Annotated in this window: 54 protein-coding genes and 1 pseudogene (1 of these 55 only partly in view); 30 read left to right on the top strand and 25 right to left on the bottom strand. The window is 69.6% G+C overall.

Translation table 11 applies throughout. The features are described from left to right. Window positions 1-710: the 3' portion of an NAD(P)-dependent oxidoreductase gene (locus L0U85_RS14480; RefSeq protein ID WP_241378472.1), read on the top strand. Its footprint begins 154 nt before the window's first position; only the last 710 of its 864 coding nucleotides appear in the window; its start codon lies off the left edge, out of view; its stop codon occupies window positions 708-710. 100 nt (window positions 711-810) lie between these two features. Here the strand turns inward: L0U85_RS14480 and L0U85_RS14475 are convergent, their stop codons facing one another. The 5 genes from L0U85_RS14475 to L0U85_RS14455 all read right to left on the bottom strand — a co-directional run bounded on the left by L0U85_RS14475 (window position 811) and on the right by L0U85_RS14455 (window position 5,514). Further along, window positions 811-1,602 carry an ABC transporter permease gene (locus tag L0U85_RS14475; RefSeq protein WP_241378471.1) on the bottom strand — a complete coding sequence of 264 codons (792 nt, stop codon included), beginning with the start codon at window positions 1,600-1,602 and terminating at the stop codon, window positions 811-813. After that, a complete protein-coding gene (locus L0U85_RS14470) occupies window positions 1,599-2,567 on the bottom strand; it encodes an ATP-binding cassette domain-containing protein (protein WP_347177447.1) in 969 nt (322 codons plus the stop codon). The genes L0U85_RS14475 and L0U85_RS14470 overlap by 4 nt, the downstream gene beginning before the upstream one ends. 124 nt (window positions 2,568-2,691) lie before the next feature. Then, window positions 2,692-3,210: an EXLDI protein gene (locus L0U85_RS14465; RefSeq protein ID WP_241378469.1), complete on the bottom strand. Its 519-nt coding sequence runs from the start codon at window positions 3,208-3,210 to the stop codon at window positions 2,692-2,694. Window positions 3,211-3,374: 164 nt separating this feature from the next. Further along, entirely contained in the window at window positions 3,375-4,148 is a 774-nt protein-coding gene (locus L0U85_RS14460; RefSeq protein WP_241378468.1) for a sporulation protein, read from the bottom strand. A gap of 70 nt (window positions 4,149-4,218) precedes the next feature. After that, window positions 4,219-5,514 carry a nicotinate phosphoribosyltransferase gene (locus tag L0U85_RS14455; protein ID WP_241378467.1) on the bottom strand — a complete coding sequence of 432 codons (1,296 nt, stop codon included), beginning with the start codon at window positions 5,512-5,514 and terminating at the stop codon, window positions 4,219-4,221. A gap of 143 nt (window positions 5,515-5,657) precedes the next feature. Here L0U85_RS14455 and L0U85_RS14450 point away from each other — a divergent pair, with 143 nt between their 5' ends. The 10 genes from L0U85_RS14450 (at window position 5,658) to L0U85_RS14405 (ending at window position 15,593) form a co-directional block, all read left to right on the top strand. Next, window positions 5,658-6,911 carry an MFS transporter gene (locus tag L0U85_RS14450; RefSeq protein ID WP_241378466.1) on the top strand — a complete coding sequence of 418 codons (1,254 nt, stop codon included), beginning with the start codon at window positions 5,658-5,660 and terminating at the stop codon, window positions 6,909-6,911. A 44-nt stretch (window positions 6,912-6,955) separates the two neighbouring features. Next, window positions 6,956-7,438 carry a M67 family metallopeptidase gene (locus L0U85_RS14445; protein WP_347177443.1) on the top strand — a complete coding sequence of 161 codons (483 nt, stop codon included), beginning with the start codon at window positions 6,956-6,958 and terminating at the stop codon, window positions 7,436-7,438. A 68-nt stretch (window positions 7,439-7,506) separates the two neighbouring features. Further along, a complete protein-coding gene (locus L0U85_RS14440) occupies window positions 7,507-7,785 on the top strand; it encodes a MoaD/ThiS family protein (protein WP_241378465.1) in 279 nt (92 codons plus the stop codon). A 14-nt stretch (window positions 7,786-7,799) separates the two neighbouring features. Continuing rightward, a complete protein-coding gene (locus L0U85_RS14435; protein WP_241378464.1) occupies window positions 7,800-8,750 on the top strand; it encodes a cysteine synthase in 951 nt (316 codons plus the stop codon). Between the two features lie 31 nt (window positions 8,751-8,781). Next, a complete protein-coding gene (locus L0U85_RS14430; RefSeq protein WP_241378463.1) occupies window positions 8,782-9,174 on the top strand; it encodes a hypothetical protein in 393 nt (130 codons plus the stop codon). 131 nt (window positions 9,175-9,305) lie between these two features. Then, a complete protein-coding gene (gene murI, locus L0U85_RS14425; RefSeq protein WP_241378462.1) occupies window positions 9,306-10,109 on the top strand; it encodes a glutamate racemase in 804 nt (267 codons plus the stop codon). 6 nt (window positions 10,110-10,115) lie between these two features. After that, window positions 10,116-10,874, top strand: a complete 759-nt coding sequence (locus L0U85_RS14420) for an MBL fold metallo-hydrolase (protein ID WP_241378461.1) — start codon at window positions 10,116-10,118, stop codon at window positions 10,872-10,874. A 58-nt stretch (window positions 10,875-10,932) separates the two neighbouring features. Next, window positions 10,933-12,687 (top strand): hypothetical protein, encoded by a 1,755-nt coding sequence (locus L0U85_RS14415; RefSeq protein WP_241378460.1) that lies wholly within the window; start codon window positions 10,933-10,935, stop codon window positions 12,685-12,687. 45 nt (window positions 12,688-12,732) lie between these two features. After that, window positions 12,733-13,986 carry a deoxyguanosinetriphosphate triphosphohydrolase gene (locus L0U85_RS14410; protein WP_241378459.1) on the top strand — a complete coding sequence of 418 codons (1,254 nt, stop codon included), beginning with the start codon at window positions 12,733-12,735 and terminating at the stop codon, window positions 13,984-13,986. A 485-nt stretch (window positions 13,987-14,471) separates the two neighbouring features. Beyond that, the gene (locus tag L0U85_RS14405; protein ID WP_241378458.1) at window positions 14,472-15,593 is read left to right on the top strand and encodes a S8 family peptidase; all 1,122 of its coding nucleotides are present in this window, start codon (window positions 14,472-14,474) and stop codon (window positions 15,591-15,593) included. Between the two features lie 98 nt (window positions 15,594-15,691). Here L0U85_RS14405 and trmB read toward each other — a convergent pair whose 3' ends face one another. Next, window positions 15,692-16,387, bottom strand: coding sequence for a tRNA (guanosine(46)-N7)-methyltransferase TrmB (gene trmB / locus L0U85_RS14400; RefSeq protein ID WP_347177442.1), 696 nt, complete (start codon window positions 16,385-16,387; stop codon window positions 15,692-15,694). Between the two features lie 129 nt (window positions 16,388-16,516). On the opposite strand from trmB, the gene L0U85_RS14395 reads away from it, so the two are divergent. Beyond that, window positions 16,517-17,059: a hypothetical protein gene (locus L0U85_RS14395; protein ID WP_241378456.1), complete on the top strand. Its 543-nt coding sequence runs from the start codon at window positions 16,517-16,519 to the stop codon at window positions 17,057-17,059. Window positions 17,060-17,090: 31 nt separating this feature from the next. Then, entirely contained in the window at window positions 17,091-17,996 is a 906-nt protein-coding gene (locus tag L0U85_RS14390) for a hypothetical protein (RefSeq protein ID WP_241378455.1), read from the top strand. Here the strand turns inward: L0U85_RS14390 and L0U85_RS14385 are convergent. After that, on the bottom strand, window positions 17,993-18,787 hold the full coding sequence (locus L0U85_RS14385) for a hypothetical protein (RefSeq protein ID WP_241378454.1): 795 nt from the start codon (window positions 18,785-18,787) through the stop codon (window positions 17,993-17,995). The two genes, L0U85_RS14390 and L0U85_RS14385, sit on opposite strands and share 4 nt — an antisense overlap. Before the next feature lie 363 nt (window positions 18,788-19,150). On the opposite strand from L0U85_RS14385, the gene L0U85_RS14380 reads away from it, so the two are divergent. Together L0U85_RS14380 and L0U85_RS14375 are read left to right on the top strand one after the other, a co-directional pair. Then, complete coding sequence (locus L0U85_RS14380; protein WP_241378453.1) at window positions 19,151-21,631, top strand: sigma-70 family RNA polymerase sigma factor; 2,481 nt, start codon at window positions 19,151-19,153, stop codon at window positions 21,629-21,631. 88 nt (window positions 21,632-21,719) lie between these two features. Continuing rightward, complete coding sequence (locus tag L0U85_RS14375) at window positions 21,720-22,163, top strand: GtrA family protein (protein WP_241378452.1); 444 nt, start codon at window positions 21,720-21,722, stop codon at window positions 22,161-22,163. Between the two features lie 73 nt (window positions 22,164-22,236). Here L0U85_RS14375 and L0U85_RS14370 read toward each other — a convergent pair whose 3' ends face one another. The 3 genes from L0U85_RS14370 to L0U85_RS14360 form a co-directional block, all read right to left on the bottom strand. Further along, the gene (locus L0U85_RS14370; RefSeq protein WP_241378451.1) at window positions 22,237-22,764 is read right to left on the bottom strand and encodes a PH domain-containing protein; all 528 of its coding nucleotides are present in this window, start codon (window positions 22,762-22,764) and stop codon (window positions 22,237-22,239) included. 185 nt (window positions 22,765-22,949) lie between these two features. Further along, window positions 22,950-23,933 carry a hypothetical protein gene (locus tag L0U85_RS14365; RefSeq protein ID WP_241378450.1) on the bottom strand — a complete coding sequence of 328 codons (984 nt, stop codon included), beginning with the start codon at window positions 23,931-23,933 and terminating at the stop codon, window positions 22,950-22,952. A gap of 10 nt (window positions 23,934-23,943) precedes the next feature. Next, complete coding sequence (locus tag L0U85_RS14360; RefSeq protein ID WP_241378449.1) at window positions 23,944-24,753, bottom strand: biotin--[acetyl-CoA-carboxylase] ligase; 810 nt, start codon at window positions 24,751-24,753, stop codon at window positions 23,944-23,946. A gap of 33 nt (window positions 24,754-24,786) precedes the next feature. Here L0U85_RS14360 and L0U85_RS14355 point away from each other — a divergent pair, with 33 nt between their 5' ends. The 8 genes from L0U85_RS14355 (at window position 24,787) to L0U85_RS14320 (ending at window position 33,307) form a co-directional block, all read left to right on the top strand. Continuing rightward, entirely contained in the window at window positions 24,787-26,370 is a 1,584-nt protein-coding gene (locus tag L0U85_RS14355) for an acyl-CoA carboxylase subunit beta (protein ID WP_347177446.1), read from the top strand. 154 nt (window positions 26,371-26,524) lie between these two features. Beyond that, window positions 26,525-27,535 (top strand): NYN domain-containing protein, encoded by a 1,011-nt coding sequence (locus tag L0U85_RS14350; RefSeq protein ID WP_241378447.1) that lies wholly within the window; start codon window positions 26,525-26,527, stop codon window positions 27,533-27,535. Window positions 27,536-27,545: 10 nt separating this feature from the next. Then, complete coding sequence (locus tag L0U85_RS14345; protein ID WP_241378446.1) at window positions 27,546-27,755, top strand: acyl-CoA carboxylase subunit epsilon; 210 nt, start codon at window positions 27,546-27,548, stop codon at window positions 27,753-27,755. After that, the gene (locus L0U85_RS14340; protein ID WP_241378445.1) at window positions 27,752-28,348 is read left to right on the top strand and encodes a nucleoside triphosphate pyrophosphatase; all 597 of its coding nucleotides are present in this window, start codon (window positions 27,752-27,754) and stop codon (window positions 28,346-28,348) included. The genes L0U85_RS14345 and L0U85_RS14340 overlap by 4 nt, the downstream gene beginning before the upstream one ends. 210 nt (window positions 28,349-28,558) lie before the next feature. Further along, window positions 28,559-29,812 carry a sugar ABC transporter substrate-binding protein gene (locus tag L0U85_RS14335; protein WP_241378444.1) on the top strand — a complete coding sequence of 418 codons (1,254 nt, stop codon included), beginning with the start codon at window positions 28,559-28,561 and terminating at the stop codon, window positions 29,810-29,812. 96 nt (window positions 29,813-29,908) lie between these two features. Then, window positions 29,909-30,748 carry a sugar ABC transporter permease gene (locus L0U85_RS14330; protein WP_347177445.1) on the top strand — a complete coding sequence of 280 codons (840 nt, stop codon included), beginning with the start codon at window positions 29,909-29,911 and terminating at the stop codon, window positions 30,746-30,748. Window positions 30,749-30,834: 86 nt separating this feature from the next. Beyond that, complete coding sequence (locus L0U85_RS14325; RefSeq protein WP_347177444.1) at window positions 30,835-31,629, top strand: carbohydrate ABC transporter permease; 795 nt, start codon at window positions 30,835-30,837, stop codon at window positions 31,627-31,629. After that, window positions 31,610-33,307: a hypothetical protein gene (locus L0U85_RS14320; RefSeq protein ID WP_241378441.1), complete on the top strand. Its 1,698-nt coding sequence runs from the start codon at window positions 31,610-31,612 to the stop codon at window positions 33,305-33,307. Before L0U85_RS14325 ends, L0U85_RS14320 begins: the two co-directional genes overlap by 20 nt. A gap of 65 nt (window positions 33,308-33,372) precedes the next feature. Here the strand turns inward: L0U85_RS14320 and L0U85_RS14315 are convergent, their stop codons facing one another. Further along, the gene (locus L0U85_RS14315) at window positions 33,373-33,915 is read right to left on the bottom strand and encodes a thioredoxin family protein (protein ID WP_241378440.1); all 543 of its coding nucleotides are present in this window, start codon (window positions 33,913-33,915) and stop codon (window positions 33,373-33,375) included. 577 nt (window positions 33,916-34,492) lie between these two features. On the opposite strand from L0U85_RS14315, the gene L0U85_RS14310 reads away from it, so the two are divergent. After that, window positions 34,493-36,640, top strand: coding sequence for a UvrD-helicase domain-containing protein (locus L0U85_RS14310; protein ID WP_241378439.1), 2,148 nt, complete (start codon window positions 34,493-34,495; stop codon window positions 36,638-36,640). Here L0U85_RS14310 and L0U85_RS14305 read toward each other — a convergent pair. Then, window positions 36,580-37,776 (bottom strand): erythromycin esterase family protein, encoded by a 1,197-nt coding sequence (locus tag L0U85_RS14305; protein WP_277605822.1) that lies wholly within the window; start codon window positions 37,774-37,776, stop codon window positions 36,580-36,582. The genes L0U85_RS14310 and L0U85_RS14305 overlap by 61 nt on opposite strands. A gap of 80 nt (window positions 37,777-37,856) precedes the next feature. On the opposite strand from L0U85_RS14305, the gene L0U85_RS14300 reads away from it, so the two are divergent. Then, complete coding sequence (locus L0U85_RS14300) at window positions 37,857-38,579, top strand: TioE family transcriptional regulator (protein WP_241378438.1); 723 nt, start codon at window positions 37,857-37,859, stop codon at window positions 38,577-38,579. Window positions 38,580-38,757: 178 nt separating this feature from the next. On the opposite strand, the gene L0U85_RS14295 is transcribed toward L0U85_RS14300, so the two are convergent. The 10 genes from L0U85_RS14295 to L0U85_RS14250 all read right to left on the bottom strand — a co-directional run bounded on the left by L0U85_RS14295 (window position 38,758) and on the right by L0U85_RS14250 (window position 47,739). Then, window positions 38,758-39,129 (bottom strand): hypothetical protein, encoded by a 372-nt coding sequence (locus tag L0U85_RS14295; RefSeq protein WP_241378437.1) that lies wholly within the window; start codon window positions 39,127-39,129, stop codon window positions 38,758-38,760. Then, window positions 39,126-39,710, bottom strand: coding sequence for a hypothetical protein (locus tag L0U85_RS14290; protein WP_241378436.1), 585 nt, complete (start codon window positions 39,708-39,710; stop codon window positions 39,126-39,128). The genes L0U85_RS14295 and L0U85_RS14290 overlap by 4 nt, the downstream gene beginning before the upstream one ends. A gap of 345 nt (window positions 39,711-40,055) precedes the next feature. Next, on the bottom strand, window positions 40,056-41,051 hold the full coding sequence (locus L0U85_RS14285; protein WP_241378435.1) for a sucrase ferredoxin: 996 nt from the start codon (window positions 41,049-41,051) through the stop codon (window positions 40,056-40,058). 9 nt (window positions 41,052-41,060) lie between these two features. After that, on the bottom strand, window positions 41,061-41,885 hold the full coding sequence (locus tag L0U85_RS14280) for an ABC transporter ATP-binding protein (RefSeq protein WP_241378434.1): 825 nt from the start codon (window positions 41,883-41,885) through the stop codon (window positions 41,061-41,063). After that, window positions 41,882-42,913 (bottom strand): iron ABC transporter permease, encoded by a 1,032-nt coding sequence (locus L0U85_RS14275; RefSeq protein ID WP_241378433.1) that lies wholly within the window; start codon window positions 42,911-42,913, stop codon window positions 41,882-41,884. The genes L0U85_RS14280 and L0U85_RS14275 overlap by 4 nt, the downstream gene beginning before the upstream one ends. Beyond that, window positions 42,910-43,902 carry an iron ABC transporter permease gene (locus L0U85_RS14270; RefSeq protein ID WP_241378432.1) on the bottom strand — a complete coding sequence of 331 codons (993 nt, stop codon included), beginning with the start codon at window positions 43,900-43,902 and terminating at the stop codon, window positions 42,910-42,912. Before L0U85_RS14270 ends, L0U85_RS14275 begins: the two co-directional genes overlap by 4 nt. Continuing rightward, the gene (locus L0U85_RS14265; RefSeq protein ID WP_241378431.1) at window positions 43,899-44,882 is read right to left on the bottom strand and encodes an iron-siderophore ABC transporter substrate-binding protein; all 984 of its coding nucleotides are present in this window, start codon (window positions 44,880-44,882) and stop codon (window positions 43,899-43,901) included. The genes L0U85_RS14270 and L0U85_RS14265 overlap by 4 nt, the downstream gene beginning before the upstream one ends. A gap of 181 nt (window positions 44,883-45,063) precedes the next feature. Continuing rightward, entirely contained in the window at window positions 45,064-45,657 is a 594-nt protein-coding gene (locus tag L0U85_RS14260) for a histidine phosphatase family protein (protein WP_241378430.1), read from the bottom strand. A gap of 54 nt (window positions 45,658-45,711) precedes the next feature. Beyond that, window positions 45,712-46,728, bottom strand: a complete 1,017-nt coding sequence (locus tag L0U85_RS14255; RefSeq protein WP_241378429.1) for an L-histidine N(alpha)-methyltransferase — start codon at window positions 46,726-46,728, stop codon at window positions 45,712-45,714. Window positions 46,729-46,851: 123 nt separating this feature from the next. Then, a complete protein-coding gene (locus tag L0U85_RS14250; RefSeq protein WP_241378473.1) occupies window positions 46,852-47,739 on the bottom strand; it encodes a carbohydrate kinase in 888 nt (295 codons plus the stop codon). A 172-nt stretch (window positions 47,740-47,911) separates the two neighbouring features. On the opposite strand from L0U85_RS14250, the gene L0U85_RS14245 reads away from it, so the two are divergent. Beyond that, on the top strand, window positions 47,912-48,457 hold the full coding sequence (locus tag L0U85_RS14245; RefSeq protein WP_241378428.1) for a DUF4245 family protein: 546 nt from the start codon (window positions 47,912-47,914) through the stop codon (window positions 48,455-48,457). On the opposite strand, the gene L0U85_RS14240 is transcribed toward L0U85_RS14245, so the two are convergent. Together L0U85_RS14240 and xseA are read right to left on the bottom strand one after the other, a co-directional pair. Beyond that, window positions 48,454-48,660: an exodeoxyribonuclease VII small subunit gene (locus L0U85_RS14240; RefSeq protein ID WP_241378427.1), complete on the bottom strand. Its 207-nt coding sequence runs from the start codon at window positions 48,658-48,660 to the stop codon at window positions 48,454-48,456. The genes L0U85_RS14245 and L0U85_RS14240 overlap by 4 nt on opposite strands. Then, window positions 48,657-49,859, bottom strand: a complete 1,203-nt coding sequence (gene xseA / locus L0U85_RS14235) for an exodeoxyribonuclease VII large subunit (RefSeq protein WP_241378426.1) — start codon at window positions 49,857-49,859, stop codon at window positions 48,657-48,659. Before xseA ends, L0U85_RS14240 begins: the two co-directional genes overlap by 4 nt. A gap of 95 nt (window positions 49,860-49,954) precedes the next feature. On the opposite strand from xseA, the gene L0U85_RS14230 reads away from it, so the two are divergent. Further along, window positions 49,955-50,917, top strand: a complete 963-nt coding sequence (locus tag L0U85_RS14230) for a 4-hydroxy-3-methylbut-2-enyl diphosphate reductase (RefSeq protein WP_241378425.1) — start codon at window positions 49,955-49,957, stop codon at window positions 50,915-50,917. Here the strand turns inward: L0U85_RS14230 and L0U85_RS14225 are convergent. Continuing rightward, entirely contained in the window at window positions 50,905-52,038 is a 1,134-nt protein-coding gene (locus L0U85_RS14225) for a DNA recombination protein RmuC (RefSeq protein ID WP_241378424.1), read from the bottom strand. The two genes, L0U85_RS14230 and L0U85_RS14225, sit on opposite strands and share 13 nt — an antisense overlap. Window positions 52,039-52,079: 41 nt before the next feature. Here L0U85_RS14225 and L0U85_RS14220 point away from each other — a divergent pair, with 41 nt between their 5' ends. The 3 genes and pseudogenes from L0U85_RS14220 to L0U85_RS14210 form a co-directional block, all read left to right on the top strand. Then, window positions 52,080-52,826, top strand: coding sequence for a hypothetical protein (locus L0U85_RS14220; protein WP_241378423.1), 747 nt, complete (start codon window positions 52,080-52,082; stop codon window positions 52,824-52,826). Window positions 52,827-53,233: 407 nt separating this feature from the next. Further along, window positions 53,234-56,554, top strand: coding sequence for a S8 family serine peptidase (locus L0U85_RS14215; protein ID WP_241378422.1), 3,321 nt, complete (start codon window positions 53,234-53,236; stop codon window positions 56,552-56,554). A gap of 10 nt (window positions 56,555-56,564) precedes the next feature. Beyond that, window positions 56,565-56,761, top strand: a pseudogene (locus tag L0U85_RS14210) (hypothetical protein); the annotation flags it as partial.

Here is a 56,761-nt window from a genome sequence, read left to right as displayed (position 1 = left end):
ACGGCCAAGCCGTGGAGGTGTTGACCCGCATCGACGACCGCTACGACAGGGTGGACGCGCTCGTCCACCTGGCGGCGATCCCCGCACCGGGCCAGTACGCGAACGCCGAGACGTTCCGAAACAACATGCTGACCACCTTCAACGTCTTCCAGGCCGCGCGCCTGGCCGGGATCAAGAACGTCGTGTGGGCCTCCAGTGAGACCGTGCTGGGCCTGCCGTTCGAAACCCCGCCGCCGTACCTGCCGGTCGACGAGGAGTACGCAGCCCGCCCCGAGAGCACGTACTCCCTCGTCAAGCACCTCGAGGAGACGATGGTCGCCGAGCTGTGCCGCTGGGACCCCGAGCTGAAGGCGACGGGCCTGCGGTTCTCGAACGTCATGTACCCCGAGGACTACGACGTCTTCCCGGGCTTCAACGACGACCCGAAGCTGCGCAAGTGGAACCTGTGGTCTTACATCGACGCGCGCGACGGCGCCCAGGCCGTGCGGCTCGGCCTGGGCCGCGAGGGGACCGGCGAGGAGGTCTTCGTGATCGCCTCTCCGGACACGGTCATGACGACCCCGACGATGGACCTGGTCAAGGAGTACTACCCGGACCTGGACCTGCGTCGCCCCGTGGAAGGCCACGAGACGCTCCTGTCGATCGAGAAGGCCCGCAGGGTTCTCGGCTACGACCCGGTCCACTCCTGGCGCGACTACCACCAGCGGTAGCGTCCGGTCGGCGCGAGGTCGGCGTGTGCCCCGACGGGTTCGGGCGTCGCCGGTGAGGACGGCTGCGGGGGCCGCCCTCACCGGCTTCGCGATTCGGGCCCTACGCTCCGCGCCGGTCGAACTCGGCCCGCGCCACCAGGTAGCCGAAGAGCGCGATGGCCCCGGCCCAGGAGACGGCCAGCGCGATGTCGGAGCCAGCGGCGCCGGTGCCGTCGAGCAGGCCGCGGGTGACTTCGATCCACGGTGTGAACGGCTGGTATTCGGCGAACCACTGCATCGCGGTCGGCATGGACTCGGTCGGCACGAAGCCCGAGCCCATGAACGGCAGCAGCATAAGCGGCATCGGCGTGTTGCTGGCCGTCTCTGGGCTCTTGGCGGTGATGCCCGCCGCCACGGTCAGCCAAGTGATCGCGAATGAGATGAGCAGGAACACTCCGAGCAGCCCGAACCAGTCGGCGACGCCGGCGCCGGTCCGGTACCCGATCGCCGCCGCGATGCCGAGGACCACGGTGATGGCCAGGAGGATCTGGATCATGCTGGCGAGGACGTGCCCGGTCAGGACCGAGACCCGCGAGATGGCCATGGTGCGGAAGCGGTCGATGATCCCCTCGTCCATGTCCATCGCCACCTTGAGCGAGGTGCCTTGCGCTGATCCGGCGACGGCCATCATGAGGACGCCCGGGACGACGTATGCGAGGTAGGCCGCGCGGCCGCCGGTGATGCCGCCGAGTCCGTCGCCGAGCGTCCCGCCGAAGACGTAGACGAACAGCAGCAGGAAGACGACCGGGATGCCGATGACCATGAGCGTCAGCGACGCGTACCGCCCCATGTGTCGGATCTGGCGGCGCAGCATGGTCATCGAGTCGGTGAGGGCGTAGGACATGGTGCTCATCGCAGGGACTCCTTCTGGCTGGTCGGGTTTTCGGGCCGTCCGGTGAGGGCGAGGAAGACGTCGTCGAGGTCGGGGGTGTGGACGCTCAGGTCGTCCACTTCGATGCCGGCGCGGTCGAGCCGCTCGATGACCGATCGCAGCGAGTCGACCGTCCCGTCGCCGGGCACCTGGATCGTGAGCTGGTCGGGATCGGTCGAGGTCGCCTCCAGTTCCCGGGCGGCGGGTTCGAGTTGGTCGACCCGCTTCAGCCGCACGCTGATGTGGCCGCCGGGGATGAGCCGTTTGAGTTCCTCGGCGGTGCCCTCGGCGATGATCCGGCCGCCGTCGAGGACGGCGATACGGTCGGCCAGTTGGTCGGCCTCCTCCAGGTACTGGGTGGTCAGGAAGATGGTGACGCCGCCTGCGACCAGCTCGCGGATGATCGTCCACATGGTTCGGCGGCTGCGCGGGTCGAGCCCGGTGGTGGGTTCGTCGAGGAAGATCACCCGCGGGTCGCCCATGAGGCTCATCGCGAGGTCGAGGCGGCGCCTCATGCCTCCGGAGTAGGTCTCCGGGGACCGTTTCGCGGCCTCGACCAGGTCGAATTGTTCGAGCAGTCGCTGGGCGCGCTCGTGGATCTCGGTCTTGGGAAGGTGGTGCAGGCGGCCCATCAGGTGCAGGTTCTCTCGCCCGGTGAGCAGCTTGTCGATGGCGGCGAACTGCCCGGTGACGCCGATCAGGCTCCGCACCTCGTCGGTCTCGTGGTCGAGATGGTGGCCGCCGATCCGCGCTTCGCCGGCGTTCGCGCCGATGAGGGTGGACAGGATGGCGACGGTGGTGGTCTTGCCGGCGCCGTTGGGGCCCAGCAGGGCGAAGACGGCTCCTTCGGGCACGGACAGGTCGATGCCGTCGAGGACGGTGTTGTCGTCGTAGGACTTGCGCAGTCCTCGGGCTTCGATGGCCAGTGGTTTCGCGGTGGACACGATCACTCCTCGATAGAATGTGCTTTGTGGACTGATTTTGGGCGCACGGAACCCCACTGCGAGCGATCGTTCGGAGCGCAGGATCGGCTGACGGCGCCGGGCCGGTGTGCGGTTCGGGTTCGGAGGTCTAGATGTCGAGGTCTTCGACCGGCGGCGCCTCGGCGCCCGCGGCGACCATGTCGTACAGCTCGGCGGGGATCTTCGCCTTGAGTTCTTCGAGGGTGCCGACGACTTCGAGAGTGCCCTCCTCGGGCGTGGTCGCCCAGGTCTGCTCGCCGATGCCGAGGTGCCGCTTCCAGCCGCCCTCCTTGGTGTCCCACGTCCAGTCCGGCGTGCGCTCGATGTGGATCACGAACTTGCCGGACTTGGAGCGGTAGACCTTGTAGATCTCGGCGCGCTTGTCGTCCGAACGGCCCCATTCGCCGAGCTTGACGCCGGTGAAGCGCTGTCGGCGGCGCTTGCGGGCCGGGCCGACGCCGACTTTCACGGTGATCTCGTCATAGCCCTCCAAGCGGCCCTCCTCGGCCTCGACGTAGCGCCGCAGCGCCCCTGTGATCGCCTTGGAGAGGTTGCCGCCGGCGAGCTCCTGCGCTCTGGCGTAGAGCGGCAGGTCCTTGTCGGATACGTAGATCGTCTTGTTCGGCATGACGGCATCTTAGCCTCCTCTGCTCGCCGCATCTATGTATACGTACATCATATACGTATAAGTATATCGAGTGCAAGCCCGGAGCGGGAGCATCTCCGAAGACGCGAAGACGGGCGGCCCCGCGATCACTCGCGGAACCGCCCGTCGGGCGTATTGAGCTGCTGCTACGCGCCCTTCTGGGCCAGCAGGCGGTCGAGCTGCTCGCGAACGGACTCGGTCGCGTCCGCCTCGTCGGCGGTCGGCAGGCTGAACCGGACGGTGGTGTTCAGGTCGGGAGCCAGCAGCCCTGCGGTGTTGTCGGCCTGGAAGACGACGTCCGTGTTCGCCTCGCCGGCCACGAACGTCACTTCGAGCTCCTTGACACGCCCGGCGTAGGGCTCGTCGGTCGCCCAGAACTCGACCTCCTGGTAGAACGGCACCGTCGAGCCCTGGATCGAGCCCGTCTCCAGGTCCGTCTCCTGGAAGGAGAAGCCCAGGCCCTCCAGAGCCGCCCACACCGTCCGGTGCACCGGCAGCGGCTCCACGGTCAGCCAGTCCAGGTCGCCCTTGTCGAACGCCTGGTCCAGCGCCAGCTTCGTGGAGACGCCGAGCTTCATGCCGCCCACCAGCGGGCGCCCGTCGCTGGAGTTGAACGGGGTCTCCCACGGCACCTGGATCTCGAACGGCACCGAGTGCGCCTGGCCCTTGAGCAGGTCGAACTTGCCCGATACCTCGGTGCTGAAGTACTCGTGGACGCTCTTGGCGTCCTCGCCCTTGGCGTCGTCCTCGACCAGGGCGGTGAATTGGATCTCGACGCCCTCGACGGCGGCGTCCACTTCGCCGCCGGAGATGCGCACCTCGCCTTTGAGCGTCCCTCCTGGAGTGACGGACGTTTCGTGCAGGAGCGTGTCGATGGCGACACCGGCGCCGAGGATGGCCTTGATCTTGCTGAACACCATTGGGGCGGGTCCTTTCCGGGACGATTTCGGGGGATGGCCGATAAGGGCATCCGAATCGTATCCCGAGCGCTCACGCACCCGCTTGACGCATGATCACCGGAATAGCGGGGTCGCCGGGGGACAGTTTCAGCCCCTCCCAGGGGATCGAGATGAGCCGTTGGCGAAGCAGCTCCCGCGATTCGTCCAGGCTCGGCGGATTCACCGGTTCCCCGGAGCGGAACAGCGGCACCTGCAGGCGCTTGTCGCCGGGCATCGTTTCCGGCTCGCCCTGGGAGACGACGACCTCCTCGACGGCTGTCCCGGTCGGCTTGTGGCGCCGGACGGCCGTCTTGCGGCCGCCGGTGGTGCCCTTGTGCTCCGAGCGCTTGGCGACGGGGCGCCCGTCCACTTCGACGAGCTTGTAGACCAGTTGCGCGGTCGGAGCGCCCGACCCGATCACCACCGAGGTCCCGGCCCCGTACATGTCCACCGGCGCGGCGGCCAGCGCCGCTATCGAGTACTCGTCGAGATCGCCGGAGACGACGATCTTGGTGTCGACGGCGCCCAGCTCGTCGAGCAACTCGCGGGCGCCGGTGGCCATGACATCGAGGTCGCCGGAGTCGATCCTGATGGCGCGCAGGCGGGGCCCTGCGACGGCGATGGCGTTGCGGATGCCCTGGGAGATGTCGTAGGTGTCGACCAGCAGCGTCGTGTCGGTGCCGAACGTGGCGATCTGCGCCTCGAACGCGGCCACTTCGGAGGCGTGCAGGAGCGTGAAGGCGTGCGCGCTGGTGCCGGCGGTCGGCACGCCGTGGCGGCGTCCGGCCTCCAGGTTGGACGTGGCGGCGAAACCGGCGAGGTAGGCGGCGCGGGAGGAGGCGATGGCGGCGGCCTCGTGGGTGCGCCTGGAGCCCATCTCCAGGATCGGGCGCCCGCGGGCGGCGGTGACCATGCGCGCCGCCGCGGAGGCGATCGCGGAGTCGTGGTTGAGGATCGACAGCGTCAGCGTCTCCAGCAGGATGCATTCGGCGAAGGTGCCCGAGACGGTGACGATGGGGGAGCCGGGGAAGTACAGCTCGCCCTCGGCGTAGACGTCGATGTCGCCGCCGAAACGGTAGTCGGACAGCCAGGCGGCGGTCGATTCGCTGATGACGTCGTGGCCGATGAGGTCCGCGAGGGTCTCCTCGTCGAAGCGGAACCGCTGGATCGCCTCCCAGAGGCGTCCGATGCCTGCGACGACGCCGTAGCGGCGGCCGGTGGGCAGGCGGCGTCCGAACACCTCGAACACGCAGGGGCGGTCGGCGGTGCCGTCGCGCAGGGAGGCTTCCAGCATCGTGTACTCGTAGTGGTCGGTGTACAGGGGTGTGCGGGGGAGCGTGACGGACATGCGACGAGCCTAGTGCACGAGCCCGACTCGCAGTCGCCGTTGCCTCCCAGGTCCAGCGACGGCCTCACGCGGCGGGTGACTAATCTGGAAAAGGCTTGCCTAGCCGGTCGGCCAGCAGCCTCTACCCCCTGGGAGCGCCGCTCGTGATAGCCCGCACCGCCGAACGCAGGTTCTCCGGTCCCCGCATGGTCGTCATCGCGACCCTCGCAATGGGCCTGACGTTCCCGGGCCAGACCGCCTCCATCTCGGTGTTCATCGATCCGATCATCGCCGAGCTCGGCGTCGGCCGCACCGCCGTCTCCGCCGCCTACATGATCGGCACCCTCGCCGGCGCCTTCACCCTCCCGTGGGTCGGACGCGCCGTCGACCGCTACGGGGTGCGCTCGGTCATGTCGGTGGTCGTCGCGGCCCTCGGCCTCGCCCTCGTCGGCCTGTCGTTCGCCGCCGACCTGTTCGGCCTCGCATTCGGCTTCATCGGCATCCGCATGCTCGGCCAGGGCGCCCTCGGCCTGTGCGCGGCGACGCTCGTCTCCCGCTGGTACGCCAAACGGCGCGGCCGGGTCCTCAGCGTCCAGATCGCCGTCGGCGGCGGCATCATCGCGCTCTCCCCGGTCCCGCTGGAGCGGCTCATCTCCGCGTTCGACTGGCGCACGGCGATGCTCGTCGAAGCCGCCGTCGTCGTCGCGGTCATGCTGCCGTTGGCGCTGGTGTGGACCCGCGACCGCCCCGCCGAACTCGGCCAGTTCGTCGACGGCGACCCCGCGGGTGGCGCCCGGTCCGGCCCCGAGCCCGGCATGAGCCGCGGGCAGGCCATGCGGCACCCCTTCTTCTGGGTACTGGTTGCGACCTTCGCCACCGCCGGTTTCTTCAACGCCGCCATCGGCTTCCATCTCATCGCCCTCCTCGGCGAGAGGGGCCTGTCCGCCACCGAGGCCGCCGCGAACTTCCTGCCTCAGGCCGTCGCCGGCACCGTCGCGACCCTCCTGGTCGGCTCGATCCTCGACCGCGCCAGCCCCCGCCTCCTCATCGCCGCCGCGATGCTCGCCTTCGCCGTCGCGTTCGCCTGGGGCACCATGGCCGACCCCGGCTGGTCCGCCGTCGGCTTCGGCATCGTCTTCGGCGCCTGCGGCAACGCCCTCCGCGCCATCGAGATCGGCACCACACCGCGCCTGTTCGGCACCGCCCACATCGGCGCCATTCGCGGCGTCGTCTCCGGAGTCACCATCACCTGCAGCGCCTTCGCACCCGTCATCTACTCCCTGTTCTATTCGTGGACCGGCTCGTTCTCCCTCGTGCTGTGGCTTTCGACACTCGTGCCGCTCGCGGTCATGGTCGCCGCCCTCACCGCACCGCTGCCGCACCAGGAAACGGAGCCCGACACGCGTCTCACGACCTGAGCGAGGGCAGCGGCGCGGCGGCCTCCCCGTGTACGCTTGTCCGCGTGTTGCGGATAGCGCATGAACTGGTCGAGGCGATGGTCGCCCACGCCCGGGCGGACCACCCGGACGAGGCGTGCGGACTCATCGCCGGCCCCGAGGGCACGGGAGAGCCGACAAGGCACATCCCGATGATCAACGCCGCCCGCTCCACGACCTTCTACGAGTTCGACGCCGAAGAGTGGAAGCGCGTCTACGACCAGATGTGGGAGGCCGACGAGGAAGTCGTCGTCGCCTACCACTCCCACACGGCCACCGAGGCCTACCCGTCGCGCTCCGACACCGGCATCGCCTCCGAAATGGGGCTCCCGCAGGCGCACTACGTGCTCCTGACCACCCGCGACCCCGACGTCGCCGAGATCCGCTCGTTCCGCATCAGCGACGGCGAGGTCACCGAGGAACCCATCGAGGTCGTCGGCGCGCCCGACGCGGTGCAGACGTACAAGTTCGCGCACAGCCCCGACTCGACGGTCTACGACTGTCACTGACCCCGCGGCCGCCCACCCCGAGGCGGCGTGATGAGTCTGCCGTTTTCCCCATGACCGAAGGAATCTCCATGTCCATTGAAGTCCGCGTCCCCACCATCCTCCGCAGCCACACCGGCGGCCAGAAGCTCGTCTCCGGCGACGGCGACACCCTCGCCGAACTGTTCGACGACCTCGACACCGCCCACACCGGCCTCAAGGGCCGCATCGTCACCGACGAGGGCGCCCTGCACCGCTTCGTCAACGTCTACGTCAACGACGAGGACGTCCGCTTCATCGGCGGCCTCGAAGCGAAGCTGTCGGACGGCGACTCGGTCACGATCCTGCCCGCCGTCGCGGGCGGCATGTAGGGAGCAGGGAAGCCGTGGCACGCTACTCCGACATCACCGAGACCCTCGGCGACACGCCGCTGGTCGGCCTGCCGCGGCTCTCACCCTCGCCCGAGGTCCGGCTGTGGGCCAAGCTCGAAGGGGCCAACCCCACAGGCTCGGTCAAAGACCGCGTGGCGGCCAAGATGATCGCGGCCGCCGAACGGGACGGGCGCCTCACCGACGACTGCACCATCCTTGAGCCGACCTCGGGCAACACGGGAATCGCCCTGGCCATGCTCGCCCGCCGCAAGGGCTATCGCCTCGTCTGCGTCATGCCCGAGAACACCTCACTCGAACGCCGCCAGCTGCTCACGGCCTTCGGCGCCGAGATCGTGTTCTCCCCGGCCGCCGGCGGCTCCAACGCCGCCGTCGCCAAGGCCCGCGAGATGGCCGCCGACAAACCCGAGCTGGTCATGCTCAACCAGTACGCCAACCCGGCCAACGAGGCCGCCCACTACGAGGGCACCGGGCCGGAACTCCTGCGCGACCTCCCCGGCATCACCCACTTCGTCGCCGGGCTCGGCACCACCGCCACGCTCATGGGCGTCGGCCGCTACCTCACCGAGCACGTCCCAGGCGTCCAGATCGTCGCCGCCGAGCCCCGCTACGGCGAACTCGTCTACGGCCTGCGCAACCTCGACGAGGGTTTCGTGCCTGAGCTGTACGACGAGACGGTCCTCACCCGCCGCCTGTCGGTCGGGACCGAGGACGCCCTCAAGCGCACCCGCGAGCTCCTGTCGGCCGAAGGCCTGTTCGTCGGCCTCTCGACCGGCGCGGTCGTTCACGCCGGGCTCGCGCTGGCCCGCGAGGCACGGCGGGCCGGGCGCACTGCCGACATCGCGCTCCTGGTGGCCGACGGCGGCTGGAAGTACCTGTCGACCGGCGCCTACTCCGACGGCCTCGACGAGGCCGCCAACGCTTTGGACGGCCAGGTGTGGGCCTGATGTCCGAATATGCGCTTGCTAGCCTGGCCGGATGAGTACCACCGAGCCCGCCCCCACTTTCCTGTCCGGGAAGGCCGCGGAAGTGCCGCGCCAAAACGGCGCGCCGCTCGGACCGGGCGGCCCCGACACCGACCCGACTCCGCCCGAGTCGCCGCAGGTCCGCCTGCGTCGCCTCGCCGGCGTCGCCTCCTGGGCGCTCGCGCTGGTCCTGGCCGGTTCGGCCTCGGCGATCGTGGGCCTGTTCCACGTCTTCGGCGACGGTCCGTCCTGGTTCACCCCGGCGTTCATCACCACCGGCGTCGTCGGCATGCTGCTGACGATGATGGCGTTCGCGACCTTGCGCTTCAAAGGCGTGCCGTGGATGTTCATGGCCGCCGCCTCGGCGACGGTGCTGGCGGCGTTCGCGATGCTGTCGATGGCCTGACGACTTCGAGTTCACCCTGAGCACGAGGCCGCCGCAGGTTTTACTGTGGCGCTCGCCACCATGTCATTTTGGCGACATTCCCGTGGCGAGAACGGGCGACGATGCGGTCTGTGGACGTACGCTCGGAGCCCATGAACGACGCGCCCATCGGGATCTTCGACTCCGGTGTCGGGGGCCTGACCGTCGCCCGAGCGGTCGCCGAACTGCTGCCCGCCGAACGACTGGTCTACGTCGGCGACACCGCGCACGTCCCATACGGGCCCAGGCCGATCGCCGAAGTCCGCCGGCTCACGCTCGGCGCCTGCGACCACCTGGTGGAACAGGAGGTCAAAGCATTGGTGATCGCCTGCAACTCGGCCTCGGCCGCTAGCCTCGCCGACATCCGAGACCGCTACGACATCCCGGTCGTCGAGGTCATCCGGCCCGCGGTCCGCCGCGCCGTCGCGACCACGAAGACCGGCAGGGTCGGCGTGATCGGGACGCGGTCGACGATCTCCTCGGGGGCCTACCTCGACGCCTTCAACGCGGTACCGGACGTGAAGGTGACCTCGGTGGCCTGCCCGGCGTTCGTCGACTTCGTGGAACGAGGAGTGACAACCGGCCGACAGCTCCTAGGCCTGGCTCAGGGGTACCTTGAGCCGCTACAGCAGTCCGACGTCGACACGGTCGTATTGGGCTGCACCCACTATCCGCTGTTGTCGGGGCTCATAGGACTGGTGATGGGAGAAGACGTGTCGTTGGTGTCGTCCGCGAGCGAGAGCGCGCGCGAACTGTACCGCGTGCTCACCGAGCACGACCTGCTCGCCTCGCGCGAGCAGCCGCCAGAACACGCCTTCTACGCCACCGGCGACCCGGAGGCCTTCACCCGGACCGCGCGCCGCTTCCTGGGAACCCTGTTCCCGAACGCCGCGACGGCAGCACTGGACGAGGTGTGATCTGCCATGAAACTCACCGTGATCGGATGCGCAGGCTCCTTCCCGGCCCCGGATACGCCCTGCTCGGCTTACCTGGTCGAGGCCGGAGGCTTCCGGCTGCTGATCGACTTCGGCACCGGCTCGCTCGGCGAGCTGCAGAAATACGTCGACCCGCACCTGCTCGACGCGGTCATCGTCACGCACCTGCACCCCGACCACTTCTTCGACACCTGCGCCTACGCCGTCATGCGCCGCTACGCCCCGGCCCGCCCCGAGCACCCGCTGCCGCTGTTCGGGCCCGCCGGCGTCGCCGACCGCATCGTCTCCGCCTACGGCGGCCAGGGCGAACTGTGCCATCCGCTGCTGCGCGACGTCTACGACTTCCGCGAACTGCGGCCCGGCGCCTTCGCGCTCGGCCCGCTCACCGTCATCGTCGACCGCGTCGCCCACCCCGTCGAGACCTTCGGCGTCAGGGTCGAGCACGCCGGGTCCTCCCTGGCGTACTCCTCCGACACCGGCCCCTGCGCGGCCCTCGAAACCCTCGCCGCGCACTGCGACATCCTCCTCGCCGAGGCGTCCTACCTCGAAGGACGCGAGAACCCCAAGGACGTCCACCTCACCGGGAAGGAAGCCGGCGACTACGCCACCAAGGCCGGCGCCGGACGCCTGCTCCTCACCCACCTGGTGGAGCCGTGGGGGTCGCGCCAGGACACCCTCGCCGAGGCCCGCGCCGCCTACACCGGGCCGGTCGAAGTGGTCAGACCGGGACAGGTCTACGAGTTCTGACACCCGCTTGGCACTTAATCGGGATGTGCGCCTCGCACCGCCGATCTAGCGTCGAAGGATGTCGAGTTACAACGGCCCCCAGCAGTACAACGCCGGGCCCGAGCCCGGGCCCTACGGCCCGCAGCAGCCCCGGCCGTACGTCGAGCAGCAGCCGCCGCCGCCGAACGCCGGCGGGCAGCCGCCGTACCCGCCGCCGGGCGCCTACACGCCCATGCCGCCGCCCCCTCCCAGGCCCAGGCGGCGGGGCACCGTCGTCCTCGCCTCGGTCCTGTCCATCGCGCTCCTGGCCGGCATCGGCGCCTTCGTGTTCTTCAACCACGTGTGGACCTCAGGGCCCGACCCGGCCGAGCGCTTTCCGTCCTCGGCCGCCATGTACGTCGAGGTCAACTTCGACCCGTCCTTCGACCAGACCCCCAAACTCCTCGAACACCTCAACAAGTTCGAGGGGCTCGACTACGACGACACCGACGACATGCTCGCCGACCTCCTCGAAGAGGCAGGCCTCGACGACGTCGACGCCGAAGAGGACCTCGCGTCCTGGCTGGGACGGCGGCACGGCTTCGCCGTGTGGGAGTACGACGGCAAGCCCTACGGCGTGGTCAACCTCGCCAGCACCGACGCCGAAGCCGCCGAGTCGGGCCTGGAGAAGATCCGCACCGCCGCAGGCGTCGCCACCGAGGAGTGGGCCTTCAGCGTCGGCGACGACTCGGTCCTGATGGTCCTCGGCGACGGCGGCGCCCGCGAAGCGCTCGCCGCCGCCGAATCCGAGGCCGGCGCCTCCCCGCTCTCCGAATCGGACGGCTATGAGCAGGCCCGGTCCTGGCTCGACGGCGACCAGCTCCTCGTCTACTGGATCGACACCGAAGGCGTCGCCGACATCGCCGCGGCCATGGGCGAGGAAGAGGAGTTCGCAGCGTTCGAGACGATGTACTCCGGCGACCTCATCGCCGGCCTCTCCGCCTTCGACGACGGCTTCGAACTGAGCTACCGCCTCTTCGGCGACCAGGACGACCCGTGGACCGGCTCCGAGGACCTCCTCGACGACATGGCCGCCCTGCCCGCAGGTGACATCGCCGCGGTCGCCGACCTCCCCGACGAACTCGCCGAACTCTCCGAAGAGTGGATGAGCGAACTCGAAGGCGACGGCGCCGCCGAGACCGGCGAGGCCCACCCCGAGGGCGAGGGCCCGCTCACCGATCAGGAGTACGCCGAATACCAAGAACTCGACGACCAGTGGTGGAACGACACCCTCGCCGCCGAGGACCAGGCCCGCTACGAGGAACTCGAAAACCGCTACTGGCAGTACGGCACCGAAGACGAGCCGAACTCCTACGAGGACTACAGCACCGGCCCCGACTTCGAAGAGGCCTTCGGCTCCGTCAAGGAGTTCACCGATCTGCTCTCCGGCGCCCGCCTGTCCTTCTCCGCGAGCTTCCCCGCCGAAGGCGAGGACTTCGACCCCGAGACGGTCTTCGCCTCCGTGGTCCTCGCCGGCGACCAGGCCGAAGCCCTCGAGGCGCTCATCAGCGAACACGCCGGAGAAGAGGAACTGCCCGAAGGCATCGAAGTCGACGGCTCGACCCTCAGCTTCGAAGGCGCCGACGTCGAGGAGGGCCGCCTCGGCGACGACGACCGCTTCGCGGACTTCGCCGCCGGCGCCCCCGACAGCGCCGCGCTCGCGGTATGGGTTGACATGAGCGACGTCGTCGAATACGAGGACCTCGAAGGCGCCGAGCCGTTGTCGGCCTTCGCCTGGGCCCACGGCACGGTCGACGGCGACGGCACCGGACTGGCCCGCCTCTACCTCGAGTAGCCGCGACCGACAAAACCCGGGATCGGTCACGCTAGGCTCTGGAGCGTGACCGATCCCGTTCTGCACGTCGACGACCTCGCGGAGCGCTGGCCGGCCGAAGAGCGCAGGGTGGTCGAGCCCGAGTCCTTCAGGTCGCCGTTCCAGCGCGACCGTGCCAGGGTGCTGCACTCGGCCGGATTCCGGCGCCTGGCCGACAAGACGCAGGTGCACGCTGCCGGCACCGACGACTTCCTGCGCACCCGTCTCACCCATTCCCTGGAGGTCGCCCAGATCGCCCGCGAGACAGGGGACCTGCTCGGCTGCGACCCCGACGTGGTCGACGTGGCCGGGCTGGCGCACGACCTGGGCCACCCGCCGTTCGGCCACAACGGCGAGGACGCGCTGCACGACGCGGCGGGCCCGTGCGGGGGCTTCGAAGGCAACGCCCAGACGCTCCGCGTGCTCGCCCGCCTCGAGGCCAAGGTCCTCGACGCCGAGGGCGACTCGGTGGGCCTCAACCTCACCCGCGCCTCACTGGACGCGACCTGCAAGTACCCGTGGGAGGCGAGCGCGGGCGTCCGCAAGTTCGGCGTCTACACCGACGACCGGGCGGCGTTCGACTGGTTCCGGGCGGACGCACCCGAGGGCCGCCAGTGCCTGGAAGCTCAGGTGATGGACTGGTCGGACGACGTGGCGTACTCGGTCCACGACGTCGAGGACGGCCTGCACGGCGGCTACATCGACCTCGCGCGCCTGATGGACGACCAGGACGAGCAGGCCGGGGTATGCACCGACGTGGCCGGCCGCTACTCCGAGGAGTCCGAGGCGACCCTCCGAGAGGCACTGAAGGACTTCCTGCGCGACCCGGTGATGCGGGACCTCCACGACTACGACGGCTCGTTCGGGGCCCTGGTCTCGCTCAAGTCCTTCACCTCGACGATGGTGGGCCGCTTCGTGACCGCCGCGGTGGAGGCGACGCAGGGCCAGTTCGGTTCCGCGCCGCTGCGCCGCTACGACGCGGACCTGATCGTCCCCGAGCCGGAGCGCATCCAGTGCGCCCTCCTCAAGGGCATCGCCTGGCGCTACGTCATGCAGCCGCGCACCGGCGAGGCGTACTACACGCGCCAGCGCGAGATCCTGACCGACCTGGTGGCGCTCCTGAGCGACCGGGGCCCGGACGCCATGGAACCGATGTTCGCCCAGGCCTGGAACCGGGCCGGTGACGACGCCGGGCGCCTGCGAGCGGTGATCGACCAGGTGGCGTCCTTGACCGACGCCTCCGCGGAGGCCTGGCACACCAGGCTCACTTCCGAGTCTTGACTGTGCGGCGCACTGGCGGCTGCCCGGAATTGTCAAGTGACCTGCGGATGAATCCGGAGCCTTGTACCTCGCTCTTCTCCGTTGGCTGCGGCTGCGCGCTACCGGGGCCGAACGCGACCGGCTTCCGCTAGCGCTCATCAAGGAACGACCCGATTCATAGCCCCCGCATCACTCAGTCCTGCTCCACAGGACTGCGAGCAGGCAATCGCCCCGAACTCCTCCAGACTCTGAAGGGCCTGGGTTCCTTCGGGAAACCAGCTGAAGAGGAGCCGACGGGCGCGCCCGGGCTTCGGATGTGTCGGTATCGGCACGAATTCACTCTATTGTGGGACATCCGCTCGTTCCGAGGATGCATCGCCCGGGGGGCGGCTAAATCTGACTGAGTTCAATGGACTTGTGACCAAGGCCATAGTTCTTTCACGCAGAAGGGTGATGCCGTGGGCAGCAATACGACCAGCAGAACGAACCGTTACCTCATAGCAGCATTGACAGCGGCCGCGACCGCGGTCACGCTCGCCGTCTCGCCGGTCCAGGCGGAGAGCGCCGACATCATCGGAGCCGATAGCCCTGACGCTATTCCCGGCGAATACATCGTCGCGTTCAAGGACGAGGCGGTCCCAGTCGAACAACTCGTGACCCGGTTCGACGGCCGAATCGAGTCCCGTTTCGACTCCGTCCACGCCGTCTCCGTCCACATGGAAGCGGCCGACGCCGAGCGCCTGGCCGCCCACCCGGCAGTGGAGTACGTCGAGCAGAACACGCGGATCGAGATCGCCGCCACCCAGCTCAATCCCCCGGGCTGGGGCCTGGACCGCGTCGACCAGCGATCGCTGCCGCTCGACGGCTCCTATACGTACCCCAACGCCGGGGACGGGGTACACGCCTACATCATCGACACCGGCATCTGGCTCGACGAGGTGGACTTCGCGGGTCGGCTCGATCCGGGATACAGCGCCGTCGTTCCCGGCGGCAATTCCCGCGACTGCCACGGCCACGGCACCCATGTCGCCGGCATCGTCGGTGGCGAGCTCTTCGGCATCGCCAAGCAGACGCAGCTGGTGCCGGTCCAAGTGTTCAACTGCTCCGGCGTCGCCGACGCCGTCACCGTCATCGGCGGCGTCGAGTGGGTGACCCAGAACGCGGTCAAGCCCGCGGTCGCCAACATGAGCCTCAGCGGGGGTGCGAGTCAAACGCTCGACACCGCCGTCAGCGCTTCAATTGACTCGGGGGTCACTTACGTCGTGGCCGCCGGCAACGCCGACGCCGATGCCTGCGGGTACTCACCGGCCCGGTTGGTGGCGGCGCTGACCGTGGCGGCCGCGGACGCGAACGACGTCCGCGGGGGGTTCTCGAACTTCGGCTCCTGTGTCGACCTGTTCGCGCCGGGGGTCAACGTCCGGTCGAACTACCTTTTCAACGTCACCGTGAGGAGGGACGGCACCTCGATCGCGGCACCGCACGTGGCAGGGGCGGCCGCGGTCTATCTGTCGGCCAATCCGACCGCGAGCCCGGCAACGGTGGCGTCAGCCTTGATCGGGGACGCCACCTCAGGGGTGATCACCGATCCGGCCGGCAGTCCGAACAGGCTGGTCTACATCACCGCATAGACCGACTTCAAGAGCCGGACTGAGACGGGCCGTCCTCCAGCGCGCGTGATCGGTCGAGACGGCGCGGGCCGCGGCGGTCTGGTCGCCTTCCTCGATCGTCAGGTGCGTTTGCGGAAGATCAGGTCGAAGATCTCGCGGCCCGCTTTGACGCCGCGACGCTCGAACTTCGTGACCGGTCGGTGGTCGGGCCTCGGGGCGTACCCGTCGGCGGTGTTCGCCAGGCCCTCGTCCGCGGTGAGGACTTCGAGCATCTGCTCGGCGTAGTCGGCGATGTCGGTAGCGCAGTGGACGGTGCCGCCGGGCCGCAGCAGGCCCCGCATCGTCGCCGCGTGCCGGGGCTGGATGATGCGGCGCTTGTGGTGGCGCTTCTTGGGCCACGGATCGGGGAAGTACACGCGGATCTCGTCGAGCGAGCCCGGCTCGATCCCGTTCCACAGCAGCGGCAGCGCGTCCCCCTGGTAGAGCCGGACGTTCTCCAGGCCGCGCTCGTCGGCGCGGGCCATGAGGTCGGCCACGCCTTGCGGGTAGACCTCCACGGCCAGCAGGTCCCGCTCCCGGTCGGCGTCGGCCATCGCGGCGGCGGCCTCCCCGTTGCCCGAGCCGATCTCCAGGACGACCGGTGCGTGCCGCCCGAACAGCTTCGTGAAGTCGATTCTGCCGTCTTCGGGACTCCACTCCATGCCGTAGCGCGGCCACAGCCGCTCCATGGCCTCGTCGTGGCGCGGCTTGTTCCGGCCCTGACGGAAGTTGAACGTCAGAATGTGGCGGTGCTCGGTCTGCTCAGGCATAACCATTCGAGTTTAGCCGGGGACTCGTGCGGGACCTGACGCCGCTCGATGCACCTCGGTCGCCGCAAAACCGCCACATGACCGCAGGCTCGACCTACGATGGCGGTTACCGTACGTGACTATTCGGAGGTGGCGATGAGGCTGAGGCTGAGACTGCTGCTCATCGCAGCTGCCGTCGTCGCGTTGCTGCTCGCGCCCGTCTCGGTGGCCGCGGCGTCGCATACGAGCCTGACCGTCACCGTCCAGTCCGGCTCGCTCGCCATCAGCGTCCCCGAGGCGGCCGATCTCGGCATCGTCGACCCCGCCACGACCGCCTCCGGGCAGATCGGCTCGGTCACGGTCACCGACGAGCGGGCCCAGCTCACCGCGAGCTGGACCGCCTCGGTCTCGGCGGACGCCTTCACCACCGGCGGCGCGAGCCCGGAGGAGACCATCCCCACCAGCGACGTCCGCTACTGGTCCGGGCTCGCGACCGCGACGAGCGGCGTCGGGGTGTTCACCCCCGCTCAGCCGCTTCCGGCCAACGCGGTGACGCTCAGCACCGATCGGACCGCGTTCACGCTCACCGCGGGCGTCGGCAACAACTCCGCGTCATGGAATCCCACGGTCCTGGTCGATGTTCCCGCGGACGCGGTCGCAGGCGTCTACACGGGAGCGGTGACGCACACTGTCCTGTAGGCGCCGGGCGCTGAGCGGTCTTGCGGCGGCCATGGTTCTGCTCGGCGGCACCGCCGTCTCGGCCGCACCGGAGGCCCCGGGGAGCATCGGGATCCGGCTGGTCGAGGAATCGGTGCATCCCGCGGACTCCCGCTCCCGCCACTACATCGTCGACCACGTCGCCCCCGGGGACGAGATCCGTCGCGAGATGGATGTCCAGAACGCCTCGTCGGATGCTGTGCACATCGAGTTGTACCCGGTCGCCGCGTCGGTGGAGGACGACCGCTTCACCGCGGCCGAGGGCCGAGGCACCAACGACCTGAGCGAATGGACGACCCTGGACGAGTCCTCCCTCGACCTGGAACCCGGCGAGTCCGTGCGCGTCGGGGCCACGATCGCGGTCCCCGCCTCGGCCTACGAGGGTGAACGGTATGCGGCGGTGCTGGCCGAGGTCGCGGCGGACGACGGCGACATCCGCCAGATACACCGAGTCGGCATCCGCATGTACCTCAGCGTCGGCCCCGGCGGCGAACCGGCCACCGACTTCCAGATCGACGGCATGTCGGTGGTCCTGCCGCCCGGAGCGGACTGGCCAGTCCTCGTCGCCAGGGTCGCGAACACCGGAGAGCGGGCTGTGGACCTCAGCGGTTCGGCCTCCCTTCAACGCGCGAGCGGGACCGTCAGCGCCGGCCCCTTCGCCGTCGACGCCGGGGTGACGATCCTGCCCGGCGACACCGGACAGGTCCGCGCGGTGCTCGGCGAGCCGCTGCCCGCGGGGGAGTGGACCGCCGAGATGACCCTGGCCGCCGACGACGTCGAGCGCACCGCCGAGGCCGATGTGACGATTCCCGCCCGCGACTCGGAGGACTCGGGTTTCCCATGGGTCCTGGTCGTCTTCGCGGCCGCGGCGCTCGGGATCGCCGGGTACGCTCTCGTCCGCCTGCGGCGCGCGACCTAGCGCTCGAGCTTGGCCGGGGACTCGTAGGAGCGGCCCCTGACGCCGCCGGTCGAGTCGCTGCGCCGCGCTTCCGGGCGCGGGGGCGGCGGCTCGTCCTCGTCGTCGCGGAGCGTCCCGTTCTCGAACAGGAACGACTCCCGGTGCTCCTCGGCGCCGTCGCAGTCGTCGTCGGCGCCGGTCTGCTCCGGCACGTACGTCGGCGGCCCGTCGTCGGGGCGCGGCTCGGGCTCGGCGGTGAGCATCGCCCGGGCCGGATGCGCGGCCTTGGACTTCAGGAGCTGCTTCGCGCGGGCGCGCAGGAAGTACACGTAGGCGCCGAGCGCGGCGAGGGCGACTCCGGTGCCGATCCAGAAGCCGGGCCCGGCGACGATGACGCCGAGCAGCTCGGCGAGCGTCAGGGCGATGAGTACGTAGAGGATGCGGCGGTGGCGCCGTCGCCACCACTCCGCCCGCATCTGTGGAAGCCTGGCCGTCTCACGCATCTCGGGGTCCTCGCCGGTCACCGACTGGTCGAGGTCCAACCGTACCGACTCGCCGCGGCCTCTGCCGCGCCGCTCCCACCCGCGCGGCTCTCGCCGCACCGGAGGTTCCTGCGGCGCAGGCGATTCGTCGGGGTTGTCGTGCGGGACGGGGTGGTCGGGCCGGTGGGCCTCGCGGGCGAGGACGCGCGCGTCGGAGGCGGCTCGGTCGGCGATCATGCGCTCGTCCGGGTCGTAGCGGCGCACCAGCGCCGGGGTCAGCGCGAGCAGGCTCGTGGCCACCAAGAGGGCCAGCAGGACTGAAGCGGGCATCTCTCACCTCCTGGACTGGTTCGCGCGTTCCGGAGCGATACCCAACAGTACGCAATAGCCTGACAGATTTCCGACAGTCGCCTGGAAGGGCACTGCACGCCCAATGCCATCACACATAGTCACAGCAGCATCACAATTCACGAAACTGTCGGATATGTGCCCGAAAATACGGACATTGCCCTCTTTAAGCTGATTCTCATTTCGCCTAACCTCTAGGCACAACCTGAACCGACGTCATTCGTTAATCCAAGGGAGACTCCGAAAACCTCCTCTGTCCGGCATTACGACACCTCGCCCGTGAGCGCGCAACCCGAGCCCCGATGGTACGAGCTCGGCGCAACCAGGAAGGAGCACCGGCGCACGATGCCCGAGACCATTCCCGCCGGAGAGCCCCGACGCACCGACGCCCGATCTCCCGAGGACCGCTCCGACCCCGAGCTCATCGCCGCCACCCGCGGCGGCGACACGACCGCCTACGCCGTCCTCTACGAGCGCCACGTCCACGCCGGCCGCCGTCTCGCCCGCGTCCTCGCCCAGGACGCGGCCGCCGCCGACGACCTCGTCTCCGAGACCTTCGCCAAGCTCCTCCACACCTTCCGCGAAGGCACCGGACCCGACCTCGCCTTCCGCCCCTACATGCTCCGCACCCTCCGCAACACCTTCTACGACCGCCTCAGGCGCGACAAGCGCGTGGAGTACACCGACGACATCGCCAAGCACGAGTCCGTCGAGGTCTTCACCGACCCAGCCGTCGAGGGCGCCGAGCGCCGCTACGCAGCCCTCGCCTTCGGCAAGCTCCCCGAGCGCTGGCGGACGGTCTTGTGGCACACCGAGGTCGAGGAGGATTCCCCGGCCCGGGTCGCCTCCATGCTCGGCCTGACGCCCAACGGCGTGTCCGCGCTCGCCTACCGGGCCCGTGAACAGCTGCGCCAGAACTACCTCAACGAGCACGCCGCGGACTCCCCGCCCGAGGAGTGCCGGTGGACGGTCGACCATCTCGGCGCGCGCGTCCGCGGCAGGCTCGGCGTCCGCGACTCCGGGAAGGTCGACGCCCACCTCGACGGCTGCGTCTCGTGCAACCTGCTGTCCGCCGAGCTCGCCGAGCTCAACTCCGGCATGCGAGGCGCGATCGCCGGGGTCTTCCTCGGCGCCGCCGCCGCCCCCTACCTCACGGCCGGGGCCGCCTCGGTGGCCGGTATCGCCGTCGGCGGCGCCGTGGCCCTCCTCGCCGCGCCGTTCATGACCGCCGCGGACTGGATCAGGAGCGTCGTCCAGTACCTCGGCGCCAAGGGCACGATCGCGACCGGCTCCACCGCCGCGGTGGTCGCCGCCGCCGCGATCTTCGCGCTCGCCCCGGTCGAGCCCGACGAGGAGACGCGGGCGGCCCCGGACCCGCCCGCGGCGACCGATCCGCTGGACGAGGACCCGGTCGAGCCTGAACAGGACGACCCGGACCCGGCCGAGACCGGGCCCGATCCCGACCCTGGAGAGCCCGGACCGGAGCCCGGTGAGGAGCCGGCCGAGCCCGCGCCCGACGACGACGAACCGATCGACGTCCCGGCCGTCCCCGCCGTGTACGACATCGTTCACGGCCTCGGGGCCACCGGTCTGGAGGCGGGCGTCGAGGCGGTCCTGCCGATCCGGCTCGACTCGCTCGGATCCGGCGGCGGCTCCGCCTCGCGCACTGAAGAGGCCGGGGCCGCAGAGCACTCGCAGGTCGCCTCCGGCCGCGTCACCCTCGCCATCGACGTCCCCGAGGGCGTCACCTTGGCCTCCGAGACCGCCGAGCCCGGCTGGCGGTGCGAGAGCGAGGCCGACCGGATCCGCTGCTCCGTAGGCCGGATGCCCGCCTCGGCGTCCGCCGACGTCCGCATCGGCATCGCCGATGGCCTCAGCGGCTACCAGACCTTCGCCATCACCGTCTCCGGCCCCGACATCAGCGGCGCATCCGAACTGCGCGTCCCGGTCGCACCCGCCGGTTCGGTCGTCGGCTACGCCGGGCTCGACGCCACCGGCGTCACCGCCGCGGGCAACACCCTCATGACCTGCGCCGTGCCCGCCTGCCTGGCGGCGGCCGCGCAAGGAGGCGGCGACCGCTACCCTATGAAGGCGTACAAGGCCTCGAAGGGCGAACCGCAGCCGCCTGCGGGGCGTGGCGGCGAGGCTCTCTCCGGCGCCGTCCTCGAGATCCCCGCGGACGCCGAGGTCGCCTGGGCCGGGCTGTACTGGGCGGGCGCCCGCGACGACCTGCCGACGGACGTCTCGCTCGCCGAGCCGGGCGGCTCCTGGACCGACCTGGGCGCCGACGCCGTGCGCGCCGCCGGCCCCGGGGCTCAGGCGTTCGCAGACGTCACAGGTCTGGTCTCGGGCGGCGGCGAGTACTGGCTCGCGATCGACGACCATCCCCTGCCGATGTCCGGCTGCGTCGAATGGCCGCCCCCGGCCGAGCCGGACTGCCTGGAGCCGCGCTGGGCCGGGTGGTCGCTCACCGTCGTCTACGCCGAGCCCGGCGCCGAGCCCAGAGAGGTCGCGGTCTACGACGGCGCCCTCGCGTCCGACACGGCGATCGACGTGCGCGGCGGCGGGGAGGTCGGCGTCGCCCACACCCTGTGGGGAGGCTCGGCCTACCGCTCGGGCGACCGGCTCTCGATCGGCCCGACCGGGTTCGGCGAGCCGGCGACGTCCCGCGCGAACGGCGCCCTGAACAACCCGCACTGGTACACGTTCGGCGTCGACATCGCCGTGAACAGTGCGACGCTCGGCGAAGCGGGCGCCATCCGGATCGACCGCAGCGGCGATCCCTTCATCGCGGGGGTGGTGGCGGTCGCTGCCCCGAGCGGTTAGGCGGCGGGCACGATAGTCTGAAACGGTGTCGACCTCCACTGAGCCTTCACCGCGGCCCCCCTCGCGGACCGGCAAACCGGTAGTGCGAATGTGGAGGCTGCTGCGCGACCACAGCAGCGAACTGTTCCGCTTCGTCGGGGTCGGCGGCATGGCCTATTTCATCGACGTCGGCCTGTTCAACGTCTTCCTGATCGTCTTCGACTGGCCGGACTGGGGCGCGAAGACCGGCGCCGCCGCGATCGCCACGACCTTCGCGTTCCTCGGCAACCGGCACTGGACCTGGCGCGACCGGCTCGGTTCGGCCGCCGCCCACCGCCAGTACCTGCTGTACTTCTTCTTCAACGGCATCGGCCTGCTCATCGCGCTGGGCTGCCTGTGGGCGAACAACGGGCTCGCGCAGGTCTGGCCGCAGTACTTCGACACGGTCCTGGCGAAGAACCTCGCCGCGAACTTCGTCGGAGTGGGCATCGCCTCGACGTTCCGCTTCTTCGCCTACCGCACGTGGGTCTTCCCGCGCCCCGAGAGAGCCTGAGAAACGCAAGAACCCACCGGATCACATAGGATATATCCTATAGGATCCGGTGGGTCCGGTGTTGTTCCGCCGATCAGGTGCCGTCGCCGGAGGCGCTGGCGCGGCGGGTGCGGTCGTCCTCGGCGAGCTGGTAGATGACGGCCTTGACCTTGTCGACCTTGGGCACGTCGATGAGCTCGATCTCGCCGTCGTCGGAGGCCGAGTCGATCTTCAGGTCGCCGTAGCCCAAGATGCGCTCGGCGATCGACTGCGTGTAGGAGACGGTGTTGACGCGGGCCAGCGGGATGTGGCGGCTCTCCCGGGTGATCATCCCGATCCGCCACATGACGCGCTGGTCGGTGATGACGTAATGGGTGGTCTGCCAGGCGATCCACGGGACGACCGACAGCCACACGAGCAGGGCCGCCGTGATGCCGACCTCTGCGAGGATGAGCCACATCTTGATCGACCAGTCGGTCTGCGCGGTGTAGTAGATGCCGATCGCGCCGATGAGCAGGAAGACGACGAACCAGAGGACGGGCCCGACCGCCTCCTTCCAGTGCGGGCGGGAATGGAGCTTGACCTCTTCGCCTCGGGCGAGTTGGTCGTCGGGATACCCCACTGCAAGACCTCCAGGAGTGAGCGTTGGGCTGTATGTGTCTACGGCTTGCAAGCGTTGCCGTGTTCTGCAAATCTACGGCTCGCAAGTTTCACCGTGTTGGGCGGCGGTAATCGTTCACTTGCACAGTACAACACCGCGCCAGTGCTCGTGCCCGCCAGATTGGCCGTCGCGCGACGTGGGCCCTGTTAGGACACCCATCCGTTCTTCGCTGCGTGCCAGCCCAATTGGATGCGAGTGTCGACTTCGGCGAGGTCCATCAGGTCGCGGACTCTCCGCTGGACGGTGCGCAGGCCGATGCCGAGCTTCGTGGCGATGGACTGGTCGGTGAGACCGGCGATGAGCAGGCTGAGCAGGAGCGCACCGTCCTCGTCGATCTCGCTGCCGCCGTTCTGTTCCTGTACGGGGGCCGGGATGGCGGTATTCCAAAGCTGTTCGAACAGCGAGAGTGCGAGCTGCACGATGGACCTGTTCGATGTGATGATCGCCCTGGGCCGTCCGGCGCCGGGCTCTTCGATCACGGCGGCGTGCTCGTCGACGACCATCATCTTGAGCGGCAGGCGCTTCGCGAAGCGGATCTCGTCGCCGGAGTCGATCGAGTGGCGAAGACACGAGGCCTCGGGGGAGGCGTCGAGAACGGACCGGTCGAACAGGAGCAGGTGCCGCACTGCCCGGCCGTGGAGCTCTCGGTGCTGCTCGCGGTCGGGGACTGGCAGGATGATCGGGGGCCTGACGAAGGTGCGGATGGCGGACTCGGCGGTCTCGCGCAGCCGGGTGAGCCGCGATCGGATCGCGACGGCGCCGGTGATCTGCTCCCAGCGGCCGCGGTCGTCCCTGCCGCCCCGGCCAGGGCCCGTGCGGTGGATCTCCAGCAACTCGCGCAGCGCCTCGTAGCCGGTACGGACGGTGTTGAGCTGCATGGCGAGTCGTCCGCCGAGGACGATGTCGGGGGCGACGGCCCGATAGCGGGAATCGGCGATCATCGTGGCGAAGCCGGCGTCGACGAGCTCGGCGAGCATTGACCTGACCTCGGCGCCGTCGAGCCCGGCGTCGGCCGCGAGCTGGGAGACCGAGGAGTCGGCCTTCGACAGCAGGAGCCGGTAGAGCCGTTCTGAGTCGCCCCCGAGACCCGTGGCGGGCTCGTCGGACTCGTCTCGCGCGTCGTCGGTCAACTCGCCGCCCTCACTCGCTCCTTCTCAGGTGGACGACGTCGCCGGCGGCGACCGTCAGAACCTCCTCGCGCCCCTCCTCGCCCCGGTGCCGCACGACCAGTCGTCCGTCCCCGGAGATGTCGGCCGCGGTTCCCGACACCTTGCGGCCGTCCGGGAAAGTCACCGCGACGCCCCGCCCGAGCGTCGCCGAGTATTCGCGCCATCGCGCGATGACGTGCGCCGGGCCCTCGGCCTCCCAAGTCCGGTAGACGGCCGCGAAGTGGGCGAGGAAGTCCACGGCGATCGCCTCCCGGTCCAGTGTGGCGGCGCCGGCCAGCAGCAGCGAGGTCGCCTCGGGGACCGGCAGCTCCTCCTCGGTCAGCGACACGTTGAGGCCGACGCCGAGGACGACGGCACCGCCCTCCACGGCGGCGAGAATGCCGCAGACCTTGCGGCCGTTGATGAGGACGTCGTTGGGCCACTTGAGCCGCGTGTTGACGCCGGCGACGGCGCGGAGGGCCTCTTCGAGCGCGACGGCGGCGGCCAGGCTCAGCGTGCCCCAGTCTTCTCGCGGCCGCTCGGGCCGCAGCAGCATCGATATCATCAGTCCCGCGCCGGGCGGGCATACCCACTGGCGGCCCAGACGGCCCTTGCCGTGCGTCTGCTGCTCGGCGATGAGGACGCGTCCCTGCCCGCCGCCGTGCCGCGCGATCCCGGCCAGGTCCGCATTCGTCGATCCAGTGATGTCTACCACATCGATCTCGGTCCAGAAGTCGGATTTCTCCGACAACCTGGACCGGAGCGCGTGGACGTCCAGTGGCCTTCTCGTCGGTGTGCTCACGCACCCAGCCTAGCGATCAGACGGGCGGATACGATCCGAAGCGTGACCGACATCGACATCCACACGACGGCCGGGAAGCTCGCCGACCTCCAAGAGCGTCGCGACGAGGCGGCCACCGGCAATCCCCGCGCCATCGAGAAGCAGCATGAGAAGGGCAAGCGCACCGCCCGCGAGCGGCTCGCCGCGCTGCTCGACGAGGGGTCGTTCGTCGAACTCGACTCCCTGGCGCGCCACCGGTCGACGAACTTCGGGATGGAGGCCAACCGCCCCTACGGCGACGGCGTCGTCACCGGCTACGGCACCATCGAGGGCCGCGAGGTCTGCGTGTTCGCCCAGGACTTCACCATGCTGGGCGGCTCGCTCGGGCAGGTCTCGGGCGAGAAGATCACCAAGATCCAGGATCTGGCGCTGCGCACCGGCCGCCCGATCATCGGCATCTCCGACTCCGGCGGCGCCCGCATCCAGGAGGGCGTCGCGTCCCTCGGCGGCTACGGCGACATCTTCTTCCGCAACGTCCGCGCCTCCGGGGTCATCCCGCAGATCTCGCTGATCATGGGCCCCTGCGCCGGCGGCGCCGTCTACTCGCCGGCGATCACCGACTTCACCGTCATGGTCGACCAGACCAGCCACATGTTCATCACCGGCCCCGACGTGGTCCGGGCCGTGACCGGCGAGGACGTCGGCATGGAGGAACTCGGCGGCGGACGCACCCACAACGCCGTCGCGGGCAACGCCCACTACCTGGCCGGCGACGAGGACGACGCGCTCGAATACGTCAAGCACCTGCTGTCGTACCTCCCGTCGAACAACCTCGACGAACCGCCGGTCTACGAGTCCAAGGACTTCGAGCTCGACCTGACGGCCACCGACATCGAACTCGACGGCCTCATCCCGGACTCTGCGAACCAGCCGTACGACATGCACAAGGTCCTCGAGACCGTCCTCGACGACGGAGAGTTCCTGGAGACCCAGGAGCTGTTCGCGAAGAACATCATCGTCGGATTCGGCCGCCTCGACGGGCGCCCGGTCGGCATCGTCGCCAACCAGCCGATGCACTTCGCCGGCACGCTCGACATCGACGCCTCGGAGAAGGCCGCCCGGTTCATCCGATTCTGCGACGCCTTCAACATCCCGGTCGTCACCTTCGTCGACGTCCCCGGTTTCCTGCCGGGCACCTCCCAGGAGCACGACGGCATCATCCGCCGCGGCGCGAAACTCATCTACGCCTACGCCGAGGCCACCGTCCCGAAGCTGACGATCATCTGCCGCAAGAACTACGGCGGCGCGTACTGCGTCATGGGCTCCAAGCACGTCGGCGCCGACCTCAACCTCGCCTGGCCCACCGCCGAGATCGCAGTCATGGGTTCCCAGGGCGCGGTCAACATCCTCTACCGGCGCGAGCTGGCCAAGGCCGACGACGAGCAGGCCAAGCGCGCCGAGCTCATGGCCGACTACGAAGAGAAGCTGAACAACCCGTACGTCGCGGCCGAGCTCGGCTACGTCGACGCGGTGATCCAGCCGAGGGAGACCCGCGCGCAACTGGTCAGGGCCCTGCGCATGACCGCCTCCAAGCGCGACGAACTTCCCGCCAAGAAGCACGGCAACATCCCGCTCTAGACACGGTCGCGACGGGCCCGGCACACCGCCCGGGCCCCGCCGCGCCGCGCGGGCCCGACCGCACCACTCCCACCCCAGAGGCCCGTTCCGGGTACCGTCTTATAGAGCCGGGGGAAGCGGGACATTTCGTCCCGACAGAGATTGGGAGTGGGCCATGACACAGACTGTAGGGATGCTTCCTGGGCATTTGACCAGGCGGTTTGCCATATTGATCGACGTCGGCTACCTCTACGCGGCGGCCGCCGAGCTGCTATTGGACGCGACCAGCCGCAAGGACTACCGCGTCGACGCCGAGAAGGTCATCGGATCGCTCATGGAGCGCGCGGCCCGCCGTCTCCCCGACGGTGAACTGCTGCGCCTGTACTGGTTCGACGCCGCCCGCGACCGAGTGCCCACCGTCGACCAGCGCGTCATCGCCAATATGGAGTTCGTCAAGGTCAGGCTCGGCAACCTCAACTCGCGCGGCCAGCAGAAGGGCGTCGACGCCCAGATCCGCTCCGACCTGGAACAGCTGGCCCGACACCGCGCCATCCACGATGCGATCCTGCTCGCAGGCGACGAGGACATGGTGCCCGCCGTCGAGGTCGCCCAGGCCTACGGGGTGCGGATACACCTGTGGGGGGTGGAACCGCCGTACGGCACCAACCAGGCCGAGCGCCTGGTCTGGGAGTCGGACACGGTCGAGACCATCGACGCCGACGAGCTTCGGCCCTACTTCGCCAAGAGCGGCACCGCAGCGGCCGCGACCCGCGGCATGGTGGGCGCACCGATTGCCGAACCGGAGCCGGAGGTTCCCAGCCCGGCCGCGGTCTTCGGGCAGCGCCAGTCCGTGGCGGTGACCATGAACGCCGCCGACGCGCTGGCACAGGCCGAATCGGCCCGGCCGAAGTTCGTGCGCACCACCCAGACCGGTGAGAAGCTCGACCCCGAGACGGTCAGGTCGATCGGGGAGTACGTCGGCCACAAGTGGCTGCTGACCCGCGGCGCCGACAACATAGCCGACCTACTGCCGGGCCCCCAGCTGCCGACCGTCATCGACAAGGAGCTGCTGGTGGAGGCTGAGAAGGAACTCGGCTACTCTCTACGCGACCACCCCGAAGCCCGGATCTGGGTCCGCGACGGCTTCTGGGAGAGGGTCCACCGCGAATTCGACATCGAGGATTGAAGGGAAGAGCATGGAGCTCAAAGTCCTCCACGGCAATCCCACCGACGAGGAGCTCGCCGCGCTGGTAGGCGTCCTCACCGCGCTGCCGCGCGAGGAGGAGGAGTCCGAGACCGGAGGGCGGGGCCGAGCGGCCTCGTGGACCGACCCGGGCCTGCGGCTGCGGGTGCGCAGGTCGTGGCGCGACACGGCCGTCCCCGCGCGCAGGGGCCTCGACCGGTGAGCCGCACGTTCGTGCTCGCCTCGGCCTCGCCGGCCCGTCGCGAGCTGCTCGCCGCGGCCGGGATCGCGCCGGAGGTCGTCGTCTCCGGCGTCGACGAGAGCCGGGTGATGGGCCACGATCCGGCCGAGTTGGCGAGCACCCTCGCCGAACTCAAGGCCGAGGCGGTGCTCGACATCGTCAGCCCACGGACGCTCGTCCTCGGCTGCGACTCGGTGCTGCACTTCGACCACGAGATCCTCGGCAAGCCCGAGAGCGCCGAGGAGGCCGCCTCGCGGTGGAAGCGGATGCGCGGCCGCTCCGGCACGCTCTACACGGGCCACTGCCTGATCGACGTCGCCGCCGACCGCAAGATCGTGCGCGCCTCGGGCACCGTCGTCCACTTCGCCGAGGTCTCCGACGCCGAGATCGCCGCCTACGTCGCCACCGGCGAGCCGCTGCACGTCGCCGGCTCGTTCACACTCGACGGTTACGGCTCGGCGTTCATCGACCGGATCGAGGGCGATCCGGGCACGGTCATCGGACTGTCGATGCCGCTGCTGCGCACCATGCTCGGTGAGTTGGAGATTGCGCTCACCGATCTGTGGGGCTCTTAGCCGGTTCCGGCGTCTACGGCCGATTGCGATGCAATTCGGTAACACTGCGAGACAGGGACGGGCAACCGCTTGACACTGCCCGACTCGCACTGTTAGAAACGAACGACTAGCGCGCGCTAGTCGCGACCGCGTCTCCGAACAGGACTTCAGCGGCACGGTACGACGGCCCGTGCGCTCTCCAAGCCCTTCCATCCCTGAAAAGAGACCTCAATGAAGAGACGACTCGTAATCGCCGCCGGTGCGGCCATGCCCCTGAGCGCCTGCGGCTTCGTCGGCGGCGGCGACGGCGACGACAACACCCTCCGGTTCTGGCTCTCCGGCGACGCCAACCAGGGCGGCGGCTTCCAGGCGATGGCCGACAAGTACGAAGAGGAGACCGGCGTCAGGATCGAGATCGACGACGTCCCCTACGACGACTTCGCCACCCGGCTGCGCAACGCGGCGCAGGCCGACGGGCTCCCCGACCTGGCCCGCGTCACCGCGATCGACTCGATCTGGATGAACCGGCTCCAAGACCTCACCGACATCGCCGCCGAGCACGGCATCATGGACAACCTCCTGGTGGAGAACGCCGACGGCGAGATCCCGACCATCCCGACCGACCTCACCGCCGTCGGCATGTTCATCAACAAGAGCCTGTTCGACTCCGCCGGCGTCGCCTACCCCACGACCCCCGAGGACATCTGGACGTGGGAGGAGTTCATCGCCGCGCTCCGCGACGTCAAGGCCGGCACCGGAGCGCGCTACGGCCTCGTCATGGACGCCTCCTCGCACCGCCTGCGGTCCCTCATGTACCAGTTCGGCAGCGACGGCTTCGTCCGCAACGACGACTGCGTCTACGAGACCGACGACCAGGCCGCCGCGGCACTGGAACTCTTCGCCGACATCAACGACGACGACATCATGCCGCGCTCGGTCTGGGTCTCCGGCGACGACCCCAACGCCCTGTTCAAGAGCGGCCAGGTCGCGGCCTACTACTCAGGTTCCTGGCAGGTCGCCGACTTCACCCAGAACATCGCCGACTTCGAGTGGGCCTCGGTCTACATGCCAGCCCAGGAACGGCGCGCCACCAACCTCGGCGGCGGCCTCATGGTCGCCTTCGACGGCTCGAAGGCCCAGCAGGCCTACGACTTCGTCAACTGGCTCTACTCAGCCGAGAACTACACCGAGATCTCGGAGATCTCCGGCTTCCTGCCCGTCACCGAAGGGCTCGACATCGACTACGGCGACTTCCAGACGAGCTTCGACATGTACAACGACGAGGTCGCCGCCTCCGACCCGATCTCCAGCCACCAGATCACCTCGCAGCTCGAAATGGTCTATGCCGGCGAGACCGAGGCGGCCGTCGAGGGCGACCCGATCAAGGACGAGGCCGTAAAACTCGCCAACGGCGAGCAGGACGTCCCCACCACGGTCCAGAACATCATCGACGGCCTCAACGAGCAGTCGGGCAGCTGCGGGTAACCCTTGGCCATCACAGCGACCGAGAACGAACGCCGCACCGCGCCGAGACAGCGGCGCGGTGCGGCCCCGAGGCGCGTCAGCTACCGATCGGCCCCGCTGGCGCTCGCGGGCGTCAACATCGTCCTGTTCGGCGTCTTCTTCGTCTGGCCCGGCAGCCTCGGCCTGATCTACTCGTTCACCGACTACACCGGCATCGGGACCTTCGAGTTCATCGGCCTGGAGAACTACCGGAACCTCTTCGGCGACCCGACGTTCTACCAGGCCCTGACCCGGACCCTCCTGTTCGCCGCGCTCAGCGTCCCGCTGATGTACGTCATGTCGCTGACCATCGCCTCGCTCCTGGTCAGCAACTACACCAAGGGCAAAGCCGCCGCCAAGATCATCTTCTTCTTCCCGTGGCTCATCTCGCCCATCGTCGCCGGGGTCATCTGGCGGTGGATGTTCGGTGAGAGCTTCGGCTTCGTCAACTACGTCGTCACCCGCCTCGGCGCCGACCCGCTCGCCTGGCAGACCGACCCCGACCTCGCGCTCATGGTCGTAGTCATGGCCGGAACCTGGGGCGGAACGGCGTTCAACATGCTCATCTTCATCGCCGCGCTCAAGAACGTCCCGCGCCCCTACTACGAAGCGGCCGAGATCGACGGCGCGAACGCCTGGCAGCGGTTCCGGCACATCACCCTGCCCTCGATCGCGCCGACCTCCTTCCTCGTGATCCTGCTGTCCTCACTGGGCGCCATGAAGGAGTTCGCGATGGTCCAGGCGCTCAACGGCGGCGGACCCGGGACGTCGAACACGTTCATCATCCAGTACATCTACGAGACCGGCTTCGGCCAGGCCAAGGTCGGATACGCCAGCGCCGTCTCCATGATCCTGCTGGTCATCCTGCTGTCCATCGCACTGCTCCAGATGTGGGTCAACAGGAGGCGCGCCGCATGAGCACCGTCACGACGACCCCCGAGGCCCCCAAGGCGTCCGGATCCCGCAGACCGCGCAGGACGCGAGAGGTCGCGAGCACCGTCCCGATGTCCACGTTCTTGTGGGCGCTGGCCGCGCTGTACGCGTTCCCGGTGGTGTGGTTCCTGATGAGCGCCTTCAAGCCGGGCTCAGAGCTGTTCCGGTACCCGCTCACGATCCTCCCCGAGGACCCGACGACGGCCGGCTTCGAACTGGCGTGGGACCGGTTCGACTTCTTCCTGTACTTCTCCAACACGCTCGCCGTGGCGGTCACGACCACCGTCCTGACGGTGATGGCCAGCGCCATGACCGGCTACGCCCTCGCGAAGTACGAGTACCGCTGGGTGAAGGTCTTCTTCGTGTGCATCCTCGCGACCACGATGCTGCCCACCGAGGTGATCCTCTCGCCGACGTTCGTGGTGATCCGCGACCTCGGTATGTACAACACGCTCGCCGGCCTCGTCGTCCCCTCGATCCTCACCGCCACCGGCGTGTTCATGTTCCGGCAGTTCTTCGTGTCCATCCCCGACGACATCATCGAGGCGGCGCGGATCGACGGCGCCCGGGAGATCGGCATCTTCTTCCGGATCATGCTGCCGATGTCGCGGCCGATCATCATGACGCTGGCGATCTTCTCGTTCCAGTGGCGCTGGAACGACTACATCTGGCCGCTCATCGTCGTCGGCGACGAGCGGAAGTTCACGCTCCAGATCGCGTTGCGCAGCATCGTCGGCGCCGAGAACATCGACTGGCCGCTGCTGCTGGCGGCGTCGACCATGTCCATCGTCCCGCTGGTGCTCATCTACGTGGTGTTCCAGAAGTACGTCATGAACGAGGATCTCAATGCGGGACTCAAGGACTGACACGGACGAGCGGTTCGTCGCCCTGGTGACCGCCGCGGCGGACGGGCACGCCCGGCGCGTGCTCGACGGCCTCGACGGCCTGCTGGCCGGTCACGGGCACCACCGGACGGTGATGGCGGGCGCCAAGGCCCTCATCGCCTGCGCCGTCCACGGGGGCTCGCGGTTCGAAGGCTCCGAGGAGACCGCCTCGGCGGCGCTGCGGCTCGTCGAGCACCTCGCCGGGATGCAGGGCGATGACGGCCTGTTCGATGCCGAGAACCTCGCCTCGCCGCCGGACACGGCGTTCACGGTCAACGACCTGTGCGACGCTTGGGCACTGCTCGGCGGTGCCACCGCGCCGACGCTGGTCGCGGCGGCATCGACTTTGGAGCGGACAGCGTTGTCCGCGCTGGAGTCGCTGCTGCACGGCGGCGTCCACACCCCGAACCACCGCTGGGAGCTGTGCGCGGCGCTCGCCCGCATGCACCGGCACTGGCCCGATCCTCGGCTCGTGGAGCGGGTCGACCAGTGGCTGGCAGAAGGCGTGGACATCGCCGACGACGGCATGTACTCCGAACGCAGCGCGAACTACGCGCTGCACGTCTCGAATCCGTCGCTGACGGCGATCGCGACCGCGCTCGACCGCCCGGAGCTGCTCGACGCCGTGTGCCGCAACCTGGAGGCGATCGCGGCGACGACGCTGCCGGACGGCACCGTCGAGACCGTCCACTCCCGCCGCCAGGACCAGCGGGGCGCCGTCGACGTCGCCGGTTTCCTCATGCAGTTCCGGCGCTTCGCGATCGCTCGGAGCCGCGGCGATTTCGCGGACGTCGTCGAGAAGATCCTCGAACGGCCGCTGCAGGACCCCGCCGGGGCGCTCACCGAGATCCTCCTCGAACCGGAACTCGCGATCCCGCTGCCGGTCGCCGCTCCGAGTGCACCGGTTCGCGCGGTCTTCCCCTCGTCTGGCCTCGCGGTCGTCCGCGACGGCGACTTCTACGCCAGTGTGTACGGCGGCTCCGACTACGCCGGGCACGGCCGGATCCGGTCGGGGCTGGCCTCCAATCCGACCTTCCTGCGCGCGGCGAGCGGCCGGGCGGTCCTCGACGCGGTGCGGCTGTCGCGCGACTTCTTCGGCCTGGGTCCGTTCCGGGCCGACGGCCTCGAAGAGGACGAGGGCGCCTTCATACTTCGCGAACGGGTCGGCGCGTCGTATTACGGTCCGCTGCCCGCCGAGCACCGCCGCGCCGACGGCCGCTACGAACTCACCGACGACGGCCGCTTCTCGGCGTCAATGGACTTCGCCCACCGTCCGGCCGTCGAGGTCGCGCTCGCGACCCGGCTGCGAATCCAGATCGTGGACGACGTCATCCGCATCGACTGCGAGGCGGACCCCGCGAAGGTGAACCAGCGCTTCGAACTCACCTTCCGGCCCGGAGGCGCGATGACCGGCGCAAAGGAGTCCGCCGAACAAGGCGTCTTCGAGCTCGCCGGAACGTCATGCGCCTACCGGTGCGTGGACGACGTCGTCCGAATCGAGGTTTCCGGCGCCGACTCGGCCCCGGCGCCGACCGGCTACCACCCGGGCGAGGACTACACGCACCTGTCCGGCACCGACGCGACCGACGGCGTCAAGCTCCACGTCCCTCTCGGGCGGACCGGGCGCACCACGTTGGCCTTGCGGTTCGGTCGCGCCTGACCGCGAACGAAGGAACGGCGGCCGAGCCCGAGGCTCGACCGCCGTTCAGCGACTGTCCGGAGGTGCTATTCGCGCCACTTGATGCCGCACCCGGTCGACGGGTAGTGCGGCTCGGGGACCGGCTCGCCCTTGCGGACCTGCTCGATGGCCGCGGCGAGGTACTCGCCGGTCACCGGGGCGCCGTTGCCGGGCGTCGAGCCGTCGAAGGCGCCCCGGTAGGCGAGCTTGCGGTCGGGGCCGTAGAGGAAGAAGTCCGGCGTGCAGGCCGCCTTGTAGGCGCGCGCGACCTCCTGGGTCTCGTCGAAGAGGTACGGGAAGTTCCAGTTCGCGCGGGCGACCTGCTCGGCGAGCCCGGCGGGCGCGTCGTCGGGGTACTTCTCGGCGTCGTTGGAGCTGATGGCGACCACGTCGAGGTCGGCCTGGGCCGTGGTGAACGCGCCGAAGGCCTGCTCGATGTGGCGCACGTAAGGGCAGTGGTTGCAGACGAACGCGACCAGGAGGGCCGGGGCGTCGAAGTCGGAAAGGGAACGCTCGGCACCGTCGAGGTCCGGCAGCGTGAAGTCGGGCGCCGGGGTGCCGAGGGGCACCATGTTCGAGTTGAGAGCCACGGATATCGCACTCCTCCGGTAGATCGGTGGTCGTCTCCATCGTAGGGACCCGGCCTTCCGGATCCAAGCCGAGCGGTGCTCGTTACGTGTGCGCCGCGACTCCGGCGAGGTTGAGCGGCGGGGCTCCGGCCAGGTAATCGGAGCCCCGCCGCGGGCCGCTCGGTCTACCCCACTCAGCCGAGCGGCCTCCTGGTGATGGAGGCAGTGTTTCTTGTCGAGCAGCGACATTGTCGTAGCCGATCCATCACAAGTTGGCTTGGAAATACCGTACAACGGCATATTCGACTTGCGAAGTCAATAACCCGACAGGTGCAGACATTGCCATTTGGACATGGAATGAGGGCCCTAGCTGGGCATACGCTTTCGCGCCGGCGGCCACATGGATTCGCCTCAGCCAGGCCGTCGAACTCCACTTGCGCCGCAAGGAGAACCAAGGCAGCATTCGTCGAGGCCGACGGCGGCAAGTCGATGTGGACGGGCTGAGTGTGGCCCGGGCGCACATAGGGCACCGATTCGCGGACGTCCGCCGCCCCGACGCGCTAGGCTGGTGCGTTCCCGAATTCGAGCGAGGAGCGCTGTGTCCGAGAAGCCAGACCAGGTCGACACCGAACACCCGCAGGATGTCGACACGTCCCACGCCGTCCCCACCCCGAACCCTGCCAACACGCCCGAGCAGGAGATCGCGATCGAGCAGGAGTTCGCCGACCGCGTGTACGACCGTGTCGACGTGCTCCGCGCCGACGCCGAGGACCACCGCGAAGCGGGCTACGCCCACCGCGACACGACCGTGCCCGGCGCCCAGTTCGAGCGCGACGTGTTCGTCTACCGCGCCGCCCGCCGCATCTCCGACCTCGACTCGCAGCACGAAGGGCTCGTGTTCGGCCGCCTCGACTTCGACGACGGCCGCGTCCGGCACGTCGGGCGCCTCGGTGTCCGCGACGCCGAGTACCGGCCGCTGCTCGTCGACTGGCGCGCCCCCGCCGCCGCCCCGTTCTACCGCGCCACCGCCGTCGACCGCCAGGAGGTCGCCAGGCGCCGCGTCATCCGCTCGTTCGGGCGCAGCGTCGAGGAGATCAGCGACGACCTGCTCAACGAGGACGCCGGCGACAGACTGCCCGTCATCGGTGACGGCGCGCTCATGGCGGCCTTGGGCCGCAAACGCACCGGGCGCATGCGGGACATCGTCGCGACCATCCAGTCCGAGCAGGACGCCGCGATCCGCGCGCCGGGCCGCGGCGCGACGCTCATCACCGGCGGCCCCGGCACCGGCAAGACCGTCGTCGCCCTTCACCGCGCCGCGTTCCTGCTCTACCAGGACCGCAGCAAGTACGAGGCCGCGGGCATCCTCGTCGTCGGCCCCTCGGCGGTGTTCATGAAGTACATCGGCCGCGTCCTGCCCAGCCTCGGCGAGGAGACCGCCGCCCTGTACTCGCTCGGCGAGCTGTACGCCGGAGTCGAAGCGACCCGCCAGGACCGGCCGGAGGTCGCTTCGATCAAGGGCGGCACCGTGATGCTGCCGATCCTCAGGCGCCTGGTCCGCCAGTCCCCGCCCGGCGCGCCCCATGAGCTGCGCATCACCTACCAGGGCGAGGTCTTCAAACTCGACGCAGCCGAACTCGCAGCCGCCAGAGCCCGCGTCTTCGAGAAGGAGCAGCGCCCGAACCTCGCCAAGACCGAGGCCGGACGTGCCCTGCTCGTCGCGTTGTGGCGCAAGGTCAAACCGGCCCTTCCCGACGCCGAGCCGGCCAAGTTCTCCCGCGACGTCGGCTCGAGGGGCGAGTTCCTCACCTTCCTCGACCACTGGTGGCCCGACCTCGACCCGGCAGACGTGCTCGCCTGGGCCGGCGACCGCCGTCGCCTCGCCTCGGCCGCCGAAGGCCACTTGAAGCACTCCTCGATCGAGTCGGTCGCCGCGTCGATCCAGGCGCCGGAGTTCTCGATCCAGGACGTGGCGCTGCTCGACGAACTGCGCGTCCTCCTAGGGGTCGAACCCGAACCGCGCCAGAGGGACCGCATCCGCTCCTACGGTGGCGTCGCGGAGGTTTCGACGGCGCAGGACCGCTACTACGACCGCGGCGAGCGCCAGGTCCGCGACGCGTTCTACGAGGACTACGCCCACGTCATCGTGGACGAGGCCCAGGACCTCTCGCCGATGCAGTGGCGGATGCTGGGGCGCCGCGGCCGCGCGGCCGGCTGGACGATCGTCGGCGACGAGGCCCAGTCGAGCTGGCCCAGGCCCAAGGAGAGCGCCGACGCCAGGCGCCGCGCCGTGCCGACGGGACGGCTCCACGAGTTCCACCTGACGAAGAACTACCGGAACTCCAAGGAAGTCTTCGAATACGCCGCCGAGTGGGCCAAGCCGAGGCTGAAGAACATCGACCTGCCCGAGGCGGTCCGCGAGACCGGCGTCGACGTCGAGGAGCGCATGGTGGCCGCCGACGCACTGCTCCCCGAGGTCGCGGGTGCGGTGGTGGAGGCGCTCGATGCGGTCGAGGGCACCGTCGGCATCATCGCGCCGTACGCCCGCCACGACGAGCTCGCCGCGATCGTCCACGACGACCGGGTGACGCTCGTCGGTCCGCTCGAATCCAAAGGCCTGGAATGGGACGCGGTCATCGCCGCCGACCTCGAAGGCATCGCGGCCGAGCACGGCCCCGGCGTCGCCTACGTGGTCCTGACCCGAGCGACACAGCGCCTCACCAGGATCGACATCGCCTTGGATTGATTCCAAGGGGTCAGTGGTCGTAGACGGTCAGGGAGGATCGCGGACCCCGCTCCGGCATACGCCGGTGGAGCCTGGTCCACCGGCGAACGGTCTCGAGATAACTGAGCGTCTTCGGCGGAATCCTTGAACTCTCCGGCTCTCATCTTGATCGCACCTCCGTCACTGATCTCGAGTACGACATCGGCTCCCTCCAGGGTCGGCTGGTCGACCGGCAGGCGGCTCGAACCGGCGGCGATGAACACGTACCGCTCGCCCAGCAGCGAATCCATGATCGCCCCGGCGCTGTGCCAGGTCAGTTCCATGCCCGCCATGCTCATGCGACTCAGAGTCCGCTGCAAGTGGACGTTGTGCGCGAACACCAGAGTCGGGCCGCGCCTCGCCTCGACGTCCCGGATATCGAGGAGGTTCTGAGCCATGAGCGCGTCGCGAGTCGCTGACAGGCGTGACCACCTGGCGCTGTCGTCAATGCGCTGTGCCGCCTGCCGGTGGTATCGCAGCAGACCCAGACCTGAGGTGAGGTGCGTCTTGGTCCTCCACCATGCCGAGCGCGAAGTGGATGCGATCAGCTCGGGAGCGCGGGCGTAGAGCTCAGTGAGCATGTCGTCCGCGATCGCCCTCAGCCGTTCGGCCTCGGCGGTGTCACCGGGCGATTCGGCCGGGTCCATGACCGCTTCGGTGCGGCTCCACCGTTCGTCCTCGCCCGTCAGGCTTGAAATGTCGAGTTCGAGCCCGAGGCGGTCGCGACCGAATTCGAGATAGCGCCGAGGGCTTTCGGCGGTGAACTCCAGTGGAGCGTCGATGCCATGAAAGGCCGCCTGTAGCTGCGGAGGGCGCCCCTCGTTGTACTCGCGCATCCACGCGACCAGGCGCCGGTTCGCGTCCAGGTCCCCGAACCCGTGCGAGAAACCCTCGCTCATTGCCGCATCGAGCGATCCCTCGCCCTCCCGCACGTAGTCGTCCACCCCGAATGCGGCGACCCGATCGGATTCGAGCGCGAACGACCGGAAACCCCGGTCGACCAGCTCGGCGAAGATCTCGTTGCGGGCCTCACCGAAGGCCGGTTCCCGATGGTCCGCCTCGCCGAGCCCCACCAGGTCGCGCGAGCCGCTGATGAAGTCGCCAATATCTTGAGTCATGGTCTCAAACATATCGTTGAAACAACGGTTGAGACTTTCTTCGGCCATTGACTCGAAATCCTGCGCTAAAGTCTCAACCGATGGAGAACATGCGGCCTTCGGATCTCGCGCGCGAGCACGGCCTCTCGACTCAGGCGATCCGCAACTATGAGCGCGACGGGTTCATTCCGAGCGCCGAGCGCACGCGCAGCGGCTACCGGATTTACACCGAGGTACACGCCGCGGCGCTCCGCGCCTTCCTCGCGCTCTCCCGGGCCTACGGTCACGCGGACGGTGGCGAGATCATGCAGGCGCTGGACCGGAACGATCTCGACGGCGCCCTGATGATCATCGACCGCGGACATGAGCAATTGCTCCGCGATCGCTCCACTCTCGACTCGGTTCGGGCCGCGATCGACCGCCTGTCGACAGAGACCGGTTCTCCTTCGGAGTCGGGAGACATGGCCCCTTATGCCGTCGGCGAACTCGCACACCGACTTCGCGTCACACCGGCCACCCTGCGAAACTGGGAGGAAGCCGGAATCCTCGTCCCCGAACGGGATCCGGCCACCGGATACCGCCTCTTCCGCGCCGCCGACATCCGCGACGCCGAGCTCGCGCATCTCCTCAGGCGCGGCGGCTACCCACTCGAGCACATCGCGACCGTGGTCGAGCAGGTCCGCACCGCGGGCGGCACCGAATCGCTCTCCCGCTCGCTCGAGGACTGGCAGCGCAAGCTGACCGAGCGCGGCCGCGCCATGCTCGCCGCAGCCGCTCGCCTCAGCGGCTATCTGGACCTGCGCGGTCACGCGATGGAATTCTGATTGCGGGCACTGGCCTAAGATTCAGGATGATCCCCGGCACGCTGTGGAGATCTGGTGGGACGTGGCGTCCTCCGGATGAAGAAGCCGCTGAATGCGGACGGTCTCGGCGGCGTCGCAGCGGAACGCCGCAGTGGCGTGTTCGCGGAGGAAGGCGTCGCGTCCTCGAAAGTCCACCGGTTCAGCCCTCGCAGTCGCGTAGGCAGGCGAACCAGACGCGGGCGGCGGCGCACTTGAGGAGCGTCGTGTTGTCGCCTTCGAGCGCCCAGGCCTGATGTGCGGGGTCGGAGATCCACAGGTCGGGTTCGCCGACGACAAGGCCGGTCATGTATCCGATGAGATCCGGTTCGGTGTCATTGAAGGCGAGCCACAAGCGCGGGGCGTCGGCGAGAGTGCCGAAGATGATCTGGCGCTCTGCGATGGAGGTCGCGCCGAGGATGGTCAGGCGTTTCGGGTCGATCCCGGCCGCCGAGGCCGCCGGGATCGGGAGTGCGCTCAGTGCCCGTTGGTAGCGGGCGCGGATCTGGTGCGGGGCATAGCGGGACAGGCTCATGCGGCACCACCGCCGATCGCCGGGGCGTGACCTCGAAGGCGCTCGCCGATGCCCGAGGGCACCGGCATGACCAGGTAGCGGGTGCCGTCGGGCCGGGTGTGAAGGCCGGGGGAGTCGGGATTGCGGTCCGGTGGACGCGGCGGCGAAGGAAGGGCGCTGTCCGGTTCCCGTTCGGATTCCTCGTTGTCGGTGGAGGACGCGAGGCAGCCGGTCCAGGTGAGGCCGGTGGAGAGTGCCGCGAGGAACAGGTAGGCGAGGCCGAGGAACAGGAGCAGCCGCTTGGCGACGGTCGCGGACTTCGGTGGTCCCTCGATCGGGTGCTCGACGGTGTCGGGCTCCTCGAAGTCGATGCGCCAGGGTCGGAACGGCTCGGTCGGGTGCGGACTGGGCTTGCTGGCACCGGTGAGGGCCTCTGGCCGGGGCGGAATGGTCCACTCGTCCCAGGGTGAGGCCGGACGTGGAGCGCCGGGCGCGTGGTCGTCTCGGGCCCACAAAGGTGTGCCCGAGGTGGGACGAACGGCGGTGAGCGTGTTTTGGTCTGTTGCGCCCACCGGATCTTGGCGTAGGCTGACTGCAACCATGGGAGGTTTCCTCTCAGGGTTTCGAAGGTGGGCCGCCAACCTGTTTGGCGATAGAGGGGCGGCCCACCGGGCCATGTTCAGTTGGAATCTGGAATCCGCGCACTGCGCGTGCGAGCACCTTCGCACACCGGTTACGCGAAATCAACCACCAACACGCGCGAGCATCCGCGATGGCCGATCTATATGGCCCTCACCGGAACCCCCGATTGGTCGTAATGCGATAGCGTTCTGTGCGTAACTCATTCCCCACTGGAAATGCAGAAGGCGTGATCCGCGGATTCAGCGGTGAGGAGCACTTGCTCGACGAGATTCCGATCGAGGATCAATTGAGCGTCCAGTATCCGATCATCCGTAAGATCGTCGCTGAATCCGAAGCATTGCCGCGTCGACAAGGTCAGCGTGATGCGCGAGCCGCGGAGCGGGTCGGGTCGACTGGTCGATCCGCTCCAGAGCGACCAGGTCGAAGGTCGTCGGGGTCCCGTAGACGCCTGGTCCCGCGCACGAAGTCAGGCGCTCCTCGCTCGACCCGCGGGGACGCACCGTCACTCGGTAACGGCCGGCGCCGTCCAGTTCGAATTCGGCGCACACGGTGCCGTCCTCACCCGCAGAGTGGTGTTGCGACCACCTGAGACCTTCCGCCGCAACGATATCGAAGCGTTGCCGCAGGAAGTATTCGGCGGCTTGGACGGGCTGGGGCAGTCCGGCGCGGCCGCGCCACATCGACGGCACCACCCGGCCCTCCGCGATCGCGGCGGCCACGGCCTCGGCTTCCGCGACGGTCACGCCGCCGTGGTAGCCGCCGTCAGGCATCGTCACCACATTCGCCGCGAACCGGTCGCCGCCGACATGCGTCGTCTCCCACACCCGCCCCGGCAGCGCCCGATCCAGCTGCACCGCGACCGGACGCCCGTATCGCGCGCAGCACACGTCCCGGCGCCCATGCGTGCACACCAGCACGACCTGCTCATCGAAGACCTCGCCGAAACCGGGCGATCGCCCGACTGCCAGCGCTCCGACATCAAGACCCGACAGCTCCCGCAGGTCGGCCACCGTCCGGCGCTCCATGGGCCCGCCGGGAACCACGGCGATCACCGTGAAGGCGTCCCGTCGCCGGTCGCGGACGCGGCGCACCAGGTTGACGCGCACACCCGCCGCCTCGGCCGCGTCCATGACCGCCGCCGCCTCGGCGGGCACGTCGTCGGGCCACGCCCGCCACGGCCACGGTCCGGCGTGTTCGACGAGCAGCCACGGGGCCGCCCGCTCAGGCGCGGTGCCGAACACCGGCTCCGCGACCGCCTGGCTGACGACGGCGCAGCCGTCCCGGTTCGGACCGTTTCCCATGCGAAGGCCTCACTCGGCCGACGACTCGGCCGGTTCCCGGTCCGGATCGAGGGGGATGACCAGGGGTGCGCCGCTGACCGGGTCGGGCACGATGGAGCACGCGACGCCGAAGACGTCCTCGACCAGCTCCGGGGTGACCACATCGCCGGGCTCGCCGTGCGCGACGACCTCCCCGTCGCGCATCGCGACGACGTGGTCGGCGTAGCGGCATGCCTCGTGGAGGTCGTGCAGGACCATCACCACCGTGACCCCGCGTTCGTCGTTGAGGATGCGCAGCAGCCGGAGCACCTCGATGCGGTGGGCGAGATCGAGATACGTGGTCGGCTCGTCGAGCAGCAGGATCGGCGTCTGCTGGGCGAGGGTCATCGCGATCCAGGCGCGCTGGCGCTGCCCGCCGGACAGCTCGTCGACGGCCCGCGAGGCGAGCGCGTCCATGCCGGTTGCGGCGAGCGCCTCGTCGACGGCGTCCTGGTCGGTCCTCGTCCAGCGCCCGAAGGCGCCGCGGTGCGGGTAGCGGCCCCGGGCGACGAGGTCGGCGACGGTCAGCTGCTCGGGGACGGCGTTCGTCTGTGGCAGCAGGCCGAGCTCGTGGGCGACGGTACGGGTCGGACGCCGGTGCACCGGTTCGCCGTCGAGCAGGACGGCGCCCGATCGCGGTGCGAGCACGCGGCCCATCGCCCGCAGCAGCGTCGACTTGCCGCAGCCGTTGGGGCCGACGATCGCGGTGATCGCCCGGTCGGGGATGTCGAGGTCGGTGCCGTCGAGGACGGTCCGGGCGCCGTAGGCCACGGAGAGCCGGTCGGCGCGCAGGCGGGACGGTCGGGGTGCGCTCATCGTTTTCCAGTTCGGTGAAGGAGCCAAAGCAGGTAGGGGGCGCCGAGGGCCGCCGTGACGACGCCGGCGGCCAGCGAGGTCGGCGCGAACAGGCGCTGGCCGATGATGTCGGCGGCGAGCACCAGCAGCGAGCCGACGAGCACCGCCGTGGTGAGCGTGGCGGCGCGGGTCGGTCCGGCGATCCGGCGGGCGATGTGCGGGGCGCCGAGCGCGACGAACGCGATCGGCCCGGCCACGGCGACCGCGATCCCGGCGAGCACGGCGGACATGGCGAGCAGCGCGGTGCGGGTGTGCCGTACGTGGACACCGGCGCCGATGGCGAGGTCGTCGCCGAGTTCGAGCACCGAGAGCCGCCGCAGCAGCCAGTAGGCGGCGGGCAGGGCGATCGCGAGTCCGATCGCGGCGGCGGTCGCGTGCGTCCAGTTGCGGGCGTGCAGGCTTCCGGCGAGCCAGACTTCGGCGGCGCCGAGCCGTCCGACCGGCAGGCGGGACATGACGAGGGCGATCCCGGCGGAGGCGACTGCGTGTATGCCGATGCCGATGAGCACCAGTCGGCTGCCGGCGGTGCCGCCCCGTCCGCTGAAGAGGTACAGCAGGCCGGTGGCGGTCGCGGCTCCGGCCGCGGCGGCGACGGGCAGGCCGAGCGGCGGGACGGACGCGCCGATCGCGAGGACCGCCGCGAGGCCGGCGCCTCCGGTCACGCCGACGACGTCGGGGGAGGCCAAGGGGTTGCGCATCAGGCCCTGCATGAGCGTTCCCGAGGCGCCGAGGGCGGCGCCGACGAGCAGGGCCGTGAGCACTCGCGGGAGCCGCAGCTGCTGGACGATGAACACCTGTCCGGAATCGCCGAAGCCCCAGACGGCGCCGACGACTTCCAGGAGCGTGGTCTCGCTCGATCCGAGTGCCAGGGCCCACGCCGCAACGGCGGCCGTGAGCGCGAGCAGCGCGGTCACGACGATGCGGCCGCGCAGGGCCCGCTTCCGGATGGCGGCCCGGGCCGGGACCGCGGTGGCCTCGGCGGATGTCATAGGGCGACCTTCCGGTTCATGACGATGCGGACGAGGACGGGCGCGCCGATGAGGGCGGTGATCACCCCGGCCTGCACTTCGCTCGGGCGGGCCACGATCCGGCCGATGACGTCGGCGACGAGCAGCAGCGCGGGTCCGAGCAGGACGGAGGCGACCAGCAGGGCGCGGTGTCCGCCGCCGACGAGGAAGCGGGCGATGTGGGGTACCGCGAGGCCGACGAACGCGATCGGCCCGGCCATGGCGACGGCGACCGCCGCCAGCGCGAGCGCGGCGACTGCGGCGGCGAGCCGGACGCGGCCGGGGCGTTGGCCGAGGCCGACGGCGGCCTCGTCGCCGAGGGCGAGCGCGTCCAGCGGGCGGGCCAGCGCCCACGCGAGGATCAGCGCGGCCGCTACGAGGGGCAGCAGCGGTGCGACGGCGGTGATGTCGCGGCCGGCGAGTGATCCGGCGAGCCAGTCGCGGACCTCTTCGGCGGCGTATTCGTTGAGGGTGAGGATGGCGGTGGTCCAGGCGGCGAGCATGGTGGAGACGATGGCGCCGGACAGGGCCAGGCGGACGGGGGACAGGCCGTCGCGTCCCGAACCGGCCAGTAGCAGGGCGATGCCGAATCCGGCCGCGCCGCCGCCGAACGCCGCCCACACGGCGTGGCCGGAGGGGAGGCCGAGGAGCGCGACGGTGACCACGACGGCGAATCCGGCTCCGGCGGTGATGCCGAGCATCGCCGGTGAGGCGAGTGGGTTGCGGGTGGCGCCTTGCAGGAGCACGCCGGAGACGCCGAGGCACGCTCCGGCGACGAGGCCGGCGACGGTGCGGGGGACGCGAAGTTCCCGCACGATCAGGTGGGATTCGGCGTCGTTCGCGCCTTTGAGGGCGTCGAGGACGTCGCCGAGGGGGAGGGTGACCGAGCCGATCGCGACGCTGGCCGCCAGGGCGGCGGCCAGCGCCAGCGCGCTCGTTGCGATCACCGCGAGTTGTCGCGGTCGGCTCATTCCTGGCCCAGGAAGTATTCCCCGAGGTCGTCGAGCATGGCGCGCGCGGCGCCGATGCCGCCGCCGAGGTTCCAGTGGCTCTCGTTGACTTCGTGGACCTGGTCGTTCTGGACCGCCGAGAGCTGCTGCCACAGTTCGGTGGAGGTCCACTTCGACATGTTCTCCTCGGTCTCCTGGCTGCCGCTTTCGCTGTACCACTGCTCGGAGACCATCACGAAGACGACGTCGCCGTCCATTTCGGGGATGCGTTCTTCGCTGATCTCGATGAGCTGCTCGGAGTTCTCCCAGTCGTCGACCTGTTGCGCGGCGGGGCGTTGGAGTCCGGCGTCGCGCATGACCGAGCCGGGGAAGCCGGTGAGGTAGATCCGGACCTGGTCGGGCATGAAGCGGATCATGGAGGCCTCGGTGTCGGCCAGGCCCGCTTCGGCGAGCCCGTCGGCGACCTGCTGGGCGTGCGCCTCGTACTCGGCGAGGATCTGCGCGCCTTCGTCTTCGAGGCACAGGGCCTCGGCCCACAGTGGGACGTTGTCCTTCCAGGCCACGCCGATGGTCTCGGAGAACACGGTCGGGGCGATCTGGGACAGCTGGTCGTACAGCGCCTCGTGGCGGAGCTTGGAGCCGAGGATGACGTCCGGCTGCAGCGTCGCGATGGTCTCCAGGTCGGGCTCGATCTCGGTGCCGACCACGGTCGCGTCCTCGACTTCGTCGGGGAGGTATTCGTACCATTCGTCGGTCCACGGGCTGACCACGCCGACGGGTGTGACGCCGAGGGCCAGCACGGTGTCGGTCTGGCCTTGGCCGAGGGTGACGACCTTCTGCGGCGTGCAGGCGACGTCGGTGGATCCCATCGCGTGCTCGACGGTCACCGACGAGGCCGCGTCATCGGTGTCGGTCGCGTCGGCGTCGCTTCCGCAGGCGGTGAGGAGCAGGGCCAGTCCTGTCGCGGCGGAGGCCAGGCCGGTGAGTTGCGAGCGTTTCATCATTCCCCAATTTCGATCAGGCGATACAAAGGTTAGGCTAGCCTTCCTTCAAGGGTGCGGATGCAGGGGATGCCCACCTGTAACGTGCTTCACCGTATGCGACGATCACCGCACTGCCCGGCGGACGGCGGGATCGAGGATCTACAGGGGAACGACTTGGGCCGCTGCCGATCAGGGCCTTTCACTCGGCAGACGCGACGGCGGCGGTCAGATTCCACAGCGTCACCGCCCGGCGCCCGTGCTCGAAGCCGAGCGCGGCGACCGAGGCCGTGTCGATCGTGAAGTCCCGGCCGTCCCCGGCCGGGCGGCCCAGCCATCGCGCGGCCGCCACCCGCAGGCTGTGGCCGTGGGCCACGAACGCCACATCACCCTCGTCGAGGAGGCCGCTGGCCTCGGCGATGACGCGGTCCAGCCGCTCCTCCACCTCTGATGCCGATTCGCCTCCAGGACCCTTGCCGCCGCCGGTCCAGATCGTCCAGTCCGGGTCGGTCGCGCGGATCTCGTCGAGCGTCCTGCCCTCGTAGTCGCCGTACGCCCACTCGGCCAGATCCGGCTTGACCTCGGTGATGGTGAGACCGGCGAGCGCGGCGGTCTGGACGGCGCGCACCCGCGGGCTCGCCCAGATCGCGGCGAACTTCCGGTCCGCGAGCAGGGACGTCAAGCCCTTCGCCTGCGCCACTCCGGTGTCGGTGAGGTCCAGATCGGTGACCGAGGTGTGTCGACCCGAGGCCGACCAGGTCGTCTCGCCGTGGCGGATCAGCACGATTTCTCCCATGCCGATCACCCTAAAGAGTCACCCGGCGCCCTGCACCGGGTCGGGGAGCGCCGTTCACGCGACCCTGGCCAGGAAGAGCCCGAAGTAGTCGCTCGTGTCGGTCCAGCACTGCTCCGGCTCGAAACCCGCCGCCTGGAGCTGGACCTCCAGCTCACCGCGGTGGAACTTCTTCGAGATGCCCGTGTGGAGCTCCTCCCCGACGCCGAATTCGACGGCGAGGTCGATCGCGGCCAGGTCCACCCTCATCGGCTTGAGCGCCCGCAGCCGCAACTCGACCGTCGTGGCGTCCGCGTCCCAAAACGTGACGTGCTCGAAGTTGCTCGGTTCGAAGTCGGCGTCGAGCCGGTCGTTGAGCACGTGCAGGACGTTCCGGTTGAACTCCGCGGTGATCCCGGCGGCGTCGTTGTACGCGGCCAGGATGACCTCTGGGTCCTTCACCAGGTCGGCGCCCACCAGGAACCAGTCGCCCGGCCGCAGCGCGTCGCGCAGATCCCGCAGGAACTGTCCGCGCTCCATCCCGGTGAAGTTGCCGAACGTGCCGCCGAGGAACGCAACGAGTCGCGTGTGCTGGTGGTCCGGCACGTGCTCCAGATGCAGCGTGAAGTCGCCGACGATGCCTCCCAGCATGATGTCGCGGTAGCGCGCGGACAGCTCGCCCAGCACGCTGCGCACCGAGTCGGCGTCGACGTCGAACGGCCAGAACGACTCCAGCTGGCCGTCGCGGTCGAGCGTGTCGAGCAGCACCCGGATCTTCTCGGCCCTGCCCGCGCCCAGCTCGATCACCGACACAGGCGCCCCCATGGGGCTCTCGAAACCGCCGGAATTCGACTCGGTCGCGAGCACGTCGGCGATCGCCTCCGCGTTCGCCCCCAGGATCTCGCGTTCGCACCTGGACGGGTAGTACTCGCTCTGCCACGTCAGCTCGCTGAACAGCGCGGCCCCGCGGCCGTCGTAGTGCAACCGCATCGGCAGATACTTCGGGGCCGAGGTCAGACCCCTGCGGGCGTCGAAGCGCAAGGCCGCTTCGAGGTCGGACTCGTCGAGGCAGATGCGCAGTTCTGGTTCGGACACACCACGATCTTATGCCGCTGTGATGCTCGTTGCATTCGCGTCGGCCCCAGGGCCGCAACCGGGCCGCCTGACAACGCAGCGAGCGGCCGAACGGGCCCGTCTCGGGCCCGCAACCAGGCCGCCCTACGGCGCCCCGGGGACCGTGCAGGCCTGCGCGGCGAGCTGGCTCGCGTATCGCAGCGCCGCGGTGATCACGGCGCGGTTGCCCCACGCCGCGGTCCGGTCCAGACGCATCCAGCCCGCCGAGGTGAGCCAGCCCAGCAGCCCCGAGGTGAACGCGTCCCCCGCGCCGATCGCATCGACCAGCTCCACCGGCACCGCCGGCACCTCTGTGACGTGCTTGCGGTGGAACGCCACCGACCCCGCGTCCCCCAGCGTCACCACCACGAGCTCGGCGCCCAGTTCGATCCACCCGTAGGCGACCTTGTCGACATCGGTGTCCGGGTAGATCTGCGCCAGGTCCCGTTCCGAGACCCGCACCAGGTTCGACAGCCCCGCGAGCCGATCGGTGCGACGACGCACCTGGTCGGCATCGCCCATCGCCGGCAGCCTGATGTTCGGGTCGAACGAGACCGGCACCGACCGCCGCGCCCGGTTCACCCAGTGCTCGACGACCCGCGCCGACGGCTCGACGAAGGCCGCCAGCGAACCGAAATGGACGAGGTCGACCCACGAGGGGTCGACCGAAGGCAGCGACCGCCCGTTCCACGTGAAATCCGCCGTCCCACTCGTCCAGAAGTCGTAACTGGCCGTCCCGTCCTCGTCGACCACCGCGAGCGCCAGCGTCGAAGGCAGATCGGTGCGAAGCAGGAAGTCGCGCCGCACCCCGGCCGAGATGTGGCGCCGCCACACCTGCCTCCCGAAGTGGTCGCCGCCGACCGACCCGACCAGCGCCGTCGGCACGCCGCGCCTCGCCAGCGCCACCGCCGTGTTCGCGGGGCCGCCCCCGCAGGTCGGTCGCAACCCGCCTCCCGGCGCGGGCACGAGGTCGATCACGTTCTCGCCTACCACGAGAATCAACGGAGACTCCTTCCGGTCAAGGACGGCATGTGAAGTTCGGGTGAGGGTAGAGCAACGGCCTCCCGGGCCGTCGCTCGCGGGCTGTGGACAAGGGCGAGACGGGCAGGCCACCTGAAGGTGGGGCGGTGCGGCCCGTCTCGGGTCGGTCGGTCACCATGGGTTCATGTCCAGCGATGACGTCAAGGTTACGGCCGAGCCGACTTCCCGCCCGAAGCAGCGCCGGATGCGCGACATGGCGCTGTCCCTGGCGGTGCTGCTGGTGCCGCTGGCGGTCTTCTACTGGGCGTGGAACTGGGCTGCCTCCGACCGGGAGGTCAGCGTCGTGGATACCAGCGAGGTCTACATGAACGCGGCATCGCTCGGCCTGGACGCGGTCCACCCCGAGCTGCCCGAGGAATGGAAGCCGATCTCCAGCGCGCTGGCGACCGCCGACGACGCGGTGACGCTGCGGGTCGGCTGGTATTCGCCGGACGGGCACGGATTCCAGTTCGTGCAGACGACCGGCCCGGTCGACGAGGTCGACGATCGGCTGACCGGCGCGGGCGAGCCGGTGTCGGCGGGCGCCATGGACTGGGCGGCCTACGACACCGACGCCGGCGAGGCGTGGGTGGCCGAGTCGGCCGGCTCGTCGATCGTGCTCCTGGCCGAGTCGGACGGCGCCGGTGAACTGCCGCAGCTCGCCGGAGGCGTGGCCGCAGGTCTCAATTAGTCCTCCTCCTCGCTCGTCTCGGCGCGCGCTGCGAGGCGTTCACGGGCGCCTTCGAGATGCGCCTGGCACAGGTCCGCGAGGGCCTCGCCCCGCTCCCAGAGCTTCAGCGACTCCTCGAGGGTGGCGCCCCCGGCCTCGAGCTTCTCGACGGTGGCGACGAGCTCGGCCCGAGCCTGCTCGTAGGTCAGTTTCCGGTCGGTCATGGCCCCTCTTCTCTCTCGGTGACGGCCGCTTGCAGGCTGCCCGCGGCGAGCCGGACGCGGATGCGCTCGCCGGCGTCGGCGGCGTCGCGCAGGACCGCGCCCGTGCCGGCGTCGGTGGCGATCGCGTAGCCGCGGTCGAGTGTGGACTGCGGTGAGAGGGAACGCAGACGCGCCCGCAGGTGCTCCAGGTCGTCGACCGAGCGTTCGAGCCGGTGGCGCACGCGCGTCCGCATTCGCTCGGTCAGGTTGTCGACCGCTTCGGCGCGGGCCTCGAGCATGGTCTCCGGCCTGGAGAGCACCGGCCTGGCCCGCATCGCGACGAGCGCGTCCTGCTCGCGCGTGAGCAGCGCGTTCAACGCCTGGCGCAGGCGGGTGCGGCTGATATTCAGGCCACGCTGCTCCTCGGCGAGATCGGGGACGACCTTCTTGCCGGCCTCGGTCGGGGTCGAGGCGCGCCAGTCGGCGACGTAGTCGAGCAGTGGCGTGTCCGGTTCGTGCCCGATCGCCGAGACCACCGGCGTGCCGGCCTGGGCGACCGCCCGGCACAGGGTCTCGTCGGAGAACGGCAACAGGTCCTCCATCGAGCCGCCGCCGCGGGCGATGACGATGACCTCGACGTCGGGATCGGCGTCGAGCTCGGCCAGCGCCGCGCACACCTCGGCGACCGCCTTCGGGCCCTGGACGGCGACCTCGCGGACCTCGAAATCCGCGGCCGGCAGGCGGGCCCTGGCGTTCTTGAGCACATCCCGCATCGCGTCGGAGGCGCGGCCGGTGACCAGCCCGATCCGATACGGCAGGAACGGCAGCGGCTTCTTGCGTTCGGCGGCGAACAGGCCCTCGGCAGCCAGGAGCTTCTTGAGCCGCTCCAGGCGGGCGAGGAGCTCGCCGAGCCCGACCTGGCGGATCTCGCGCAGATGCAGCGACAGCGACCCGTTCTTGTCCCACCACTGGGCCTGGGCGCGGACGACGACCTGCGCGCCGTCCCGCAGCGGCGGATCGCAGGCCGCGGCGGCCCCGGTGAAGTCCACGACCCGCATCGACACCTCCGCCGAAGGGTCGCGCAGGGTCAGGTAGACGGTGCGGCCGCGGTGGCTGATCTCGGTGATCTGCCCCTCGGTCCACACCTCGCCGAGCCGGGCGACCCAATCGCCGATCTTCTTGGAGACCACCCGCAGCGGCCAGGGGTTCTCCGCGCTCATGGGAGCGGACGGTCCGGTACGTGGCGCTGGGTCGGTCACGTGGCCAGACTAACCGTCGCCTGTGACGAAACCGGGTCGGCGGCTACCATCGAGGCGTGGCAGACCCCAAGCGAGTGTTGTTGGCCAAGCCCCGCGGCTACTGCGCGGGCGTGGACCGGGCCGTGGAGACCGTCGAGAAGGCGCTGGAGCTCTACGGCGCTCCCGTCTACGTCCGAAAAGAGATCGTCCACAACCGCCACGTCGTGGAGACCCTCCAGGACGCCGGCGCGATCTTCGTCGAGGAGAACGAGGAGGTCCCGCACGGCTCGGTCGTGGTGTTCTCCGCGCACGGCGTCGCCCCCGAGGTCCACGAGCAGGCCGCCGAGCGCGAACTCAAGGCCATCGACGCCACCTGCCCGCTGGTCACGAAGGTCCACCAGGAAGCCCGCCGCTTCGCCCGCGACGACTACGACATCCTGCTCATCGGCCACGAGGGCCACGAGGAGGTCGTCGGCACCTCCGGCGAGGCTCCCGCCCACATCCAGCTCGTCGACGGCCCCGACTCGGTCGACCAGGTGAACGTCCGCGACCCCGAGCGGGTCGTATGGCTGTCGCAGACGACGCTGTCGGTCGACGAGACCATGGAGACCGTCGACCGCCTCAAGAAGCGGCTGCCGATGCTCCAGAGCCCGCCCAGCGACGACATCTGCTACGCCACCCAGAACCGCCAGCAGGTCGTCAAGGACATCGCCGCCGACTGCGACGTCATGATCGTCGTCGGCTCCCGCAACTCCTCCAACTCCGTCCGGCTCGTCGAGGTCGCCCTCCAGCACGGCGCGAAGTCCGGCCACCTCGTCGACTTCGCGCACGAGATCGACGAGGCCTGGCTCGAAGGCGCGGCCACTGTAGGCGTCTCCTCAGGCGCCTCCGTCCCGGACAACCTCGTCCAGGACGTGCTCGCGTTCCTCGCCGAACGCGGCTACGGCGACGTCGAGGAGATCGAACCGGTCACCGAGAAGATCACCTTCCAGCTGCCGCGCGAACTCGTCCGCGACCTGAAGGCCGCTCAAACTCCCTGAGACTCGTCCCAGGTCGGCCGCCTCGCCGGGGTCACGACCGGCGCGATCGGCTCCGGCGGATCCGAGGCCACCTCCAGCTCCGAGAAACGGCGCGCGGTCACCATCAGCCGCGACTCGACGCTCGCCACCGCCGCGTTGAACGACCCCACAGCGGCATCGAGCGACGAGCCGAGCCGCCCGAAATGCCCCGACACCGTCGCCAGCCGCTCGTGCAGTTCCCGCCCGAGCTTGTGGACCTCCTTGGCGTGCTCCGCGAGCGCCTCCTGCCGCCAGGTGTGCGCGACCGTGCGCAGCAGCACCATCAGCGTCGCCGGGGACGCCACGACCACGTTGCGCGCGAACGCGTCCTCCATGAGCGCCGGGTCCGACCGGAGCGCCCCGTCCAGGAACGCGTCCGCCGGGACGAACAGCACCACCAGCTCCGGCGAGTCCTCGAACGCCCGCCAGTACTCCTTGCCCGCCAACGACTCCACATGCCGCCGCAGGTGCTTCGCGTGCATGCGCAGCGCCGCCTGGCGCGCCTCCTCGTCGTCGGCTTCGAGAGCCTCCAGGTAAGCCTGGAGCGGCGCCTTGGCGTCCACGACGATCGAGCGCCCGCCCGAGAGCCGCACCACCAGGTCCGGTCGCACCACCCGCCCGTCGACCTCGCCCGAATGCTGCTGCGAGAAGTCGCAGTGCTCGACCATCCCGGCCGCCTCGACGAGCCGGCGCAGCTGCACCTCGCCCCACTGCCCCCGCACCTGCGGTGACTTCAGCGCCCCGAGCAGCCGCCCCGTCTGGTCGCGCAGCGCCTCGGAGATGTCGGCGACGCCGGAGAGCTGGATCCGCAGCTGCGCGTACGCGTCCAGCCGCGCCCGCTCCACGTCGCCGAGCCGGTTCTCATAGCGCGCCAACGTCTCCGCGATCGGCGCGAGCACCTCCCCGACGGCGTGCCGCGAATGGTCGGTCGCCTCGTAGGCCACCGCCTTCAACGTCGCCTCCAGCCGCTGCTCGTTGTCCGAGGCGGCCTCCAGCCTGGCCGACGCCGAGGCCAACTCCACCGCCTGGCGAGAACGCCCCGCGAACCAGCCGCCGAACGCCCCGGCTGCCAGGCACACCACCGCCAATAGGACCCACGTCATGGGGGCCAGTCTAAATGCGCCGACCCGGGTAGGCTCGGTCCATGGGACTGTGGTTGACCTTGCTAGTGATCGCGATCGCGGTCATCGCCTTCGTCGTGTACTCCAACAAGCAGCGCGCCGAGCGCGAGCTGGCCGACGCCGAGGCCGAAGCCCGGCGCCTGTACGAGCGACTCGGCGGGCAGAGCATGAACCTGACCGCCGCGGGCGACAACCCCGCCGCGGGCCAGGCGCTGGCCGACGCCGGAGAGCGCTACACCGCCGCCGGATCCCAGCTCGACTCGGCCGCCACCATCCGGCAGTACCGGTTGGTGTCCGAGACTGCCATAGAAGGGCTGCACTACATCCGGGCCGCACGCGAGGCCATGGGCATGGACCCGGGCCCCGAGGTGCCGCTGCTGCCGGGCCAGACCCGCGCCGGCGCCCTGAAGGAACCGGTGTCCGCCGAGGTCGAGGGCCGCTCCTACACCGGTTCGCCCGCTCCTGACAACCAGAACCGCCACTACTATCCGGGTGGCAATGTGGACGGACGTCCGGTCCCGTCCGGCTGGTACAACACGCCGTGGTGGAAGCCCGCGCTCGCGGGTGTCGGCGGCGCCCTGGTCGGCGTGATGATCTTCGACGCGCTGCTCGCCCCGGCATACGCCGAGGGCATGGTCGAGGGCGGCGACGACGCCGCCGCCGAAGGCGGCGGGGAAGCCGAAACCGAGGCCGGCATGGAGGACTCCGGTGACGTCGGCGGCGATTTCGGAGGGGACTTCGGGGGCGATTTCGGAGGCTTCGACATCTGACGCATCGCGATGACGGCCCGGCAGCGACGCTGCCGGGCCGTCATCGTATGTGATCTTAGTCACTCTGCCGGTCTTCGCTAGGGGTTTCGATCGCGTTGCGGACCGTCGCCGACCGGCATCGAATCGGGCTCCGGCGATCGGTCACGGACGGTCACAGTCCGAGTTCACGTCCATCGATATGTCTACGAATGTCGTGGCCCCCATGGTGATACGCACCGTTTCGGCCATCTGTCCGTTACGGCTTCGAAGCGCGAACCACCGCGCACCTGTACAAAACGGGGCCTTGTGCATTCTCGTGTGGACTGGCACGGTGTCTCGCGGGGGTGCCTCGCGGCGCCCTCCGCCACACCCGAAGCGACGGCGCACGGCCCCCGGCGCCGAAGCCCACCAACAGAACAGGAGCCGTCGTGACACAGTCACAACGATGGCGTCAAGCATTCGCGGTCGCGTCCACAGGCGTCCTGGTATCGGCCTTCGCCGGTTCCGCCGCCTTCGCCGAGTCCGAGTCCGACGTCGACGAGCTGGTCGAGCAGAAGGTCGCCGCAGAAGTGCTCGGCGAGATCGACGCCGAAGGCGAAGCCGAACTCTGGGTACGTTTCCAAGGCTCCCCGGACTTCGCACCCGCCTTCGGCGCCGACGCCAAAGACGACAAGGGAACCGCCGCCGTACAGGCGGCGAAGGAATTCGCTCGAACCTCCCAGGCCGACCTGGCCGCCGTCCTCGACGAGAACGGCGTGGACTACGAATCCTACTGGGCCACATCGACCGTGAAGGTCACGGGCGATGCCGCGATGGTGGAGCGCATCGTAGCCCTCGACGAGGTCGCGTCGATCGTCGAGGCCCCCGAGTACGCCATGGTCGAACCCGTCGAGATGGACATAGAGCCCGCCACGACCGAGTGGGGGCTCGACAACATCCACGCCGACGACGTGTGGGACCTGGGCTTCGACGGCACCGGCGTCGTCATCGCCGGCATCGACTCCGGCGTCGATCACACCCACCCCGCCCTGGTCGAGCAGTACCGCGGCAACAACGGCGACGGCACCTTCAGCCACGACTACAACTTCCTCGACGTCCAGGGCACCTGCGGCGGCGCCCCCTGCGACGGGGACGGCCACGGCACGCACACCATGGGCACCATGGTCGGCGACGACGGCGGCGAGAACCAGATCGGCGTCGCCCCCGGCGCCGAATGGATCGCCGTCAACGGGTGCTGCCCGAGCCTGGAGGCGCTCATCGAGGCCGGGGAGTGGATCGCCGCGCCCACCGACGCGGACGGGAACGACCCCGACCCGTCGATGGCGCCCGACATCGTCAACAACTCCTGGGGCACCACCGCCTCGGTCGACGACCCGTTCTACGAGGACATCGTCTCCCTGTGGCACGCGGCAGGGATCATCCCCGTCACATCCCTGGGCAACAACGGGTCCGGCTGCGAGACCGCCGGATCCCCTGGCATATACCCGAATGTGATCGGCGTGGGCGCCTACGACGTCAACGACGAGATCGGGGACTTCTCCGCCCGCGGCCCCGGCCGCGACGGCGCCGTCAAACCCGACGTCGCCGCTCCCGGCGTCAACGTCCGCTCGGCCCTGCCGGGCGGCGAGTACGGCATCGAAAACGGCACGTCCATGGCGGCCCCGCACGTCGCCGGCACGATCGCGCTCATGCTCTCCGCGGCACCGGCGCTCGAAGGCGACTACGACTCGGTCTACGCGATCATCACCGGCTCGGCCAGGGCCACCGCCGACGACCAGTGCGGCGGCACCGCCGAGCACAACAACGTCTACGGGCACGGCCGCATCGACGCGCTCGAGGCCGTCCTGGCCTCCCCGATCGGAGACACCGGCGGAGTCGAGGGCACCGTCACCGACGCCGCCGGCGACCCGCTCGAAGGCGTCGAGCTCGCCTTCGTAGGCGAGTTCACCCGCAAGGCCACCACCGGGGACGACGGCGCCTACGCGCTGCCGGTCGTCCCGGCCGGCGACTACACCGTGACCGCCTCGAAATTCGGCTACCGCTCGGCCGAGGGAACCGTCCTCATCACCGCAGACGAGACCGCCGTCCACGACATGACGCTCGGCGTCGTGCCGTCCGAGACGGTCTCCGGCACCGTCGTCGACGGCTCAGGCCACGGCTGGCCGCTGCCCGCGACGGTCTCCACCGCGGGCGGTGAGGCCACCGCGGTGACCGACCCGCTCACCGGCGAATTCACGATCACCCTCCCCGAAGGCGAATGGGAACTGGAGGTCGCCGCCGACTATCCCGGATACCAGGAGGTCACCGTCCCGGTCGTCGCCGCGACGGACGACGTCATCGAGGTCCCGATCGCGGACGGCTGCATAGCGCCCGGCTACGGCTACGACCCGCTCGGCGCCGGGTTCGAGTCGGACTCGGCCCCGCCCGGTTGGACCGTCGTCAATCGCGGCGACGAGCCTTGGCGGTTCGACGATGAAGGGAACCTCACCTCCGGCTCGGGGGGATTCGCCGCGGCGAACTCCGACGCGCAGGGATCGGGAAGCCGCCTGATGGACACCGACCTGATCTCGCCGGTCTTCGACCTGACCCGCGCCGCCGACCCGACCCTGACGTTCGACTCCGACTACTTCAAGGGCCAGTACGACACCGAGGCCGATGTCGCGATCTCGGTCGACGGCGGCGAGAGCTGGGAACAGGTCTGGTCGGCCGACTCCGACCGGCGCAGCGCCACCGAGACGGTCGACTTGGCGGAATGGGCCGACGCCACCGCCGCGCAGCTGAAGTTCCACTACACCGACAACACCGACTGGGCCTGGTGGTGGCAGATCGACAACGTCCTCGTCGGCGCTGACGACTGCGTGCCGCTCGAAGGCGGCCTCGTGGTCGGATCCGTCACCGAACTGGACACCGGCGCGGCGATCGAAGGCGCGACGGTCACCCACGACGCCTCCGACTTCGGCGGCACCACCGACGCCGACGGCTCGTACTGGACGTTCGCGACCGGCTCGGGCCCATCGGATTTCACGGCCGTCAAGGCCGACTTCGGCGCCGTCGTCGAACAGGTCGACATCGTGCCCGACGGCGTGACCGAGGCCGACTTCGCCATCGGGACCGCCGAGATCACCGTCAGCTCGGTCGCCCTGAACTCCTATGTGCAGCAGGGGAGTTCGTGGACGCACAAGTTGCGGCTCTCCAACTCCGGAGCCGCCGACGGCATCGTGTCCTTCGACGTGTCCGAAGGCGGCTTCTCCATCATGGGCTTCGGCAACCCCTCGGACACCTCCTGGCTGAGCGTCGAGACCGACTCGGTCACGGTGCCGGCGGGGGAGACCGTGACCGTCAGCGTCACGACCACCGCGAGCGAGGAGTCCGGCGTCGACCAGCCGGGCACCTACACCGCGACGTTGACGCTGGACGTGGTGAGCCCCCACGAGAAGCCGAGCCTGGCCGTCTCGATGGTGGTCGTCCCGAAGCACGAGCAGGGCAAGCTCCTCGGCACCGTCGAGGCCGAGACCTGCTCGGGCGAGACCGAGGCGCTGCCGGAGGTGCAGGTGCAGGTCCGCGAGTACGGCGGCCCCACCGAGCACCTGTCGACCGCCGATGACGGGACCTACTCCTACTGGTTCGACGAGGGCACCTACACGGTCATCGTCTCGAAGGACGGCTACGCGGCCGACTTCGACCTGGTCGAAGTGGAGCCCGGAACGAGCAACGAACTCGGGTTCACCTTGACCGAACTCGGCTGCTAGTCAGCCGCTGATGCGCTGGGCCCCAGTCGTTTCCGGCTGGGGCCCGGTGTTGTACTTGGGCCTGAAGGATTTCGCGGTCTTGCGCGGGGGAAAGGTGATCGAGAACCCGCGGTTCTTCGGCAAGCTCGAACGGAAACTGAAGCGAGCGCAGAGGGTGCTGTCGCGCAAAGCGAAGGGCTCAGCCAACCGGCTGAAGGCCCATCTCGC

The organism is Glycomyces sp. L485, assembly GCF_022548875.1.
Taxonomy (GTDB): Bacteria; Actinomycetota; Actinomycetes; order Mycobacteriales; family Micromonosporaceae; genus Glycomyces.
The sequence above is the reverse complement of the archived record's forward strand: the minus strand, read 5'-3'. Positions and strand labels throughout refer to the sequence as shown.

Excerpts from the sequence above, each read along its gene's own strand:
- L0U85_RS14475 (WP_241378471.1), bottom strand. The coding sequence starts at position 1,602 with ATGAGCACCATGTCCTACGCCCTCACCGACTCGATGACCATGCTGCGC.
- L0U85_RS14465 (WP_241378469.1), bottom strand. The coding sequence starts at position 3,210 with ATGCCGAACAAGACGATCTACGTATCCGACAAGGACCTGCCGCTCTAC.
- L0U85_RS14460 (WP_241378468.1), bottom strand. The coding sequence starts at position 4,148 with ATGGTGTTCAGCAAGATCAAGGCCATCCTCGGCGCCGGTGTCGCCATC.
- L0U85_RS14455 (WP_241378467.1), bottom strand. The coding sequence starts at position 5,514 with ATGTCCGTCACGCTCCCCCGCACACCCCTGTACACCGACCACTACGAG.
- L0U85_RS14440 (WP_241378465.1), top strand. The coding sequence starts at position 7,507 with ATGTCCATTGAAGTCCGCGTCCCCACCATCCTCCGCAGCCACACCGGC.
- L0U85_RS14430 (WP_241378463.1), top strand. The coding sequence starts at position 8,782 with ATGAGTACCACCGAGCCCGCCCCCACTTTCCTGTCCGGGAAGGCCGCG.
- murI (WP_241378462.1), top strand. The coding sequence starts at position 9,306 with ATGAACGACGCGCCCATCGGGATCTTCGACTCCGGTGTCGGGGGCCTG.
- L0U85_RS14420 (WP_241378461.1), top strand. The coding sequence starts at position 10,116 with ATGAAACTCACCGTGATCGGATGCGCAGGCTCCTTCCCGGCCCCGGAT.
- L0U85_RS14415 (WP_241378460.1), top strand. The coding sequence starts at position 10,933 with ATGTCGAGTTACAACGGCCCCCAGCAGTACAACGCCGGGCCCGAGCCC.
- trmB (WP_347177442.1), bottom strand. The coding sequence starts at position 16,387 with ATGGTTATGCCTGAGCAGACCGAGCACCGCCACATTCTGACGTTCAAC.
- L0U85_RS14395 (WP_241378456.1), top strand. The coding sequence starts at position 16,517 with ATGAGGCTGAGGCTGAGACTGCTGCTCATCGCAGCTGCCGTCGTCGCG.
- L0U85_RS14390 (WP_241378455.1), top strand. The coding sequence starts at position 17,091 with ATGGTTCTGCTCGGCGGCACCGCCGTCTCGGCCGCACCGGAGGCCCCG.
- L0U85_RS14385 (WP_241378454.1), bottom strand. The coding sequence starts at position 18,787 with ATGCCCGCTTCAGTCCTGCTGGCCCTCTTGGTGGCCACGAGCCTGCTC.
- L0U85_RS14380 (WP_241378453.1), top strand. The coding sequence starts at position 19,151 with ATGCCCGAGACCATTCCCGCCGGAGAGCCCCGACGCACCGACGCCCGA.
- L0U85_RS14375 (WP_241378452.1), top strand. The coding sequence starts at position 21,720 with ATGTGGAGGCTGCTGCGCGACCACAGCAGCGAACTGTTCCGCTTCGTC.
- L0U85_RS14350 (WP_241378447.1), top strand. The coding sequence starts at position 26,525 with ATGACACAGACTGTAGGGATGCTTCCTGGGCATTTGACCAGGCGGTTT.
- L0U85_RS14345 (WP_241378446.1), top strand. The coding sequence starts at position 27,546 with ATGGAGCTCAAAGTCCTCCACGGCAATCCCACCGACGAGGAGCTCGCC.
- L0U85_RS14335 (WP_241378444.1), top strand. The coding sequence starts at position 28,559 with ATGAAGAGACGACTCGTAATCGCCGCCGGTGCGGCCATGCCCCTGAGC.
- L0U85_RS14325 (WP_347177444.1), top strand. The coding sequence starts at position 30,835 with ATGTCCACGTTCTTGTGGGCGCTGGCCGCGCTGTACGCGTTCCCGGTG.
- L0U85_RS14320 (WP_241378441.1), top strand. The coding sequence starts at position 31,610 with ATGCGGGACTCAAGGACTGACACGGACGAGCGGTTCGTCGCCCTGGTG.
- L0U85_RS14305 (WP_277605822.1), bottom strand. The coding sequence starts at position 37,776 with ATGACTCAAGATATTGGCGACTTCATCAGCGGCTCGCGCGACCTGGTG.
- L0U85_RS14300 (WP_241378438.1), top strand. The coding sequence starts at position 37,857 with ATGGAGAACATGCGGCCTTCGGATCTCGCGCGCGAGCACGGCCTCTCG.
- L0U85_RS14295 (WP_241378437.1), bottom strand. The coding sequence starts at position 39,129 with ATGAGCCTGTCCCGCTATGCCCCGCACCAGATCCGCGCCCGCTACCAA.
- L0U85_RS14290 (WP_241378436.1), bottom strand. The coding sequence starts at position 39,710 with ATGGTTGCAGTCAGCCTACGCCAAGATCCGGTGGGCGCAACAGACCAA.
- L0U85_RS14285 (WP_241378435.1), bottom strand. The coding sequence starts at position 41,051 with ATGGGAAACGGTCCGAACCGGGACGGCTGCGCCGTCGTCAGCCAGGCG.
- L0U85_RS14280 (WP_241378434.1), bottom strand. The coding sequence starts at position 41,885 with ATGAGCGCACCCCGACCGTCCCGCCTGCGCGCCGACCGGCTCTCCGTG.
- L0U85_RS14275 (WP_241378433.1), bottom strand. The coding sequence starts at position 42,913 with ATGACATCCGCCGAGGCCACCGCGGTCCCGGCCCGGGCCGCCATCCGG.
- L0U85_RS14270 (WP_241378432.1), bottom strand. The coding sequence starts at position 43,902 with ATGAGCCGACCGCGACAACTCGCGGTGATCGCAACGAGCGCGCTGGCG.
- L0U85_RS14265 (WP_241378431.1), bottom strand. The coding sequence starts at position 44,882 with ATGAAACGCTCGCAACTCACCGGCCTGGCCTCCGCCGCGACAGGACTG.
- L0U85_RS14260 (WP_241378430.1), bottom strand. The coding sequence starts at position 45,657 with ATGGGAGAAATCGTGCTGATCCGCCACGGCGAGACGACCTGGTCGGCC.
- L0U85_RS14245 (WP_241378428.1), top strand. The coding sequence starts at position 47,912 with ATGTCCAGCGATGACGTCAAGGTTACGGCCGAGCCGACTTCCCGCCCG.
- L0U85_RS14240 (WP_241378427.1), bottom strand. The coding sequence starts at position 48,660 with ATGACCGACCGGAAACTGACCTACGAGCAGGCTCGGGCCGAGCTCGTC.
- xseA (WP_241378426.1), bottom strand. The coding sequence starts at position 49,859 with ATGAGCGCGGAGAACCCCTGGCCGCTGCGGGTGGTCTCCAAGAAGATC.
- L0U85_RS14225 (WP_241378424.1), bottom strand. The coding sequence starts at position 52,038 with ATGACGTGGGTCCTATTGGCGGTGGTGTGCCTGGCAGCCGGGGCGTTC.
- L0U85_RS14220 (WP_241378423.1), top strand. The coding sequence starts at position 52,080 with ATGGGACTGTGGTTGACCTTGCTAGTGATCGCGATCGCGGTCATCGCC.